The following is a 57671-nucleotide window of genomic DNA, read 5'->3' as shown; positions in this document are numbered from 1 at the left end:
CCCCCGGTGCATGTCACCGGCGACGAAGACGCCGTCGGACCCGGTCTGCCAGTCGGCCCGCGAGTCGATCGCGCCCCGGGCGTTGCGGGCGAGCCCGAACTGCGCCAGCAGCGGCTGTTCCTCGGTGCCCTCGAAGCCGATCGCCAGCAGCACCAGGTCGGCGGGCAATTCCCGCTCGGTGCCCGGCACGACGGTGAGGATCCGCCGACCGTCGCGCTTCTCGACTGTCACCTCGGCGATGCGTACCGCCCGGACCGCGCCGGTGCCGTCGTCGACGAACTCCTGCACCGCCACCGCGAAGACCCGCTCGCCGCCCTCCTCGTGGGCGGCGTACTCGCGCAGGATCCACGGCCAGGTCGGCCACGGATCGCGCGCCTCGTCGCGGGCCCGAGGTGGCTGCGGGTACAGGTCGAGCTGGTGTACGCCGGCCGCGCCTTGGCGGTGGGCCACTCCGAGGCAGTCCGCCGCGGTGTCGCCGCCGCCGATGATGACGACGTGCTTGTCGGCCGCGTCGATCGGCGTACCGTCGGCCAGGACGGCCAGGGCGGGCCGCCCCTCACCGGCCGCGGCCACCACCCGGTTCGCCGCCACCAGATGCGCCATCGCCTGGTGTACGCCCCGCAGCTGCCGGCCCGGGGTGTCGGTCTCGCGGCCCTGCAACGCCCCGCAGGCCAGCAACACCGCGTCGTGCTGCTCACGCAACTGCTCGGCGGTGATGTCGACGCCGACGTTCACCCCGGTACGGAACTGCACCCCTTCGGCGGTGAGCTGGGCCAGCCGGGTGTCGATGTGCCGCTTCTCCAGCTTGAAGTCGGGGATGCCGTACCGCAGCAGGCCACCGATCGCGTCGTCGCGCTCGTACACGGTGACGGCGTGCCCGGCGCGGGCCAGTTGCTGCGCGGCGGCGAGCCCGGCCGGGCCGGAACCGACCACGGCGACGGACCGCCCGGTCGGCGGCGGCACCGGACGCGGGGTCAGCCCCCGGGCCACCGCGGCGTCGGCGATCTCCACCTCGACCTGCTTGATGGTCACCGGGTCACCCCCGGCGATGCCGAGCACGCACGCCGCCTCGCAGGGCGCCGGGCAGAGCCGACCGGTGAACTCGGGGAAGTTGTTTGTGGCGTGCAACGACTCCACCGCCGCGTCCCAGTTGCCGGTGCGGACCAGGTCGTTCCAGTCCGGGATCCGGTTCGCCAGCGGGCAACCGGCGGTGTCGCTGTGGCAGAAGGGGATGCCGCAGTCCATGCACCGGGCCGCCTGCTCGCGGATCAGCTCCTCACCGGCCGGCGGATAGACCTCCCGCCAGTCGCTGATGCGCACCGGCACCGGCCGGCGCGCCGGCACCCGGCGGGGGTAGCGCAGGAAACCGTTCGGGTCAGGCACGAGCCACCTCCTGGGCGGCCACCCGGTTCACGGGGGCCAGCGACACCTCACCGGGTGCCGGCTGCGGTTGCGGCGCGGCTGGCGGCGCCAGGGCGCTCATCACCGCGTCGTCGACGTCCTGGCCGGCAGCTTCGGCGGCCTGCATGATCTCCATGACCCGGCGGTAGTCCCGGGGTACCACTGCGGTGAACTCTTCCACCGCCTCCGGCCAGCGCTTGAGCAGCTGTTCGGCGACCGCCGAGTCGGTCTCGGCGAAGTGCCGCTGCACCAGTTCGTGCAGTCGGGCCCGCTCCGCCTCGCTGGGCGTGGACAGGTCGACCAGTTCGGTGTTGACCCGCCGCCGGTCGAGGTTCCAGACGAAGGCGGTACCGCCGGACATGCCGGCGGCGAAGTTGCGCCCGGTCGCGCCGAGCACCACCACCGTGCCGCCGGTCATGTACTCGCAGCCGTGGTCGCCGACGCCCTCGACGACGGCTGCCGCACCGGAGTTGCGGACCGCGAACCGCTCCCCCACCCGACCGCGCAGGAAGACCTCGCCGCCGGTGGCGCCGTACAGGATGGTGTTGCCGGCGATGATCTGGTCCTCGGCACGGCCACCCGGTGCGGCGTCGGGGGCGACGAACGGCGACGTCGGTGCCGGCCGGACGATCAGCCGCCCACCGGAGAGTCCCTTGCCGACGTAGTCGTTGGCGTCGCCGTACAACCGCAGGGTGACCCCGCGGGGCAGGAACGCCCCGAAGGACTGCCCGGCCGTGCCACGCAGGGTGAACTCGATGGTGTCGGTGGGCAGCCCGGCACCGCCGTAGCGGCGGGTGACCTCGCCACCGAGCATCGCGCCGACGCTGCGGTGCTCGTTGCGGATCGTCACCTCGGCCCGCACCGGGACGGGCTCGCCGTCGCCGTGCAGGGCCGGCTCCGCCAGCGCGATGAGCTGGTTGTCCAGCGCCAGCTCCAGGCCATGATCCTGAGCGCGTACGCCCCGACGGACCGCCCCCTCGGGCAGCTGCGGCAGGTGCAGCACCCGGTGCAGGTCGAGCCCGCCGGCCTTCCAGTGCTCGATCGCCGGCGCCACGTCGAGCAGCTCGGTGCGGCCGATCGCCTCGTCGATGCTGCGCAGACCCAGCTCGGCCAGGTAGCCGCGGATCTCCTCGGCGAGGAACAGGAAGAAGTTCTCCACGAACTCCGGCTTGCCGGTGAAACGCTCCCGCAGCACCGGATTCTGGGTGGCGATGCCGACCGGACAGGTGTCCAGGTGACAGACCCGCATCATGATGCAGCCGGAGACGATCAGCGGGGCGGTGGCGAAGCCGAACTCCTCGGCACCCAGCAGCGCCGCGACGATCACGTCCCGACCGGTCTTGAGCTGGCCGTCGACCTGCACGGTGACCCGGTCGCGCAGCTTGTTGAGCAGCAGCGTCTGCTGCGCCTCGGCCAGGCCCAGCTCCCACGGGGTGCCGGCGTGCTTGAGCGAGTTCAGCGGGGACGCGCCGGTACCGCCGTCGTGGCCGGAGATCAGGATGACGTCGGCCTTGAGCTTGGCCACCCCGGCGGCGACCGTGCCGACGCCGACCTCGCTGACCAGCTTGACGTGCACCCGGGCGGCCGGGTTGACGCACTTGAGGTCGTGCACCAGCTGGGCGAGGTCCTCGATGGAGTAGATGTCGTGGTGCGGCGGCGGCGAGATCAGGCCGACGCCGGGGGTGGCGTGCCGGGTCCGGGCGATCCACGGCCACACCTTGTTGCCGGGCAACTGCCCACCCTCGCCGGGCTTCGCGCCCTGCGCCATCTTGATCTGAAGGTCGTCGGCGTTTACCAGGTATTCGCTCGTCACCCCGAACCGGCCACTGGCGATCTGCTTGACCGACGAGCGGCGCAGCGGGTCGTGCAGCCGGTCGACGTCCTCGCCGCCCTCACCGGTGTTGGACTTGCCGCCGAGGCGGTTCATCGCGATCGCCAGGGTCTCGTGCGACTCCGCCGAGATCGACCCGTACGACATGGCGCCGGTGGCGAACCGCTTGACGATCTCGCTGGCCGGCTCGACCTCCTCGATCGGCACCGGCGGCAGTTCGCCGGTACGCAGCCGGAACAGCCCACGCAGCGACCCGGCCTTCGCGGCCAACTCGTCGACCTTCGCGGTGTAGCTGCGGAACACGTCGTACTGGCGGCTGCGGGTGGCGTGCTGGAGCAGGAACACCGTCTCCGGGTTGAACAGGTGCAGCTCGCCCTCGCGACGCCACTGGTACTCCCCGCCCACCGGCAGTCGCTCGCTGGCGGTGAGGCCGGGCGCCGGCCAGGCCAGCGCGTGCCGGGCCGCCACCTCGGCGTGGATGCCGTCCAGACCGACGCCGCTGATCGTGCTCGGGGTGCCCCGGAAGTAGCGCTCGATCAGGCGGGTGTCCAGCCCGACCGCCTCGAAGACCTGCGCACCGCAGTACGACGACACCGTCGAGATGCCCATCTTCGACATGATCTTCAGGACGCCCTTGCCGAGCGCCTTGACGTAGTTGCGGATCGCGGCCCGCGGCTCGACCCCGGCCAACGCGCCCGTGGAGATCATGTCCTCCACCGACTCGAAGGCCAGGTACGGGTTGACCGCCGCCGCGCCGTAGCCGATCAGCACCGCCGCGTGGTGCACCTCGCGGCAGTCGCCGGACTCCACGATCAGCGCGACCTGGGTGCGGGTCTGCTCCCGGACCAGGTGCTGGTGCACCGCCGCGGTGAGCAGCAGCGACGGGATCGGGGCCAGGTCCGCGTTGGAGTCCCGGTCGGAGAGCACCAGGATGCGTACGCCGTCCTCGATCGCCTCGGAGACGTGCCGGCAGATCTCGGTCAGCCGGGCCTTGATCCCGGCCCCGCCGTCGCGGATGCGGTAGAGCCCGGAGACCCGTACCGCTTTGAAGCCGGGCAGGTCGCCGTCCTCGTCGATGCTGAGGATCTTGGCCAGCTCGTCGTTGTCGATCACCGGGTAGGGCAGCACGATCTGCCGGCAGCTCGCCGGACCCGGGTCGAGCAGGTTGCCTTCCGGGCCGATGGTCATGGCCAGGCTGGTCACCAACTCTTCCCGGATGGCGTCCAGCGGCGGGTTGGTGACCTGGGCGAAGAGCTGGTGGAAGTAGTCGTAGAGCAACCGGGGCCGGGTGGACAGCGGGGCGATCGGGGTGTCGGTGCCCATCGAGCCGATCGGCTCCGCGCCGGTACGGGCCATCGGAGCGAGCAGGATCTTCAGCTCCTCCTCGGTGTAACCGAAGGTCAGCTGACGGCGGCGTACCGAATCATGGGTGTAGACCTGGTGCTCGCGGGCCGGCAGGTCGTCCATCTCGATCAGCCCGGCGTGCAGCCAGTCGGCGTACGGCTGGGCGGCGGCCAACTCGGTCTTGATCTCGTCGTCGTGCACGATCCGACCGGCGGTGGTGTCGACAAGGAACATCTTGCCGGGCTGGAGGCGACCCTTGGCGACCACGGTGGCCGGGTCGAGGTCGAGTACGCCCGCCTCGCTGCCCAGCACGACGAGGCCGTCGGCGGTCTGCCACCAGCGGCCCGGCCGCAGACCGTTGCGGTCGAGCACCGCGCCGACGATCTCGCCGTCGGTGAAGGCGACCGAGGCCGGCCCGTCCCAGGGCTCCATCAGGCTGGCGTGGAACCGGTAGAAGGCGCGCTTGTCGGCGGCCATGTCCGGGTCGTTCTCCCACGCCTCCGGGATCATCATCAGCACCGCGTGCGGCAGGCTCCGCCCGGCCAGGTGCAGCAGCTCCAGGACCTCGTCGAAGTTGGCCGAGTCGGAGGCGGCGGGGGTGCAGATCGGGAAGACCCGACGGATGTTGCCGGACAGTTCCGGGGTGCGCAGCAGCGCCTCGCGGGCCTGCATCCAGTTCCGGTTGCCCCGGATCGTGTTGATCTCACCATTGTGGGCGATGAACCGGTACGGGTGAGCCAGCGGCCAGGACGGGAACGTGTTCGTGGAGAAGCGCGAGTGCACCAGGGCGATGGCGCTGTCCACCCGCTCGTCGGTCAGGTCCGGGTAGAAGGCGGGCAGCTGGTCCGGGGTGAGCATGCCCTTGTAGACCATGGTCCGCCCGGACAGCGACGGGAAGTACGCCGGCACGCCACGCTCGGCGGACTCCCGCTCGGCCTGCTTGCGTACGCAGAAGGCGACCCGTTCCAGCTCAAGACCGCGCAGCGGGGAACCGGCCGGGCCGGCCGGGGTGTCGGTGAGCCGGCGGGCGGCGAGGAACAGCTGCCGCACCCGGGGCATCGCCGCCAGCGCCGTGGCGCCGAGGTCGGACGGATCGACCGGCACGTCCCGCCAGCCGAGCAGCTCCGCCCCCTCGACCAGGGCGTACTTCTCGACGACCTGGCGGGCGCGGGCCTCGCCGGCATCGTCGTCGGGCAGGAAGACCAGGCCGGTGGCGTACTCGCCGGCCGCAGGCAGCGGGAAGTCCACCACCGCGCGCAGGAACGCGTCCGGCACCTGGATCATGATGCCGGCGCCGTCACCGGTGTTCGGTTCCGCACCGCGGGCACCCCGGTGGTCCAGCCGGCACAGGGCGCCGAGACCGTTGGCGACCACCGTATGGGAGCGTCGACCGTGCAGGTCGGCCACGAAGGCAACACCGCAGGCGTCGTGCTCGTGGGCGGCGTCGTAGAGGCCGGCGGGGGACGTCACCTGGGGGTGTTGCGGTGCCGGCTGGGGGCGGTGTGGGTACGCAAAGGCCACCGGGCCTCCTGTCGTCACTCAGGGTGGATCATGGTCGGGACGACGTCGGCCCTCTACACGGACTTCTGAGTCTACGTTAGGGCTGGGTACGCAGGGCCAGTGCAGATTGATCACACCGTCCAGACTCTGGGACAGGTAGTCTCGCCGGGTGGATGCAGACCACGCTGACCTGCTGGGCCGATTGGAACAATTTTATGACGCTGTGCCGCGAGACGCCGCCCGCGCGGAGGATCACGGTAGTTGCGTCCTGTTCGTCCGCGAAGGCAGTGGATGGCCGTTCTACGCCCGCCCTCGTCGCGGCGCGGACCGGTCACCGTCGCTGGCCGATCTGACCGCGGTTCGCGCCCGACAACGGGAACTGGGCCTGCCCGAAACCCTGGAATGGGTGCACGAGATCAACCCCGACCTGCTCACGGTGGCCCGCTCGGCCGGCCTCGCCGTGCTGGAGGCCCCACTGCTGGTGCTCGACCCGGCCGCCCTGGCCGACCCGGCCACCTTCACCGACGTACCGGTGCGACTCCTGACCGCCTCGGCACCACCCGCCGCCGCCGACGTGGCCGCCCGCCGGGCCGTCGCGGCGATCGGCTTCGCTGCCCCCGGCACGAGCCGCGGCGAGGCGGGACCGGCCCAGCGCGACGCCGCCCTGCAGGGCCTGGAAGTCGCCGCCCTGGACGAGGAACTGACCCGCATCGCCGACGGCAGCCGACTCGCCGCCCTCGCCGAGACGCCGGCGGACGGGGTTCTCGCCAGCGGTATGGCCATGCGGGTCGACGACGTCGCCGAGATCGCCGGAGTGGCCACCCTGCCCAGCGCCCGCCGCCGCGGACTGGCCGCCGCCGTGACCGCCGCCCTGGCAGACGCCCTGCTCACCGAGGGCGTCGAGGTAGTTTTCCTCTCCGCCGGCAGCGACGAGATAGCCCGCGTCTACCTCCGCGCCGGATTCCGCCGCATCGGCACCGCCTGCATAGCCGAACCCCCCACCATCCCCCCACCCTGACCCACCCACCCCACCCCATCGCACCCCCACCCCGCCGCGCCACCCCTCCCGCACCACCCCTCCCGCACCACCCCTCCCGCACTCCGCGATCATGGACTTTCGGTCGCCACCTGGTCCGGTTATGTCACCTTTGCGCCGACCAGAACTGCATGATCGACGCCGCGAGCGAGGCGAGGGTCCGGGTGAGCGGGCGCGTTCCGCCGCCAGCCCCACCACGCTCCCGCGATCATGGACTTTCGGTCGCCGCCTGGTCCGGTTTTGTCACCCTTCGTCGCGACCAGAACTGCATGATCGACGCAGCACGAGCGGTCAGGGTGCGGGCGGGCGGACGCAGTCCGCCGCGAGCCCGCGGTACGCCGCGATCATGGACTTGCGGTCGCCCCTTCATCCCGTTTTGTCACCTTTGCACCGACGAGAACTGCATGATCGACGCCGAGGGAGGGGCGAGGGTGCGGGGCGGGCGGGGCGGGTGGGAGGGTGGGGCGGGTTAGGGGGGTGGGAGGCGCCACTGGGCGGCTACGGTGGCGGCGGTGCCGAGGATGCGCGGGGTGATGGTGTTGAGGGCGACGTCGCGGGCGCGCAGGGCCAGTCGGCCTCGGGTCTGGAGCACGGCGGACATCCGACGGGTCTGACGGACCACGGCGGCCGCGCGGGGGCGACGCGCCCGGTCGTACGCGAGCACCGCGTCGGGCAGCGTCGACTCACGTAGCAACACGGCGAGCGTGGCGGCGTCCTCGAAGGCGAGGCACGCCCCCTGGCCGAGGTGCGGCGGCATGGCGTGGGCGGCGTCACCGAGCAGCACCACCCCGCCCGGTCCGAGCGGGAAGCCGTACGCCTTCGGCAACGGGCGCAGCTCACGGATCTCCTGCTGCACCAGGTCGTCGGGCTCGGTGGCGGCCAGCAACTCCTCGACAGGCCCGGGCCAGCCGGCGTACCAGCGACGCAGCAGCGCCAACTGGGTCTGCGGCGGCTCGGGCCGGGCAGCGCCTGCGGCGGTGGCCATCCAGTAGATGCCGCCTCGGCTGGAAGCGCCGGAGGAGCCCCGCTCGCCGAGTGAGGCGGCCACGAAGCGGTAGCCCGCGCCGAGGATCTCGCCGCTGACCGACTCGGACAGGTTGGGTGCCCGGTACCAGGGGATCACCGCCCGCCAGGCGGCGCATCCGGAGCTGACCACGTTGGCCCCGGGGGCGAGCTGACGACGGATCACGCTGTCGACGCCGTCCGCCGCCACCACCAGGTCGGCCTCGTACAGGTGCCGGCCGTCGCCGACGGCGGGGCGGGCCCCCGGTGTCGCTCGCACCGTTCGTACGGTCACCCCGGTACGCAGCTCGACCCGGTCACCCAGCCCTGCGATCAAGGCGTCGTGCAGGTCCTCGCGGTGCACCACGACGGGAAGCCGCTCGACCGGGACCGGGCGCGGCTGGACCAGCCAGTGACCGTCGGGACGGCGTACCCCACCATCGGGCAGCGCCGTGGCGACCGCGTCCAGGCCGGCACCGAGATCCAGGGCACGGAGGGCGCGGACCCCGTTCGGCCAGAGCACGACGGCTGTCGGTTCCGGGCGGATCCGGTCGGCCTGCTCCAGGAGGGTGACCTGCCAGCCGGATCGGGCCAGCGCACCCGAGACCGCGAGGCCACCCAACCCGCCGCCGACCACCACCGCGGTCCGCATACCGCCCCCTCGTTCAGCTGTCGCGCTCGGCGGGCCGAGCCGAGGCGGCCGCACCGCCGTCGGTGGCCGCGTCGCCTGGCCGTTCCTCGGCCGTTGCCGCATCGTCGGACCGGCCTGCGGCGGTCACCGACTCACCCGTCACGGCGTCGCCGCTCGCGGTGGTGCCCGTCCCGGAAGCGCCGGTCGCGGTGGTGCCCGTTCCGGCGACGCCGGTGGTGGTGCCCGTTACGGAAGCACCGGTGGTGCCCGTTGCGGGATCGTCGGTGCCGGTGTGCTCGGGTGGCGCCTCGCCGGTCTCCTGCCAGTGGCGGAACTGCTCCTCGCTGACCACCCGGTAGCCGTCCGGCGCGGCCGGCTGCTCGCCCGCCTGCCGGGCGGAGAGGTCCACCTGGGAGACGTCGGAGGCCGCCGTCGAGGTGGCGGCGGAAGCACCGATCGGGATCAGGTACTGGCGCGGGCCGCGGACCAGCAGGAAGTACGCCAGCGCGCCGAGGAAGACCAGCGCGGCGGTCCAGACGTTGAGGCGTACGCCGAGGATGGTGTTCGCCTCGTCGGTACGCATCATCTCGATCCAGAAGCGGCCGGCGGTGTAGCCCATGACGTACAGCGCGAACGCCCGGCCTCGGCCGAGCCGCAGCTTGCGGTCGAGGAAGAAGACAAGCGCCGCGACGCCGACGTTCCACAGCGCCTCGTAGGCGAAGGTCGGGTGGTAGAGCCCTTCCTCAAGGATCGGCCGGCCCGCCTCGTCGCGCAGCGCCTGCCCGCCGTCCATCCGGTGGATCTCCAGGCCCCACGGCAGGTCGGTCCGACTGCCGTAGAGCTCGTTGTTGAACCAGTTGCCGAGCCGGCCGACCGCCTGCGCCAGGGGCAGGCCGGGTGCCAGCGCGTCGGCGACCACCGCGAAGGGGATGCCCAACTGCCGGGCGGCGAGCCAGGCGCCGACCGCGCCACCGGCGACCGCCCCCCAGATCCCGAGCCCACCCTCGTGGATGTAGAAGACCTTGATCGGGTCACCGCCGGTGCCGAAGTACGCCGCGGGTGAGGTGATCACATGGTAGATCCGGGCGCCGATGATGCCGGCCGGCACCGCCCACAGGGCGATGTCCAGCACCGCGCCGGGAGCGACCCCACGCTGGCGCAGTCGCCGGTCGGTGACCCAGCAGGCCACCACGATGCCGGCGATGATGCACAGCGCGTACGCCCGCAGGGGTATCGGCCCGAGGTGCCACACGGCGGTGCTCGGGCTGGGGATGGCGGCAAGGTACGTCGGCGAGGCGAGACTCACGCGCGCACCCTACCGCTGCCAACCCCTCCACCGTCACCCCGGCCCACCACCGCGACCACCCCTACACCCACCCCCACTCCCCGCGATCTTGCACTTCCCGCCCCTACAAACCCTGACATTCCAGGCATAAGGGCGACCAAAAGTGCATGATCGGCGGGAAAAGGGGGGCGGGGCTAGGGGGTGGTGGGGTGGCGGACGCCGGTGGACAGGGCGGTGGTGAGGGTGGTGAGGGCCGTGAGGGCGGTGGGTTCGTCGGGGGTGTCGAGGAGGCAGCGGATCAGGGCGCTGCCGACGATCACGCCGTCGGCGTAGCCGGCGACGGTGGCCGCCTGGGCGCCGGTGCCGACCCCGAGGCCGACGCCGACGGGCAGGTCGGTCACCTTGCGGACCCGGGACACCAGCACGGGCGCCGCCTCGGAGGTCTGCGTACGGGCCCCGGTAACCCCCATCAGCGCGGTGGCGTAGACGAAACCGCGGCAGTGTTCGACAGTCATCGCCAATCGCTCGTCCGTCGACGAGGGCGCGACCAGGAACGTACGGTCCAGCCCGTGGGCGTCCGAGGCGGCCAGCCACTCGCCAGCCTCCTCGGGAATCAGGTCGGGCGTGATCAGTCCGGTGCCACCGGCCGAGGCGAGATCCCGGGCGAACGCGTCCACGCCGTACTGCTCGATCGGGTTCCAGTAGGTCATCGTGACCACCGGCGCGCCGGTGGCCGTGACCTCCTCGATGATCCGCAACGCGTCCCGGGTGCGTACGCCCCCGGCCAGGGCGATGTCGCTGGCCCGCTGGATGACCGGGCCGTCCATCACCGGGTCGGAGTACGGGATCTCCAGCTCGATCACGTCGACCCCGGCCGCCACCATCGCCTTCATCGCCGTGATGCTGCCCTCGACGGTGGGGAACCCGGCCGGCATGCAGCCGATCAGCACCGCCCGGCCCTCCGCCCGCGCCTTGTCGAAGACCACCCCGATCCGGCTCTGCTCGCTCATGCCGACTCCCCGTCCAGGATGCCGAAGTACCCGCCGGCGGTGTGCACGTCCTTGTCGCCCCGGCCGGAAAGGTTGACCACGATGGTGGGCTGCCGGCCCAGCTCGGCGGCGAGCTTCCCGGCGATGGCCAGGGTGCCGGCGAGCGCGTGCGAACTCTCGATCGCCGGAATGATGCCCTCGGTACGGCAGAGCAGCTCGAACGCCGCCATCGCCTCGTCGTCGGTGATCGGCAGGTAGCTGGCTCGCCCGGTGTCGTGCAACCAGGCGTGCTCCGGGCCGACACCCGGATAGTCCAGGCCGGCGGAGATCGAGTGCGACTCGACGGTCTGCCCGTCGGCGTCCTGGAGCACGTAGGTGCGGGTGCCGTGCAGGACGCCCGCAGAGCCACCGGTGATGCTGGCCGCGTGCCGGCCGCTGGCCACCCCCTCGCCGCCGGCCTCGAAGCCGTACAGCCGCACCTGCGGGTCGTCGACGAAGGCGTGGAAGATGCCCAGCGCGTTGGAGCCGCCGCCGACACACGCGGTCACCGCGTCCGGCAGCGCGCCGGTCAGGTCGAGGCACTGCTGCCGGGCCTCGTCGCCGATGCCCCGGACGAAGTCGCGGACCAGCGCCGGGAACGGGTGCGGGCCGGCGGCGGTGCCGATCAGGTAGTGCGTGTCGTCGACGTTCGCGACCCAGTCGCGCATCGCCTCGTTCATCGCGTCCTTGAGCGTACGACTGCCGGTGGTCACCGGGACGACGGTGGCACCGAGCATCCGCATCCGGGCCACGTTCAGCGCCTGCCGCTCGGTGTCGACCTGACCCATGTACACCACGCAGTCGAGGTCGAACAGGGCGGCCGCGGTGGCGGTGGCGACGCCGTGCTGACCGGCGCCGGTCTCGGCGATCACCCGCTTCTTGCCCATCCGCCGGGTGAGCAACGCCTGGCCGAGCACGTTGCGGACCTTGTGCGCGCCGGTGTGGTTGAGGTCCTCGCGCTTGAGCAGGACCCGGGCACCGGCGCGGGCGGAGAAGCGGCGGGCCTCGTACAGCAGCGACGGGGTGCCCGCGTAGTCCCGCAGCAGCGCGGCGAACTCGGCGCGGAACGCCTCGTCGGCCATCGCCGTACGGTGTGCGACGTCCAGTTCCTCCAGGGCCGCGACCAGCGCCTCCGGCACGAACCGCCCGCCGAAACGACCGAAGTGACCGGCGGGGTCCGGGAACTGCGCCGCCGGACCGGCCGACTCCGCGGTGCTCCTGCCGTGACCTGCGCTCATCGGGGAACCTCTCCCTCGAAGGACAACCGGTACGACGTCAGCGCACCGGGCGGGGCGTGGCCGGGTGGTTTCCGGCGTTGACCAGTTCGGCCACCGCCTCGCGGGGACTCTTCTTGGTGACCAGGCCCTCGCCGACGAGGACCGCGTCGGCACCCGCGGAGGCGTACCGGATCAGGTCGTGCGGACCGCGTACGCCGGACTCGGCGATCTTGACGACGCTGCTCGGCAGCCCCGGTGCGATCCGCTCGAACACCGACCGGTCGACCTCCAAGGTACGCAGGTCGCGGGCGTTGACGCCGATCACCTGCGCACCGGCCTCCAGAGCCCGGTCGGCCTCCTCCTCGTCGTGCACCTCGACCAGCGCGGTCATGCCCAGCGACTCGATCCGCTCCAGCAGGCCGACAAGCACGTTCTGCTCCAGCGCGGCGACGATCAGCAGCACCAGGTCAGCGCCGTGCGCACGGGCCTCGTGCACCTGGTAGCTGGAGACCACGAAGTCCTTACGGAGCACCGGGACGTTCACCGCGGCGCGCACCGAGGCGAGGTCGTCCAGCGAGCCACCGAACCAGCGCCCCTCGGTGAGCACACTGATCGCCCGGGCCCCACCGGCGGCGTACTCGCCGGCCAGCTCGGCCGGGTCGGCGATCTCCGCCAACTGGCCCTTGGACGGCGATGAGCGCTTCACCTCGGCGATGACGGCGACGCCCGGCCGACGCAGGGCCGCGTACGCGTCCAACGGCGGTGGGGCGGCGGCGGCGAGTTCGCGGATCCGCTCCAGCGGAACCTGCTCCTGCCGCCGGGCCACGTCCTCGCGGACGCCGGCCAGGATCTCGTCGAGCACGCTTGTCGGGGCGGCCGACGAACCGGCTTCGTCCCCCTCCGCGTGCGCATGCTCAGCAGTCACCAACGGACTCCCCTCTCCGGGTGTCATGGGCCGATGCTAGGGGGCACTGCCAGGCACCGCCCGCCGGGGGTATGGCGCTCCTCACGAAATGGCTCGGGCATAATGGCCGACTTGCGCAAACGTACCGTGACTCTACGTCACCGCCCCATCGACAGACACCCATGCGCGAGCTTGGTCGGCGCGAACCCACGACCCACCACGACAGTCGTCGATGCTGTGAGCTAGCTCAAGGACGAACGACCCTTTGCCTGGTCAGGACCACTACCGCAGAGTTGACGTTGCAGTCATCACTACGAAACGTGAGCCGCGCAGCATCGTTCTCGGGCAAACTCAATGACGCGCTTGCCCCTCCACCACGACGATCTCTTCGGGGTTCTCATGAGTTCCTCCGCGCGGCAGCAGACCATCGGACTCACCACCATCTCCCGTACCGTCGCGTCGCTCGCCGTCGGTGTCGTCCACACGGTCGAGCGCGCCGTGGTCGGTCCGACCCGGATCCGGACCGCACAGGGCAACGCCTGGGAAGCCATCTGCGCCGACCGCGCCCGCGCCGACCAGCGCGCCGCCCTGAACCAACTGGTCGCCGAGCTGGCCGCCGCCCGCACCCGCGACCGCCAACCCGTCAGCTGACAAGCCCGGCCGCACCCCGCCGCTCAGCAGGTCGCCGAACTCACCAGCCTCCGGTCCGACGCAGAGCTCAGCGCACTGTGGGGTCTTCGCCCCGGTCGAGTGCTTCCCAGGCTTCCACGGTGCCGGCGCCCTGGATGGGGCCGGACGTGTCGGCGTCACGCCGCGATCGGCGTTCATACCGGGCGCTCATCGCCGGCCAACGGTTTCCGTGCAGCGCGGTCAACGCCCCGCCGGCCGCCGCCATCAGGCCACCGAGCAGGGTGAGCGCGGGCCACTGCGAACTGACCTGGTCGCCGAGGTCCGCCAGCAGCCCGTAGCCACCGCCGCCGGCCAGGGCGAGGCCGAACAGCGCCAGCAGCGCACCGAGCACCCGGCGCAGCCAACCTCCGGTGGCCAGCACCGCACCCCCGCCGGCCAGTCCCACCAGGGCGAGCGCCGGCAGCCAGGGCAGCAGTTGCGCGCCGGTACCCCCTTCGTCGAGGGCAGACGACGTGGTGGAGTCCAGCACCCAGGTGCGGGTCACCGCCCAGAGCGCCAGCCCCGCACCCGCCAGGCAGAGCAGCACGGCGTACGCCAACTCACGCCGGGCGGTCATCGGGCCGCTCTCAGGGTTTCGGCGGCGGCGATGGCTGCCAGCACCGCGGCGGCCTTGTTGCGGGTCTCCTGGTCCTCGGCGGCCGGGTCGGAGTCGGCCACCACCCCGGCACCGGCTTGGACGTAGGCGCGTCCGGCGCGCATCAGGGCGGTCCGGATCGCGATGGCCATGTCGAGGTCGCCGCCGAAGCCGAAGTAGCCGACCGTGCCGCCGTAGAGGCCACGGCGTACCGGTTCGAGTTCCTCGATGATCTCCATGGCGCGCACCTTGGGGGCACCGGAGAGGGTGCCCGCCGGGAACGTCGCGGCCAGCGCGTCGAAGGCCGTGCGGTCCTCGCGCAGGGTGCCGACCACGGTCGAGACGATGTGCATGACGTGGCTGTACCGCTCGATGGTGGCGAACTCCGGCACCTCGACGGTGCCGGGCCGGCAGACTCGACCCAGGTCGTTGCGGCCCAGGTCGACGAGCATGACGTGCTCGGCCCGTTCCTTCGGGTCGGCGAGCAGTTCGGCGGCGAGACGGGCGTCGGCCTCCGGGGTCGCGCCGCGCGGGCGGGTACCGGCGATCGGGTGCAGCAGGGCACGCCGCTCGCCGCTGTCCTCGATCGTCACCTTCAGGTGCGCCTCGGGCGACGACCCGACGATGTCGAAGTCGTCGAAGCGCAGCAGGTACATGTAGGGGCTGGGGTTTGTGGTGCGCAGCACCCGGTAGACGTCCAGCGGGTCGGCGGCGGTGTCCCGCTCGAAGCGTTGGGCCAGCACGATCTGGAAGCACTCGCCGGCCCGGATCGCCTCCTTGGCCGCCTCGACCGCCTTGGGGTAGCCGCCGTCGGGGGTACGGCTGCGCACCTCGCCGACGGGTGGGCGGTGCACCGTGGAGACCATCGGCGGGATGGGCCGCGACAGCGCGGTGGTCATCGCGTCCAGCCGGCCCACCGCGTGGTGGTACGCGGCGGCGACGAGCGCTTCGCGGCCCGGCTCGTCCTGCGGCGGCAGGATCGCGTTGGCGACCAGGATCGCCGAGCCGTCGAAGTGGTCGAGCACCACCAGGTCGGTGGCGAGCATCATGCCCAGCTCGGGTACGGCCAGGTCGTCCTCGGTGAGCGCGGGCAGCCGCTCGAACCGCCGGATCAGGTCGTAGCCGAGGTAGCCCACCATGCCCCCGGTCAACGGCGGCATCCCACCCTGCGGGTCGCCGGGCGGGCCGGCCAGCGCGGCCACCGTGGCTCGCAGCACCTCGACGGGGTCGCCGGTGGTCGGCAGGCCGGCCGGGGGCGTGCCGAGCCAGGCCGCCGCGCCGTCGCGTTCGACAAGGGTGGCACTGCTGCGTACGCCGACGAAGGAGTACCGGGCCCAGGCCAGCCCCGCCGAGCCGACACCCTGCTCGGCGGACTCGAGCAGGAAGGTGCCGGGGCCACCGGCGAGCTTGCGGTAGACCCCGACCGGAGTCTCCGCGTCGGCGAGCAGCCGGCGGGTCACCGGCACCACCCGCCAGCGGGCCGCCAGTTCGGTGAAGGTGGTCTCGTCCGGGCTCACCCGGCCGTCGGTCACGAGGTCACCTCGCCGGTGACCGGAAGCTCGGTGTGGAAGCAGGTGCGCTGCCCGGTGTGGCAGGCGGCACCCACCTGGTCGACGCTGACCAGCACGGCATCGCCGTCACAGTCCAGCGCGACGGAGCGGACGTACTGGTGGTGGCCCGAGGTGGCGCCCTTGACCCAGTACTCCCGGCGACTGCGCGACCAGTAGGTGGCCCGGCCGGTGGTCAGGGTGCGGTGCAGGGCCTCGTCGTCCATCCAGGCGACCATCAGCACCTCACCGCTGTCGTGCTGACGGACCACGGCGGCCACCAGGCCGTCGGGGGTCCGGCGCAGCCGGGCGGCGATCGCCGGATCGAGCCGGGACGGCCGGTCCGGGCCGCCGGGCGGGGGCGACTCTTCGCGGTGGGCGCCGGTCACCGGCGCGTCAGGTACGGGCACAGTTAGCCATTGTTCCGCACGCGGCGCGGGTACCCCAGCGGCCTCCCGACCGTCGGACGGCACCGCCCCGGTCGACTCGCGACCCGGCGGCGGCAGGGCGGCGGCCTCCTGGCCGGTGTGCTGGGGTGGGACCGCGGGGTGACCCAGCTGGGCCACGTAACGATCCAGCCGGCCGTCGAGCAGGGCGGCGGCGAGGTCCGCGCCGCCGACCTCCGCCACCTCGGCGGCGTACGGGCGGATCAACGGGAGGATGCCGGTCACCAGCCGGGCCGCGGCCGCCCACAGTTGGCGGGTCGAGCCGGGCCGCAACCCGAGACAGCGCAGCATGGCCTCGCGGTAGCCGGCGGGCGCCACCGGCAGGTCGAGCGCGGCGGCGAACGCCAACCGGCGGGACACCACCCGGACGGAGGGGTTGGCCAGTCGCAGCACCGAGGGGCAGAGCCGCGCCAGGTCGGCGGCGGCGAGCCGGACCCCGAGCCGGTCGTCGGCGTCCCGGGCCGCGGCCACCTTGCCGAGGCTGGCGATCAGTTCCTCCAGCCGTGGCTCGTCGGCCGGCTGGCAGAGCACCGGCAGATCGATGCGGGCCCGCCAGCGCGGATCCGCCCACAGCAGCCGGGCGGGGGCCGTCACGGGCAGGCCGAACGCCCAGTCGGCCGGTTCGCCCAGTCGGGTCACCCACGAGCGGATGTCCCGAGCCGCGACCGAGACATGGGTCAGCCGGCCGGAATGCTCCGCGATGTAGGCCCGGCGGGCCGCGTACGGCGCACCACCGCCGACCAGGACGTCGACGTCGACGTCGCTGTGGGCGGTAGCGGCCCGACGGGCGTGGCTGCCGCGGAGCAGAATGCCCACCACGGGTCGGTCGGCGCTCGCCCGCAGCCGTGCGGTCCAGTCGTCGAAGAATCGACTGTCCGATGACGGAGCGTGATCCACTGCGCCATCCTGCCGCAGGTCCGATCTAGGTGCAATGTCCGATGACGGACTCAGTGTCCGTTACATCATTAGTTGCCCGTGCTATCAGTCCCCACTCTTTCCGGGTCCAACTAATTCAACTAGCGTTGATTTCAACAGTTGATGAGTTCGTGCGGAGGTGGACGATGGTCGACGCGATCGCCGTCCGGGGCCTGGTCGTGGACCGGGGCGGACGGCGAGTTCTGGACGGCATCGACGCCGTCGTCCCCGGTGGCTCGGTCACCGGGCTGCTCGGGCCGAGCGGCAGCGGCAAGACCACCCTGATGCGGGCAATCGTCGGGGTGCAGGTGATCACGGCCGGCGCGGTGACCGTGCTGGGTCAGGCGGCCGGCTCGGCAGGTCTGCGGCACCGGGTCGGCTACCTGACCCAGGCGCCGAGCGTCTACGCCGACCTCACGGTCCGGGAGAACGCCCGCTACTTCGCCGCCCTGCACGGCCGGGGCGCGGCCGAGGCGGACCGGGCCGTGACCGACGTGGGTCTGGCCTCGGCGGCAGGACAACTGGTGGGCAACCTCTCCGGTGGGCAGCGCAGCCGGGCGTCACTGGCCTGCGTGCTGATCGGTGCTCCGGAGTTGATCGTGCTCGACGAACCGACAGTCGGTCAGGATCCGGTGCTGCGCGCCGACCTCTGGGCCCGCTTCCACGAACTGGCCGCGACCGGGACGACGCTGCTGGTGTCGAGTCACGTGATGGACGAGGCGGCCCGCTGCGACCGGCTGCTGCTGATCCGCGCCGGACGGCTGATCGCCGACGACACGCCGGACGCCGTCCGGTCCGCCGCCGGGGTGGACGACCTCGACGAGGCGTTCCTGCGGCTGATCAGGGCAGCCGAGACGACGCAGGCCGGGGAGGCGTGATGAACAGCCGGATCCTCGTCGCCACCGTCGGGCGCATCCTGCGTCAACTGCGCCACGACCGGCGTACGGTGGCCCTGCTCGTGGTGGTGCCCACCGTGCTGCTCACGCTCGTCTACTACATGTACGCCGACCAGCCCAGTGTGCCGGGAACGCCGTCCGCCTTCGACCGGATCGCACTTGTCATGCTCGGCTTCTTCCCGTTCATCATCATGTTCCTGGTGACAAGCATCGCCATGCTCCGCGAGCGGACCAGTGGCACGCTGGAACGCCTGCTCACCACCCCGCTGGCCAAGGCCGACCTGCTCTTCGGTTACGGCATCGCCTTCGGGCTGGCCGGCGCGGTACAGGCCACCATCGCCTCGGCCGTGGCGTACTGGGTCTTCGACCTGCACACCGCCGGCAGCAGCGCACTGGTGATCATGATCGCCGCGTTGAACGCGGTGCTGGCCGTCGCGCTCGGGCTGCTGTGCAGCGCCTTCGCCCGCACCGAATTCCAGGCCGTACAGTTCATGCCGGTCGTGGTCGCGCCGCAGCTGCTGCTCTGCGGGCTGTTCGTGCCGAGGGAACAGATGGCCGGCTGGTTGCAGGCGGTAAGCGACGCGCTGCCCCTGACGTACGCCGTCGAGGCCCTGCAGGAGGTGGGGGCGCACGCCGAGCCGACCGCGACGATGTGGCGCGACGTGGCCGTGGTCGCCGCCGTGGCGGTGCTGGCGCTGCTGCTCGCCGCGGCCACCCTGCGACGACGCAGCAGTTGACACCCACGTCCGGGCGTCCGGGTCAGCCCGGGCCCGGACACGGCGTGGCATCCGGCGACAGGAGGACGATGGCACGGCGGACCGGTCGACGCCCCGGCAACCCGGCAACCCGCGAGGCGATCCTCGACGCGGCCCGGGCCACCTTCGGGCAGCGTGGGTACGACGGCAGCACGATCCGGGCCATCGCCACCGCCGCCAAAGTGGACCCGGCCCTGGTGCACCACTACTTCGGCAGCAAGGACCAGCTCTTCCTGGCCGCCATGCAGGCGCCGTTCGACCCCCGCGAGGTGCTGCCCGCGGTGCTCGCCGGCGACCGCGCGGGCCTCGGCGAGCGGATCGTGCGGACCTTCCTCTCGGTGTGGGACTCCCCCGCCGGCACCGCCGGGATCGCCATGCTGCGCTCCGCGGTCAGCAACGAATGGACCGCCCGGCTGCTGCGCGAGTTCCTCACCATCCACGTGCTGCGCCCGATCCTCGACCACCTCGACGTCGATCCGGCGGAGGTGCCGCTACGCGGGTCACTGACGGCCAGCCAACTGGTCGGGCTGGCGGTGATGCGGCACGTGATCCGGCTGGAACCGATCGCCACCGCCGACCCCGAGGTCCTGGTCGCCGCGATCGCGCCCACCATCGAGCGCTACCTCACCGCCCCGCTCCCCGACCGACCTGGCGACCAGCCCGACAAGCCGGGTGACCAGCCCGACCAGCCGGGGTGATCAGCGGGTCTGTTCCAGCCAGGAGGCGTAGAGCAGGCCGTAGACCGAATCCGGATCGGCGACCAGCTCGTCGTGCGGACCCCGCTGCACGATCCGGCCCCGGTCCACCACGATCACCTCGTCGGCGCTCTGCGCCGTGGAGAGCCGGTGCGCGATGGCCAGGGTGGTCCGACCCCGGGTCACCGCGTCCAGGGTCCGTTGCAGCCGGACCTCCGTGGCCGGGTCAACGGCGCTTGTCGCCTCGTCCAGCACCAGCAGGTCCGGATCGGCGACGTACGCCCGGGCCAACGCGACCAACTGCCGCTCCCCCACGCTCAACGCCTCGCCACGCTCGCCGACCCCGGTGGCCAACCCGGCCGGCAGGCCGTCCAGCCAGTCACTCAGCCCCAACTCGGTGAAGGCGGCGGTGAGCTGCTCGTCGGTCAACTCGGGGCGGCCGAAGCGGACGTTGTCGGCGACAGTGGCGTCGAACAGGAAGCCGTCCTGCGGCACCATCACCACCCGGGACCGCAGCGAGTCGAACCGTACGTCGGTCAGCGGCACCCCGGAGAGCAGCACGTCACCGCGCGTCGGGTCCATCAGCCGGGTGAGCAGCTTGGCGAAGGTGGTCTTGCCGCTGCCGGTCTCGCCCACCACCGCCACCCGGCTCTTCGCCGGGATCTCCAGACTGACGTCGTGCAGCACCGTCGGGCCGTTCGGGTAGGCGAAACTCACCCCGGCGAACCGGATGTCCAACGGGCCGGACGGCAACTCCCGCCCCTGCTCGCCCGGGTCGGCCACGTCCGGGGACACGTCCAGCACATCAAGCACCCGACGCCAGCCGGCGATGGCGTTCTGCGCCTCGTTGAGCACCTCCGTGGCGATCTGCACCGGCTGGATGAACAACGTCACGAGGAACAGGAACGCGGTGACCTCGCCGATGCTCAGCGTCTGGTCGGCACCGAGAAGCACACCGACGACCACCACCCCGGCCAGCGCCACCCCGGCGGCCAACTCGCCGACCGAACTGCCCAGGATGCTGATCCGGATCGCCTTCTGCTGGGCCTGCCGTTGACTGTCGATCGCCTGGTCCAGCCGCCGGGCGGTCCGCCCGGCGATGCCGTACGCCCGGATCACCGGCGCGCCCACCACGCTCTCCCCGACCGCGCCGAGCAACGCGCCGGTCCGCTGCCGGACCACCCCGTACGCGGCGGCCAGTCGGCGCTGAAGCAGCCGGATCACCAGGACCGCCGGCACGAAGGCGGCGAAGACCACCAGGGTCAACTGCCAGGAGTACGCCAGCATCACCACTGTGGTGACCGCCAACTGACCCAGGTTGACCAGCAGGATCACGCCACCCCACTGGAGGAACTGGGTGATCTGGTCGACGTCGCTGGTCACCCGGGACACCAGCGAACCCCGCCGCTCGGACTGCTGGTGCAACATCGACAGGTCGTGCACGTGCCGGAAGGCCCGCACCCGTACACCGGCCAACGCGGTCTCGCTGACGGTGAACAGTCGTCGCATCATCAGGTAGCCGCAGGCGGTGGTCACCACCAGCACCGCAGCGGTCACCGCCACCACGACGAACAGGGCGTTCAGGTCGAGCCCACCGACGATGCCCCGGTCGATGCCCTGCTGCACGGCCACCGGTACGGCCACCCGGCCGAGCATGTAGACCAACGCCAGGCCGAGCGTGCCGGCCAGGCCCACCCGCAACTCCGGGGACAGGGCCAGGCCACGGCGCAGCGTCGCCCAGGTCGACTCGGCCCGTTCGGACGCCGCGTTCTCCACGCTCACCGATTCACCTTCGTTCCCGACTGCGGGACTCCGCTGCGCTGCATTCCTCGCGGTCACCGGACCCGCCTTTCGTTCCCGACTGCGGGACTCCGCTGCGCTGCATTCCTCGCGCTCACCGGTCCACCTCCAGGCCGGAGGGCAGGGGGGCCACATCGTCGTAGTCGTCCGTTCTGTTCTCGGGGTCGACCTCGGCCTGCTCGTAGGCGGTGACCAGGTCGGCGTAGCCCGGCACGGTGGCCAGCAACGTCGAGTGGGTGCCGCGGGCGAGCACCCGGCCCTGCTCCAGGTAGATGACCTCGTCGGCGAGCGCGATGGTCGCCCGGCGGTACGCCACCACCAGGATCGACGCGCCGGGGCCACCGGTCGCCGACGAGCGCAGCCCGGCCAGGATGGCCGCCTCCACGCGAGGGTCGACCGCGCTTGTCGCGTCGTCGAGCACCAGCAGCCGGGGACGTCCGGCCAGCGCCCGGGCCAGGGTGAGTCGCTGCCGCTGGCCCCCGGACAGCGAGGTGCCCCGCTCGCCGACCATGGTGTCCAGCCCGTCGGGCAGGGCGGCGACGAAACCGTCGGCCTCGGCCAACCGCAACGCGCTCCAGACCACCTCGTCGTCGATGCCCGGCCGGTCCAGCGAGACGTTCGCCCGGATCGTGTCGTCGAAGATGAACGGCACCTGCGCCACCAGAGCGGCATTGTCGGCGAGCGAATCCGCGGTCAACTGCCGCACGTCCACCCCGTCGATGCGGACCGTGCCGGCCAGCGGATCCACCAGCCGCACGGCCAGCGAAGCGATTGTCGACTTGCCGGAGCCGGTCGGCCCGACCAGGGCGACGGTCCTGCCGGCCTCGACGCTGAAGGAGACCTCGCCGAGCACCTGCGCGCCGGGCAGGTGCGCCTCGGCGGGCTCGTAGGCGAAGCCGACGTCGGTGAAGGTGAGCGAGGCCGGTGCGGTGGTGGGGGCGAGCCGCTGCTCGCCGTACGGCATCTCGCCGGTGGCGTCGAGCACCCGGCTGACCCGGTCCCAGCCGGCGACGCTGCGCGGCAGCTCGGCCAGCACCCAGCCGATCGCCCGCACCGGAAACGCCAGCACGGTGAAGAGGAAGGCCACGCTCACCAGTTCCGCCACGTCGATGGCCCCCTGGCGCAGGCGGTACGCACCGACCACAAGCACCGCCAGGGTGCCGAGACTGGGCAGGGTCTCCAGCATCGGATCGAAGATGCCGCGCAGCCGGCCGACGGAGATCAACGCGTCGCGCAGCTGTCCGGTCCGGTCGGCGAACCGGGCGGTCTCCTGGCTCTCCCGGCCCATCGTCTTGACCACCAGCGCGCCGTCGAAGCTCTCGTGGGCGATTCCGCTGACCTCGGCCCGCAGCCGCTGGGCGCGGGCCTGCCGCGGTGCCATCCGCCGGGAGTAGGCGACGTTGAGCGCGAACAGTGCCGGGAACACCGCCAGCCCGACCAGCGCCAGCGCCCAGTCGGTGAAGAAGAGCAACGACACCGCGCCGACCAGCATCACCAGCGTGCCGACCGCGAAGGGCAGCGGGGCGATCGGCTGCCAGGCCGCCTCCACGTCGGAGTTCGCGTTGGACAGCAGCGTGCCGGTGGCGTTGCGGTGGTGCCAGGACAACGGCAGGTCGAGGTAGCGGCGGGTGACCCGACGCCGGTAGTCGGCCTGCAGGCGGTACTGCATGTATCCCGCGCCGAGTCGCCGACCGAAGATGCCGACCACCCGCAGCACGCTGAGCCCGAACAGCGCGGTGGCCGCGATGACCAGGGCACTCACCCCGACCGAGCCGCTCTCGATCGCCGGGACCACCACGTCGCCGACCACCCGACCGACCACGAACGCGCTGGCCACCACCATCGCGCCGAACAGCACGCTGCCGCTGACCGCGACCGCGAAGATCCTCGGCTGTTCGCGGATGGCCCGTCCCAGGACGCCCAGCCCGCGACCGAGCACCTCCCGACTTGTCCCGCTCGCCACTGTCTCCCCCGCCGTAAGCCGCCAGTATCCTCTCTCATCCTTACCGCTGCCCGCTCGTCCCGCCGACCCCGGGTGGATATGTCCGACGTCACCCCCGGCCGGAGCAACCCCGCGCATCGGCGAACCGGGCAGGATCGGTCAGTTGCACCTACCATCGCAGTCATGCCGCGGTACGCCCGATCCGAACGCCAGGCGCTCACCGACTTGATGTCGAAGTTGGGACCGGACGCCCCCACCATCAACGAGGGTTGGACGGTTCGCGACCTCGCCGCGCACCTCGTGGTACGGGAGCGTCGACCGGACGCCGCCGCCGGTCTTGTGCTCGCCCCGCTGCGCGATCGGGGCGAGCGGATTCGCCGGCAGGTCGCGGCGAGCGACTGGGCGCACCTGCTCGACCAGGTACGCCATCCTCCGGTGTGGAGCCCGATGAGCAACCCGTTGACCGACGAGTTGGCAAACATGATGGAGTTCTTCATCCACCACGAGGACGTACGCCGGGCCCAGCCGCAGTGGCAGCCGCGCCAGTTGCCGGCCGAACTGGACCAGGCACTGTGGCGGCGCAGTTCCACCCTGGCCCGAATGGCGCTACGCCGTTTCCCGGCCCAGCTGACAGTCGTCGCGCCGGGGCACGGAGAAGTGGCCACCGGCCGGGGCGGCGAACCGCTGCGGCTGGTGGGCGCGCCGGGCGAGCTGATCCTGTTCCTGTCCGGACGGCAGCGGGTGGCCCAAGTGGAGGTCGACGGCGCCCCCGGTCCGGCGGATCGGCTACGTGGAGCAAAGCTGGGCTTTTAGCCCAATGTGCAGAAGCGGCCAGCGAACAGAACCGAAAACGTTATACAGCCAACACCCTGCGTTGATCGCCGCTCCCGTACTCTGGCCGCGCCGCTCCGCCCCGGGGGCGGCGGAACAGGGAACTCCATGCGAACCTTAGCGCTCTCGGTACTGCACGAGCCCCCCTTCACCACGACTCAGCACGACGACACCGACGTGGTGGCTCGGGAGAGCGAGAACTGGGCACAAGAGTTAGGGCTGATCAGTAACGGACAGCGGCTACGCCGGGCCGACGCCGCCGGGCTCGCCAGCCGGGCCTGCCCACAGGCACCCCGTGACCGCCTGCGCCTGCTCTCCGACCTGATCACCTGGCTCTTCGTGATGGACGACGCCTGCGACGAGGACGGTCTGGGCAATGATCCGACGCGTCTCGCGCCCACGATGGCGGCCCTGCTGGATGTGCTGGACCTGCACGGCGGGCCGGGCACCGTACCGGCAGCGGGCCCGCTGGGGCTGGCCCTGGCCGACCTGTGCCGGCGGGTACGCGCCTACGGCCGGCCGGCCGTGCTGCTGCGGTTCACCGCCGCCATGCGGGAATACCTGCTCGCACTGTTGTGGGAGGCGGCCAACCGGGAGCACGACCGGGTACCTCCGGTGCACGAGTACGTGCAGATGCGCCGGCACACCGGCGGCGTGTTCCCCAGCCTCGCCCTGACCGACCTGGCCCTGGACGGCCTCCCGCCGGCCGAACGCCGGGCCGACCCGCAGTGGGCCGCGCTGGAGTTGCTCGCCGCCAACCTGATCTGCTGGTGCAACGACGTCTTCTCGTACCGCAAGGAGCACCGGACCGGCCCGGACGCGCACAACCTGGTCACCGTGCTGAGCCGGGAGACCGGGGACGAGCGGGCGGCGATGCGGGCCGCCGCGGCGCGCTTCAACCGCGAACTCGGCGCCTACCTGAACACCGAGAGCAACCTGTTGGCGCAGCACGGCGACGCGGTACGACCCGCGCTGACGACGCGACGGAACTGGATTCGGGCGACCTACGACTGGTCCCTGGCAGCGGAGCGGTACGCCTGAGACAGGCGTTCGGCACGGCAAACGGGCCTGCTGGATGATCCGCAGGTCTAGCCGATGCCTCGCACAGGCAATACCCTTCGGTAACCAACACTGCCGTGACGATGGTCACGCCTCCACCCCCCTGAAGGCGGCTACAGCGATGGCTCTCGATGTACCGTACCGCTCCATTCCTGACATGTTCCTCAAGCGCGTGGCAGCCACCCCGGATCGTCACGCTTTCGGCCGCCCCGGTCCGGACAACGCCCCGGTCTGGCTGACCTGGTCCCAGGTCGCCGAGCGGGCCAAGGCGGTCGCCGCCGGTCTGCACGGTCTGGGTGTCGGCCAGGAGGATCCGGTGGCGATCCTGGCGAACACGCGCCTCGACTGGATCATCGCCGATTTCGGCATCATGTGCGCCGGTGGCGCGACGACCACGGTCTACCCCACCACCGAACCCGACGACGCCACGTACATCATCTCCGACTCCGGTTCCAAGGTGTTGTTCGCCGAGGACCCGGGACAGGCGGCGAAGATCGCCGGTGCGCAGCTGCCCGCGCTGACCCACGTGGTCCTCATCGACGGTGAGCCGGACCCGTCGGCGGCCGTCCCCCAGCTGACCCTCGCCCAGCTCGAACAGCAGGGTGCCGAGCGGCTCGCCGACGATCCGGAACTGATCGACCGCCTGGTCGCCAAGATCGGCCCCGAGCACCTGGCCACCCTGATCTACACCTCCGGCACCACCGGCCGGCCCAAGGGCGTCGAACTGCTGCACGGCGGCTGGTGCTGGGAGGGTGTCGCGCAGGAGGCGGTCGGGCTGCTCCGCGACGACGACCTGCAGTACCTCTGGCTTCCGCTGTCGCACTCGTTCGGCAAGACCCTGCTCTGCGGGGCCACCCACGTGGGCCTGCCGACGTACGTCGACGGTCGGGTCGACAAGCTTGTCGAGTTGCTCTCGGTGGTCCGGCCGACGCTGATGTGCGGCGCGCCCCGGGTCTTCGAGAAGGTCTACAACAAGTCGGTGACCACCGCGCAGGACGCCGGCGGCGCGAAGGCGAAGATCTTCGCCTGGGCGGTCGGGGTCGGCAAGGAGAAGGTCGCCCTGGAACAGGCCGGCAAGCCGCTGCCCGGCGGGCTGAAGTTCAAGTACGCGCTGGCCGAGAAGCTGGTCTTCAGCAAGCTCCAGGCGCGGCTCGGTGGCCGGATCCGGGTCCTGGTGTCGGGGGCCGCTCCGCTCAGCCCGGAGATCGCCACCTTCTTCGCCGCCGCGAACCTGCCGATCTCCGAGGGCTACGGGCTCACCGAGTCCAGCGCCGGCAACTTCGTCAACCCGCCGGACGGGCTGCGCATCGGCACGGTGGGCAAGGCGATGGGCGACCTGGAGTGCCGCATCGACGAAGACGGCGAGATCCTGATCAAGGGCCGTCCGGTGATGCGTGGCTACCACAACCTGCCCGAGGAGACCGCCGCCGCCTTCAGCGAGGACGGCTTCTTCCGCACCGGCGACATCGGCGAGCTCGACGCCGACGGCTACCTGCGGATCACCGACCGGAAGAAGGACCTGGTCAAGACCTCCGGTGGCAAGTACGTCGCCCCCTCGTACATCGAGGGCATGTTCAAGGCGACCTGCCCGTACACCTCGCAGGCCGTCGTCATCGGCCAGGCCCGCAACTACTGCACCATGCTTGTCACCCTGGACCCGGACGCCATCGTCGGCTGGGCGGCGGGCACGCCGCTGGAGGGTCGGCCGTACGCCGAGATCGTCGCCTCACCGGAGGCGAAGGCGATGGTCGAGGAGTACGTCGCGCAGCTCAACAGCAAGCTCAACCGCTGGGAGACCATCAAGCGGGTCACCATCCTGCCGCGTGACCTGACCATCGAGGACGGCGAGATCACTCCGTCGTTGAAGATCAAGCGTCGCGGGGTGGAGAGCAACTTCTCGACCGAGATCGACAAGATGTACACCGGCACCGTCGTCGAGCTCTGACGGCACGCCCGCGCGCACCTGGACGAGCCGGCCCCCACCCGCGGGGCCGGCTCGGCGCGCAGTCGGGCCGGCTCACAGGTGCCGTCGACGCCACTCGGACTGCTCGGCCTCGGCGGCGACCTGCTCGGCCCACGCCGTCTCGCGCACCTCGCGGCGCAGCGGCGTGTCCACCCACGTCTGCACCACTGTCGCCACCAGCATGATCCCGGTGAGCAGCGCCAGCGCCGTCACCGCCGGCAGCCGCGCGGCGACCGGTGCCAGCAGCGCCAACCCGGCCACCCCGGCCAGGGTCGGCCACCGCACCAGACGCAACACCCGCCAGCCGAGCGCCGCCAACCCGACCAGGTAGGTCGCCGCCCCGCCGTAGAGCACCGCCAGGTCGAAGACGGGCAGCTGGCCGCCCGGGGTGCTCCGCCCGCCGATCAGTCCCTTGAGCCCCAGGGCGAACAGGACCGGGCCGGCGACCAGCAGCAGATGCAGATAGGTGTACGCGTCCCGGGCCAGCAGGGCACGCCTCAACCGGTTCCGGGTGCGGTGCAGCACCTGCTCCATGGCCAACGCCATGGTGTCGAAGTACGCCCACCACCACGAGCTGACCACCGCCACGGCGAGCAGCGCCGCGACGACCACCCGCCAGGTCAACGGCGACTCGGTGTCGATTCCCCCGCCCAACCCGAGGGCGATGATCGTCTCGCCGAGCGCCACCAGCACGATCAGCGCGTGCCGTTCCGCCCAGTGCCCGGCCGACAACACCGTCCAGCCGCTGCCCCGCAACAACAACCCGGCGCCGTACTCCACCGCCAGCGCGACGATCCACAGCGTCAGCCGCAGACTGATCTCGCCCGTGTCGGTGGTCAACGACTGCGGCAGCAGTGCGGCGGCCAGCACGAGCACCCCGACGAGAAGTCCACGCCCGGCCACGAGCAGGAAATGGCGGCGCAACTCCGGATCGCCGCGAGCCAGCCACCCGAAGATCGCCACCTGGCTGGCCCGCACCGCGAAGTAGCAGACGGCGAAGACAAGCGGTCCGGACAGGTCACCGGGCTGGTCCCGGAACGCCTGCGACATGGCGAGGGTGAACACGAAGGCCGCGGCCGTCGTGGCGAACGTGAGGAACGGCAGGACGCCCTGGTCGGTACGGACCACGTTGCCGACCACCGCGAAGCCGGTCCACGCCCACCAGAGCAGCGCCAGCACGATCAGGCACTGCACCAGCCCACGGGCGGTGGGGGTCTCCGCGGTGAGCGTGGTGACCCGGATGAAGGCGAAGACGAAGACCAGGTCGTAGAAGAGTTCCAGGCGGGTGACGCGGGAGCCTGGCGCGCTCGGCCGCACACCTCGCGACCAGCGCACCCGCCCACCATCGTCCACCTCGGCAGTCTGCCCGCCCGCGCCGCGGCGGCGGGGTCGAATCGACAGGTGCCGGTTCAGGCGATGACGCTCGGCTCCCGCCAGCGGGGCGCCCCGCCCCGGTCCAGGTCGTAGCGGACCGCGGCGATCCGTCCGACCGCCTCGACCAGGTCGGCCGACGGCAGGGTGAAGGGCAGTCGCAGGAAGCGCTCCAGGGTGCCGTCCAGGCCGAAGCGGGGACCGGGCGCCAGCCGTACGCCGACCTCCTCGGCCGCCCGCGCCAGGGCGCTGGAGATCGGCCCATCCAGCTCCGCCCAGAGCGTGACGCCACCGCGCGGCACGCTCACCCGCCACTCCGGCAGCCGCGCGGCCAGCGCGCCGAGCAACGCGTCGCGTTGTTCGGTCAGCTGCGCCCGCCGAGCGGCCACGATGGCCGGCGCGGCGGCCATCAGGTGCACGGCGACCAGTTGGTCCAGCACCGGGCTGGCCATGTCGACGCCCACCCGGGCGGCGGCCAGCCGCTGCACCTGCGGGGCGGAGGCGCGGATCCAGCCGATCCGCAGCCCGCCCCAGAACGGTTTGCTCATGCCGCCGATGCTGACGACCCGGGAGTGCCGGTCGAAGCTGGCGGTCGGCGGCGGCAGCACGGCGTCGTCCAGCGACAGGTCCACGAAGGACTCGTCGATCACCAGGTCGGTGCCGACCGCGTGGGCGGTGGCCACCAGCCGCTCCCGCAGCTCCGCCGGCATCAGATGGCCGGTCGGGTTCTGGAAGTCGGGGATCAGGTACGCGACGCGCGGGCGCACCTGGCGCAGCGAACCGAGCATCAGGTCGGCGTCCCAGCCGTCGAGCTCGGCGGACAGGCCGTGGGTGGTGATCCGAGCCCGTCGGGCGGCGAGCGCGGCCAGCGCGTTGGGGTAGCTCGGCGACTCGACGAGCACGCTGCCACCGGGGGCCAGGGCCAGCCGCAGCACCAGGTCCAGCGCGTGCTGCGTGCCGTTGGTGACCATGATCTGGTCGGGTGAGGTGGGCAGCCCACGGTCGACGTACGCCTGTGCCACCGCCTCCCGCAGCTCGATGATCCCGATCGGGTGGTATCCCGCTCCGCCGAGGTAGCGCGGCAGGTCCTCGGCCGCCGCGCGGGCGGCCGGCAGCAGCTCCGGCGGTGCAGCCAGCGCCGCCACACCGAGGTCGAGCATCTCCCGGTCGTCCAGCGGGATCCACAGCCCGTTGCTCGCCACCCGGTGCGTACCGGGCAGCATCGTCCAACTGCCCGCGCCCCGCCGGCTGGCCAGATGTCCGCTGTCGCGCAACTCCCGGTAGGCGGCGGTGACAGTGGTACGGCTGATCTGCAACGCCTCGGCCAGGTCCCGCTCGGCCGGCAGGCGTACGCCCAGCGGTAGCCGACCGTCGGCGAGCAGGCCGCGTACGGCACCGGCCAGCGCGGCGTAGTCCGGACTGCGTCGACGGCCCGGGAGCGCATGCCATTGCCCGAGCAGGCGGGCCAATTGGGCTCCCCGCACCTGACTTGTCACAGCCACTCCCCGAATATTGGCTCTTCAAAGGCGCGAATTGGCCCCTAGGGTGGCATGCGTGATGCTCATTGGCAACCTGCGCCACCGTCCGGTCCGACGCCTGGTGCAACTCTTCGGCGGGCTGCTCCTCTACGGCGCCAGCATGGCGCTGATGGTCCGCTCCGAACTCGGCCTGAACCCGTGGGACGTGTTCCACCAGGGCGTGTCCCGACTCACCGGACTCAGCATGGGCACGGTGGTCATCGCCGTCGGCCTGCTGGTCCTGCTGGCCTGGATACCGCTGCGGCAACGGCCCGGCATCGGCACCCTCGCCAATGCCGTCGTGGTCGGCCTGGCGGTCGACCTGACCCTGGCCCTGCTGCCACCTGTGGAGCCGCTCGCCGCCCAGATCGCCCTGCTGACCGCCGGGATCGTGGGCAACGGCATGGCCACCGCCCTCTACCTCGGCGCCCGCCTCGGGCCCGGTCCCCGTGACGGGCTGATGACCGGCTTCACCGCCCGCCGACCCGGCCGTTCGCTGCGCCTGGTCCGTACCGTCATGGAGGTCGTGGTGCTGGCCGTGGGCGCGCTGCTGGGCGGCAAACTCGGCGTCGGCACGATCGCCTACGCGCTGGCCATCGGGCCGCTGGCGCAGTTCTTCCTGCCCCGGTTCGACGTGCCGGAGCCGCAACCGGGGACGACGACACCACGGATCGAGCCGGCCCCGACCGCCTGACAATCACTCAACGCAACCATCATCGCCGAGCACCCGCGAGCAACACCCAGGTCAACGCCGACCATTCGAGCCCGCACATCACGTGGCGTAACGCTTGGGTGGGTGGTGTTTTCATGGCACCGATCGGACGGCAGAATCTCCACATGGGGGAGAACGCCTGGCGCCGGACGGATGCATGGATCTTCGTCTCGTTGGTGATCGCCAGCGGCGCGGGGCGGCACCGGCGGTCTCCGACCACCCGCCGCCCCGAGGGCGTACGCCTGGCCGACGTGCTCTCCACCGCCGACCATCTCGACCAGAGCATCCCCGAACGGCACGACATCGAAGAGGCGATCCGGCGGCTGCTCGGCGCCGGCCTCGTCGACGTCGCCGACGGCTGGTTCCGGATCACCCCGGCCGGTGAGCGGCTCTGGCGGTCCCGACCCACCGCCGGGCTGGCCACCACTGTCGACACCGTGCAGAACGTGCTCGACCGCCGGCACGCGCCGGGCACCGCCGAATGGCACCTGGACGAAGCCGAGCACGCCGCCGCAGTGCAGGAATATCTGGTGCGGACCATCCCGATGCCCCGGCAGTCCCCCGAGGGCCACTCCGGGCGCAGCTGACCGACCGCGCAGGGCGTCAGCGGACCGGGTGACCCGCCGTCCGCAGCGCGTCCTTGACCTCGCCGACGGTCAGCTCACCGAAGTGGAAGACGCTGGCGGCCAGCACCGCGTCGGCACCGGCACCGATCGCCGGCGGGAAGTGCGCCACCTCGCCGGCGCCGCCGCTGGCCACCACGGGCACGTCCACCACCCGGCGTACCGCGCCGATCAGTTCGAGGTCGAAGCCGGCCTTGGTGCCGTCGGCGTCCATGGAGTTGAGCAGGATCTCACCGGCACCCAACTCCGCGACCCGCTGCGCCCACTGCACGGCATCCAGCCCGGTGCCGCGCCGGCCGCCGTGCGTGGTGACCTCGAAGCCGCTCGGGGTGGTGCCGGCCGGGGCCCGGCGCACGTCAAGCGAGAGCACCAGCACCTGCCGACCGAACCGGTCGGCGATCTCGGCGATCAACTCGGGCCGGGCGATCGCCGCGGTGTTCACCCCGACCTTGTCGGCACCGGCGCGCAGCAGGGTGTCCACGTCCGCGACCGCCCGCACGCCACCGCCGACGGTCAACGGGATGAAGACCGACTCGGCGGTACGCCGTACCACGTCCAGCATGGTGCCCCGGTCACTTGACGAGGCGGTCACGTCGAGGAAGGTCAACTCGTCCGCGCCGGCCCGGTCGTAGGCCGCCGCCAACTCGACCGGGTCACCGGCGTCACGCAGATCGAGGAAGTTGACGCCCTTGACCACCCGCCCCGCGTCCACGTCGAGGCAGGGGATCACCCGTACCGCCACCGTCATGACACTGTCCTCACTGCTCGGCGAGGGCCCGCAGGGCCTCCGCGACGGTGAAGGCGCCGGCGTAGAGCGCCTTCCCGGCGATCACGCCCTCGACGCCGATCGGTTCCAGGGTGGCCAGCGCACGCAGGTCGTCAAGCGTCGAGACACCGCCGGAGGCGATCACCGGCGCGTCGGTGCGGGCGCACACCTCCCGCAGCAGGTCCAGGTTCGGCCCGCGCATGGTGCCGTCCTTGGTGATGTCGGTGACCACGTAGCGGGCGGCACCGGCCTTGTCGAGCCGCTCCAGCACCTCGTACAGGTCGCCGCCGTCGCGGGTCCAGCCCCGGGCGGCCAGGGTTCGTCCCCGCACGTCCAGACCGATCGCGACGCGGTCGCCGTACTCGCCGCAGATCCGGTCACACCACTGCGGATCCTCCAGGGCGGCGGTGCCGATGTTCACCCGGGTCGCCCCGGTGGCCAGGGCGGCACGCAGGGAGGCGTCGTCGCGGATGCCACCGGACAACTCCACCTGCACGTCGAGGCGGCGCACCACCTCGGCGAGCAGGTCGGCGTTGGAGCCCCGGCCGAACGCCGCGTCCAGGTCGACCAGGTGAATCCACTCGGCCCCGTCCCGCTGCCACGCCAGGGCGGCCTCCAGCGGGTCGCCGTAGGTGGTCTCGCTGCCGGCGGCGCCCTGCACGAGCCGGACGGCCTGGCCGTCGGCGACGTCCACGGCGGGCAACAGAGTGAGGCTCACGTGTCTTTGTCCTTCCAGATCAGGAACGGCGGTCCAGGGCGACCACCACGATCACCGGCAGTACGAGCAGCAACAGCACGATCAACACGACGCGCAGCGCCAGGTCGGGCACGAGCACCCAGATCAGCGCGATCGCGGCCAGGGTCAGCGCCACGATGGTGGCCCGTTCACGGCGCGAGTACCTCAACAGACGTCCCGTCCGGCCCCGTCGTACGGTCGGCACCATCCGCCGGATCAGTGCCCGGCGTCGGGCCCGGCGGGCCAGCGCCCGTTCCCGGGCCACCCGTCGGCGCGCCGCCTCCGCCTCCCGGGCCGCACGGCGGCGGGCTCGCTCCTTGCTCACCGCGACCTCCGCGGCACCCGGCCGTCGGACCCGACCGGCCGGCCGTTCGGGTCAGCCATCGGTGGGTACGGTGTCCAGCCAGTTGCGCAGCAACGTGGCACCGGTCTCGGCGGACTTCTCCGGGTGGAACTGGGCGGCCGACAGGGGCCCCCGCTCCACCGCGGCGACGAAATCGGCGTCGTGGTGGGCGGTGGTGACCCGGGCCCCGGCCGCGAGCAGTGCGGTGGGGTCGCAGACGGCGTACGAGTGCACGAAGTAGAACCGGCTGTCGGCCGGCAACCCGGCGAACAGCACCGAGCCCACCGGCGGCGCGACGGTGTTCCAGCCCATGTGCGGCAGCCGGGCGGCGGGCAACCGCGTCACGTTGCCCGGCAGCAGCCCCAGCCCCTTGGTGATCACACCGTGTTCGTCGCCGGACTCGAAGAGGATCTGCATGCCCACGCAGATGCCCAGCACCGGACGGCCGGCGGCGACCCGCCCGGCGATCACCGGGCCGGCGCCGAGCGCCTCGATGCCGGCCATGCAGGCGGCGAAGGCACCGACGCCGGGCACCACCAGACCGTCGGCGTCGGCCGCGGCGACCAGGTCGTCGGTGACCGTCACGTCGGCACCGGCGGCGGCCAGGGCCCGCTCGGCGGAACGCAGGTTGCCCGAGCCGTAGTCCAGCACCACGATCCGACGACGGGAGGTGCGCTGATCCGTCACGATCCCTCCCCGGGCAGCAACCACAGCACCCCGGCGACGGTGGCCAGCACCGCCAGCAGCGCGGTGACCACCACCGCGCCACGCGGTGCGCCCTGCCGGTGCAGGGACCACGTCCCACCCACCAGCACCCCGGCGAAGATCAGCAGCAGCGTCGGCAGCACCCCGCTCACCGGCGCCACCCCCGCCCGTACCGCCCGGCGGCCGTCACAGCGCGCCCTTGGTGCTCGGGATCACGCCGGCCGCCCGCGGGTCGATCGCGGTCGCCTCCCGCAGGGCCCGGGACACCGCCTTGAACTGTGCCTCCACCACGTGGTGGGCGTCCGGGTGACCGCCCGGACGGGCCGCCCGGAGCACGTCCACGTGCAGGGTGATCCGGGCCGCCTGGCCGAAGGACTCCCAGATGTGCCGGGTCATGCTGGTCGGGTAGACCGGCCCGATGTACGGCGCCAACTGCGGCTCGTCGTGCACCACGTACGGCCGACCGGACAGGTCGACGGCGGCCCGGACCAGCACCTCGTCCATCGGGACGGTGGCCGAGCCGTACCGGCGGATGCCGGCCTTGTCCCCCAGCGCCTGGTCGAACGCGGCACCGAGCGCCAGCGCGGTGTCCTCCATCGTGTGGTGCGCGTCGATCTCCAGGTCACCCACCGTCTGCACGGTCAGGTCGAAGCCGCCGTGCCGGGCGATCTGGTTCAGCATGTGGTCGTAGAAGCCGACCCCGGTGCTGATCTCCGCCGCTCCGGCGCCGTCCAGGTCGATCTCGACCAGGACCTTGGTCTCCTTGGTGATCCGCTCCACCCGGGCGGTCCGGCTCATCATGTGCCTTTCGGTCGCGGCTGCGGGGCTGACAGGCCCGCGCGCTGGATCTGATCGATGGCTGCCAGGAAGGCGTCGGTCTCGGCGGGCGTACCCGCGGTCACCCGCAGCCAGCCGGGCAGGCCGACGTCGCGGACCAGCACACCATGATCCAGCATCGCCTGCCAGGCCAGGGTCTGGTCACCGTCGACGGCGTACAACACGAAGTTGGCGTCACTGTCGGCCACCCGCAGGCCACGGCGACGCAGCTCGGTGACGATCCGGTCGCGCTGCTGCATGATCGCGGCGACCGTGCCGAGCAGGGCGTCGCGGTGCGCCAGCGCGGCCCGCGCGGCGGCCTGGGTGAGCGCGGAGAGGTGGTACGGCAGGCGGACCAGCTGCACCGCGTCCACCACCGCCGGATCGGCCGCCAGGTAGCCCAGCCGGCCACCGGCGAACCCGAACGCCTTGCTCATCGTGCGGGTGACCACCAGCCGGGGATGCCCGGGCAGCACCGCCAGGGCGCTGACCGTACCCGGGCGGGCGAACTCGGCGTACGCCTCGTCGACCACCACCATCCCCGGCGCGACGTCCAGCACGGCGGAGATCACCGCCGGGTCGAGCGCGGTGCCGGTGGGGTTGTTCGGCGAGCAGAGGAAGACCACGTCGGGTCGGTGTTCGCGGACCTGGGCCACCGCCTCGTCGACGGTCAGACCGAAATCGACGCCCCGGTGGGCCGGCACCCAGCGGGTGCCGGTGCCCAGCGCCAGCAGCGGATGCATCGAGTACGCCGGAACGAAGCCCAATGCGACCCGCCCCGGACCACCGAAGGCCTGGAGCAGCTGCTGCTGGATCTCGTTGGAGCCGTTGGCCGCCCACACCCCCTCGGTGGTGAGCCCGTGACCGAGGTAGGCGGCCAGGTCGGCGCGCAACGCCAGCGCGTCACGGTCCGGATAGCGGTTGAGGTCCCGCAGCTCCGCCGCGACCGCCTTGCCGATCGCCTCGACCACCTCGTCGGGCACCGGGTACGAGTTCTCGTTGGTGTTCAACCGCACCGGCACGTCCAGCTGCGGAGCGCCGTACGGCGACCGACCGCGCAGGTCGTCACGGATCGGCAGATCCTCCAGCCGGGTCATGCGGGATCACCGGCTCGCGACTGCGGGGCTCGCAGACCCGGCTCACTCCTCGCGCTCACGGGATCACCGGCGAACCGGACACTTACCGCCTGGCCGTGCGCCGGCAGGTCCTCGACTCCGGCGAGGGTGACCACGTGCGGTGCGACCTCCCGCAGCGCCGCCTCGGTGTACTCCACCAGGTGGATGCCGCGAAGGAAGGACTGCACCGACAGCCCCGACGAGTGCCGGGCACAACCGCCGGTGGGCAGCACGTGGTTGGAGCCGGCGCAGTAGTCGCCGAGCGACACCGGCGAGTACGCGCCCACGAAGATCGCCCCGGCGTTGCGTACCCGCATCGCCCACTCCCGCGCGTCGACCGTCTGGATCTCCAGGTGCTCCGCCGCGTACGCGTCGACCACCCGCAGCCCGGCCGCCAGGTCGTCGACAAGCACGATGCCGCTCTGCGGTCCGCGCAGCGCGGTGTCGACCCGCTCGGCGTGCTTGGTGGCCGGCACCTGTCGGGCCAGTTCCCGGTCCACCGCGTCGGCCAGCGCCACCGACGGCGTGACCAGCACGCTGGCCGCCAGCGGGTCGTGCTCGGCCTGGCTGATCAGGTCGGCGGCGACGTGCACCGGGTCGGCGCTGTCGTCGGCCAGGATCGCGATCTCGGTGGGGCCCGCCTCGGCGTCGATGCCCACCACGCCACGCAGCAGCCGCTTGGCGGCGGTGACCCAGATGTTGCCCGGTCCGGTGATCATGTCGACGGGTGCGCAGTGCGCGCTGCCGGCGGCGTCGACCGCACAGCCGTACGCCAGCATGGCCACCGCCTGGGCGCCACCGACGGCGTAGACCTCGTCGACACCGAGCAGGGCACAGGCGGCCAGCACCCGCGCATCGGGCAGGCCGTCGTTGTCCTTCTGCGGCGGGCTCGCCACCACCAGCGACCGGACCCCGGCTTCCTGGGCGGGCACCACGTTCATCACCACGGTCGACGGATACATCGCCAGACCGCCGGGGACGTAGAGACCGACCCGCTCGACCGGAACCCAGCGTTCGGTGACGGTGCCGCCCGGCACCACAGTGGTGGTGTGATCGGCGCGACGCTGATCGGCGTGCACCTTGCGGACCCGGGCGATCGCCTCCAGCAACGCGGCCCGCACCTGCGGGTCGAGCGTGCTCTCCGCCGCCGCGATGGTCTCGACAGGCACCCGCAGCACCTCCGGCGCCACCCCGTCGAACCGCTCGCTGGCCTCGCGGACCGCCGAGTAACCATGCTCACGGACCGCCGTCACGAGCGGACGGATCTGCTCGACGGCCACCGAGACGTCGAGCTGGGCACGAGGCAGCAGGTCACGCGGGTCGGTCAGGCCGCCGCGCAGGTCGATGCGGTTCAACACCCCTGCGAGTCTAGGCGGCCCGTCAGGGCGGCGGCCCGCGCCGCCCGTAGGCCGGGACGGTGAGCCGGAACACTCGTCACCGCGCCGGTGCGGCTACCCTCGATTCCGTGACCGCACGGCTGCCGGTGTTCCCGCTCGCCACGGTGCTCTTTCCCGGGCTGGTGCTGCCGCTGCACATCTTCGAGGAGCGTTACCGCGCCCTGATCCGGCACCTCATGCAGCTGCCCGAGGGGGCGCCACGCGAGTTCGGGGTGGTGGCCATCCGCAGCGGCTGGGAGGTGGCACCCGCCCCCGGCCGGGTCGTCGCGGGCAACGGGGAGGTGACGCTGCACGAGGTGGGTTGCACCGCCGAGCTCAGGCAGGTCACCGAGTTGGCCGACGGCGGCTTCGACATCGTCACCGTGGGGCGACGCCGGTTCCGCGTCGAACAGCTCGACCGCCAGGCCGCGCCGTACCTGACCGCCGAGGTGAGCTGGCTGCCCGAGCCGACCGGTCCGGACGAGGCGGCAAACAGTTTGGCGGCGCGGGTGATCGCCGTATTCCGGCAGTACCTCGGCCTGATGCGTCCCGAGGCCGGTCAGCTGACCGAACAGCTGCCGGAGGATCCGACCGTGCTCTCCCACCTGGTGGCCGCGACCGCGGCGCTGAGCGTGGCGGACCGGCAGCGGCTGCTCGCGATCGACGACACGGCGGCCCGGCTGCGCGCCGAGCTGACCCTGCTCAACCGCGAGGCGGCTCTGCTGCGCCAGGTGCGGGCGGTTCCGGTGCCGCTGGCGGAGCTGGCCACGCCCCCGCCCGCCCCGAACTGACCCCGTCCGCCCCCGCCGACTCCGGACCGAACCCGTTCGGCCCGACCGCCCCCGGACTGATCCCATTCGGCCCGGCCGACTCCGGGCTGAGCCCACCCGGCCCGCCCGGACCGAAACCACCCGGGCCGACGCCGGGTCCGGCGGGCGGGTAGCCACCTCCCGCGCCCGGCACGGCCGGCCAGGGTGCCGGTCCGTATACGCCCGGCGGGTAGCCGGCCGCCGGGTACGGCAGGGCCATGTCGGGCTCCGGCTCGGGGCGCAGCGACGGCCACCGCGACCACCCGGCCAGCAGGGTGTACGTCACCGCGGCGCCGAACGCCGGCAGGAGCAGGTTGCCGTGCGGCACCGGCAGCACGCCGAGGAACAGATCGATCCCACCGGCCCGCAGGTCGGCGGGCTTGGTGAAGGCGGTGCCCGCCGGCGCGGTCTCCAGCAGACGTTCGTACGTGCTCAACCCGACCCGCCGACCGACCTGCCAGGCGACCACCGCGGCGGCCAACGCGCCGAGCACCACCACGAACAGCCCGACCGGGCCCCGGCGACGGCGCAGCACGAACCACAGGGCGAGCCCGGCGAGCACCCCGAAGGCCAGGCCGAGCAGGCTGAACCAGCCGTCAGCGGCGACCGGCTGCTCCGGCTGAGGCTGGCCGTACACCGCGCCGTTGTCGGTCTTGATCACCGGAGTGGCCGGGGAGATCACCGCCCACAGCAGCCCCAACGGCACACCGAGCAGGGTCAGGCAGAGCACGGCCGCCCCGCCGACCGCCAGAGTCCGGCGCGGTGCGTCGACGCGGGTCTGCGGGTCGGCCGGCCAGGCAGCTGCGGGCGGTTCGACGGCGGGGATCTCCGGGCTCACCCGATGATCCTCGCAGCTTCCGACGCGAGGTGTACACGGTGTGGTCGCCTCAACGGGCGAACGGCTCCAGCATCACCGCTGCGGCCTGCATCCACGCCTGTCGGGTCTCGGCCTGGAGCTGGTGATACTCGATCGAGGAGCCGGTCTCCAGGGCCGGGTCGTAGGGCACCACGGCCACCGCACGGGTACGGGTGGCGAAGTGCTTCTCCAGGTCGTTCTGCAGCGGCAGCCGCCCCGGCGTGGGGCAGGAGATCAGGGTCACCGCATTGTCGGCCAGCTCACCCATGCCCTCGGAGTGCAGCAGATCGAGCATCCAGTCCGCGCTGAACGCGGCGTCCTCGCGCGGCACCGTGGTGACCACCAGCTGGTCGGCGGCGTGCATCACCGTACGCCAGTTCGGGCTCTCCACGTTGTTGCCGGTGTCCACGCAGATCACGTCGTGGGTGCGCCGGAGCAGTTCCAGTACCCGCTTGACGGTGAACTGGTCCAACCGCTGGGCGAACCGGGGGCTCTCCTCACCGGCGAGCACATCGTACGACCCGTCGGAGGCGTGCCGCAGGTAGTCGTCGAGGGCCTCCAGCAGGTCATTGCCCTCCCGGATCTCGATCTGCACCAGGTCGGAGACCAGATGCCGGATGGTCCGGGCGTGGCGGGCGCTGCCGGCGCGCAGCCCGAGGGTGCCCCGCAACTCGTTGTCGTCCCAGGCCAGTACGCCGCGTCCGCGTACGCTGCCGATGGTTGCCGCGCCCAGCACGGTGGCGGTGGTCTTGTGCACGCCGCCCTTGGGATTGGCAAAGGCGATCACCCGCGGCGTGCCCAGGTCCTTGCGCAGCACGGCGGCGGCGCGATCCCACTCGTTCTCGACGTTCTGCGCCCGCCATTCGATCCGCCCGGGGCGACCGGCCACCGTGGCCGACGCGACCGCCGCCGGGGACCCTGCGGGCCCTTGCGGCGCAGGAGGCCCCGGATACCCAGAAGGCGTTGGATGCGCAGGAGGTCCCGGATGCGCAGAAGGGCCCGGATGCGCAGAAGGGCCCGGATGCGCAGGAGGCGCGGGTGGACCGGGCAGCAGCGGCGGCGCGGGTGCCGGGGCGGGCGGCTGGTAGCCGTTGTCCAGCAGGGCGTAGCGGGAGTCGATCGGCGGGGCGGCATGCCGGTAACCGTTGTCCAGCAGGGTGTACCGCGACTCCACCGGCTCCGGTCGACGTGGCTCCGGCACCTGCGGATAGGCCGGCTGCTCCGGCTGGTATCCCGGTTGACCGCGGTACGTCTGTGGGGCCGGGCGGGCGGCGTCGAGCCGGTAGCCCGCCTCGGCGCGGTAGCCCGGTTCGGCACCGTACGCCCGATCCATCGGTGGGCCCGCGGCCGTGGCACGCCCCGAGTAGCCGGAGCCCGACGTGCGGCGCGGGAGCGGCTCGGTCGGCGGTGGCGGTTCCTCGGCCTGCCGGTCGGTCGATGCCTGCTCAGCGCCGCGACCGCCGAGGCGGGCTCGGTCGAGCAGGGCCCGCCACCGCGGTGCCGGCTCAGCGGGCCGCCCCCAACCGGTCTCGCTGCCGTCCACGGCTCGCCTCCCCAGCGCCTCGGTCTCCGTCTGACAGGCTACGAACGAAACCGTTTGGAAGCCACACCGGGACACCCACCGATGTGTCGGCGACCGTCACGGTGTCAGCTCCGCACCGCCCTCCACCAGAGCGTCCACGTCGCCGTCCTGCAGCGAGTCTGTCGAGGTGGGAGCCGCCGACGGTGCGGCGGATGTCGGGGCCGGTCGGGAAGGAACCGGCGCTGGTGACGAATCCGTCACTTCCGGCGTCTGCGGCACGCGATTCTCGGGCGCTTCCGGCGACGGCGCCTGGACCTCGGCACTGGGCGACGGGCTGGGCAGCAGATCCCGGTCGATCGGTGGACGGGCCACGTCGCGCTGTTCCGGCAGGGGCGGCGTGAACACCGTACGCTCCAGTCGCCGGACCTCCGGCGCCGGATCGACCACCCGTACCCCGGGACGGGCCGCCACACCACGCAGCACCGCCGGTTCGGCCCGGACCACCACGGCGTAGACACAGGCGCAGCCCGTCCGGTAGGCGGCGGCCTCCCGCTCGGCCAGGCGCGCCCCACTGACGTACAGCTGGCGCAGCTCGCGCTCCTGCGGGTCGCCGCCGACCAGCGCGGCGGCCCGGGACCGGTAGTCGGCGGCCTCACGCGCCTTGCGGGCGGCCAGGTCCGCCATGCCGGCCGTGACGTCGTCGGGCAGCCGCTGGGCCGGAATGCGCACGATCTCGGTCTGCCGGTCCGGCAGCGGCACCCGCCCGAACACGAAGGACACCCCGACGTCTCCGACCACGGCCGCGAGCGACTGCGGGGTGACGTACTCCGAGAGCGAGACCAGGGCGTAGGTGCCCTCGGCCAGCGACGCGCCGCGCGCCAGGCCGGCCAGGTCCGCCGCGGCGGTGCGTTCGTAGCGGGGAATCGAGTCACCGTCGGCGATCCCCACCCGGGTCACCTCGCCGACCGTACGGTCGGGCAACGGTGCGCCGCCGGTGGCGAACACCGCGGTGAACAGCACGGCGGCACAGGACAGCACCGCCACCCAGCTGAGCAGCGAGGCGCGGGCCGTCTTCTGGTCGAGCCGGGTCAACACGGTGGCGAGGCGGGGCAGCAGTCGCTGATCCAGCTGCCGCAGCAGATCGCCGGCGCGCACGGGCGGGCCCCCTCGTCGGTTGGGTCGGGACGGGCGGGGCGCGTCAGTCGCGGAGAATCTCCAGCGCGCGTCCCAGATCGTCAGGGTAGTCGCTGACGAAGCGGACCTCGTCCCCCGTACGGGGGTGCTCGAAACTCAACTCTCTGGCGTGCAACCACTGCCGATCCAGCTTGAGCCGGGCGGAAAGAGTCGGGTCCGCACCGTACGTCAGGTCACCCACGCACGGGTGGCGCAGGGTGGAGAAGTGCACCCGGATCTGGTGCGTACGGCCGGTTTCCAGCCGGACGTCGAGCAGACTCGCCGACGGGAACGCCTCAAGGGTGTCGTAGTGGGTGATGCTCGGCTTACCGTCGGAAACCACCGCCCAGCGGTAGTCGTGATGCGGGTGCCTGTCGATCGGGGCGTCGATGGTGCCGCGCAGCGGATCGAGGTGCCCCTGCACCACCGCGTGGTAGCGCTTCTCCACCTCGCGGTACTTGAAGGCCCGTTTGAGCGCGCTGTACGCCTGCTCGCTCTTGGCCACCACCATCACCCCGGTGGTGCCGACGTCGAGCCGGTGCACCACGCCCTGACGCTCGGCGGCGCCGCTGGTGGCGATGGTGTGACCGATCGCTGCCAGCCCGCCGATCACCGTCGGGCCGGTCCAGCCGGGGCTTGGGTGGGCGGCCACCCCTACCGGCTTGTCGACCACCACGATGTCGTCGTCGGCGTAGACCACCCGCAGTCCCGGTACCGCCTGGGGCACCACCACCGGCGCCGCGGCCGGCGCGGGCAGCGTCACCTCCAGCCAGGCACCCGCCCGGACCTTGTGCGAGTTGGGCCGCACCGCGCCGTCGACGAGCGCCTCGCCGGCGTCGACGAGGGCGGCGGCGGTCGTCCGGGACAGCCCGAACAGCCGGGCGACCGCCTGGTCCAGCCGCATTCCGTCGAGGCCGTCGGGGACCGGCAGGCCGCGGTGGTCGCCGCCGGCGGCGAAGGTGCCCGTCATGCCCGCTCCCGCCGCTCGTCGTCCGCGCTCTCCGTCGTGGTCTCCGCAGCCCGCCCGGTGCCCTTGCGGTCGTCGCCGACCAGCCGGGTGCCGTCGCGCTGACGGCCGGTGAACTCCAGGCCGATCGCCAGGATCACGCCGCAGACCAGGGCGCTGTCCGCGATGTTGAAGATCGGAAACACCCGACCGTACGGGTCGAACACGCTGATCATGTCGACCACATGGCCGACGAACCAGCCCGGCGCCCGGAAGATCCGGTCGATCAGGTTGCCGGTGACGCCGCCGACCACCAGGCCGAGCGAGATCGCCCAGGGCACCGACCGCAGGGTCCGTCCCATCCAGGCGATCCAGGCCAGCACGCCGATCGCGATCAACGGGAAGATCCAGGTGTAGTCCTTGCCGAGGCTCCACGCGGCCCCGCTGTTGCGGGTCAGGGAGAGGTAGACGGCCCCGCCCAGCAGCCGTACCGGCTCACGGTCGCTCAGTTCGACAAGCGCCAGGTGCTTGGTGAGCACGTCGACCACCACCGCGAACGCCGCGAGGCCGAGCAGGATCGTAGCGGGTGTACGCCGCGATCTCGTGGCGGTGCCCGGCTCGGCGGTGCCGGATTCAGCGGGCGGTACTGCGCTCATCTGCTCCCCATCGACGTATCACGGCGGTGCCGTGGCACCGCCGTGCACCAGCGCCGGGGAGCCCGCCGTCAGCGTCGCTCCGCCAGCTGTTTGCAGGTCACACAGAGGGTGGCCGACGGGAAGGCGGCCAGCCGCTCCACCGGGATGGGGTTGCCGCACCGCTCGCACCAGCCGTAACCACCTTCGTCGAGGCGCTCCAGAGCCCGCTCGACCTGCGTGATCCGTTCCAAGATGCTGTTGGCGAGAGAGATCTCCTGCTCCCGTTCGAACGTCTTCGTGCCGGTGTCGGCCTGGTCGTCCCCGGCCGAGTCGGTGAGGCGCTCGCGCTGCAGCTCGGTGATCTCGCTCAGCGTCTGATCGTACTCGGCGCGCAACTCGTCATGCCGCGCTGCCAGGGCGGCACGGATCTTGTCGGTCTCCGCGGCACTGCGGGTGGACTTCATCGCGGGCTTGCGCCCAGCGGTCCTGGTGTCGGCTGGTTTGGCCATCATCACTCCCTATGCCACGGAACCGCGGAGGTCCGCGGTGCCTGGACCGGGGCCACCAGCATCGGTCACCCCAGGTACAAAACGGGCGCGCGGCCCTGTGGCCGCGCACTCCGGAGGTTCGCAAGGATACGGAACGTAAAGGCGTCCGACAACGTGCCGCACCGAAACGCCCCTTCAGCCCCGATTCACCCCAAATCGGAACGACCCTAACAGACTCCCACCCCCACCCCGCCGCTCTCGCGAGTTGATCAAGACGTTTGCGTCTCAGATCCGGCCGTAGGTGACGCAAACCTCTTGATCGACGTGGCGTGGGGTGCGGTGGGGTGGGGTCAGAGGGGGGTGAGGAGGTGGGTGAGGTGGGTGGCGAGGGTTGGGGGGGCTGGGGTGATCTGGAAGAGTTTGTCGCGGCTGGATGCGCCGGTGCGGAGGGAGACCGTGGCGGGGCGGACGCCCAGTGCCTCGGCCAGGGCGCGGCGGGCCGCCTCGGTGGCCCGGCCGTCGACGGCAGGGGCGTTGACCGCGATGACCAGGGCTGGGCCGTACGGGCCGTCGTACCGGCCACCCACCCGGGCACGGGACGCCCCCGGCTTCACCCGGACGGCGACAGTGAACGTGTCGTCGGCCATCGGATCAGGTCAGCGCCGTCCGGACTGCGACAACAACGTGGTGTCGGGCGCGCAGTTCGCGCACGGGGTGAAGCCCAACTCGACCGCCTCGGCAACCGGCAGCGGCTCGTGGTCCCGCCCGACCAGATGCGCACACTCGTCCAGGTGATAGCGGGGCCGACCGTCGACCACCCGGACCTCGTCGGACAGCCGGGACACCAGGACGGCCTGCTCCGGGGTGACCTCCTGCGCGGCGGGCTCGTCGTCGTACGCCTCTGCCGTGCCGGCGTTGGTCCCCGGCGCCGCGCCCGCCGGCGAGCCGGGTGGTTGCCGCCACCCGGATGCGCCGGCGTTCGTGGTCGGTGGGACATGCTGCGCCGGAATGGTGACCGACGGGCCACCGGCCGGATCCCGCTGGGTCGTGGACCGGGCGGCAGCCGCCTGGCGGGCGCCGGCGACCAACGCCACCGCAGCCAGCAGGCTGGCACCTATCGAGACGACCAGCAACAGGCTGGATCCGCCGGCCAGGCCGAGCACCAGCAGCGCCACCGCGACGAGGATGAGCGCGAGACTTATGACGATCACGGCTCACCCCCGTCGCGTCGTAGACGATGAGGCAGGGCAAGCGACCGCCGTGACGGCCGCCGCCCGGTTCAGCGACCGGCCTCGAGTGCCCCGGAACGGCCCCCGCCGTAGGAGCCGGCGAGACCTGCGGCGGCCAGCCCGTTGCCGGCCGCGCGGGTGCCTTCCCCACGGGTCATCTCCACCTCCAGGCCCTGGCCACGACCGTCGAGGTCGCGCAGCTGGCTCTCCAGGTAGGCCTTGAGACGGGTACGGTACTCGCGCTCGAACTGCTTGAGCTCCTCGATGTGCTTCTGCAGCGCGGTACGCTTGGCGTCGAGGCCACCCATGGCTTCCTGGTGCCGCTGCCGGGCGTCGCGCTCCAGCGCGTCGGCCTTGGCGCGGGCCTCGCGGGTGACCTCCTCGGCCTTGGAACGGGCCTCGGAGAGCAGCTGGTCGGCCTCGCGACGAGCGTCGGAGACGTGGTCGTCGGCGGTCCGCTGGGCCATCATCAGCACCCGCAGCGCCTGCTGCTCGCCGTCACCGCCCGGCACGGCGCCACCGGTCGCGGCGCGCACCTGCTCCAGCTCGGCCTGCATCGCGCGGGCGGCCTGCTCGGCGGCGGCCTTGTCGCGCTGCACCCGGTCGAGCTGGGCCTTGACGTCGTTGAGCTCGGCCGCCAGGCGGGCGTCACCGCCGGGACCGGCGGGGGCACCGCCCCGTCCCCCGCGCTCCACCTGGGCGCGCAGTTCGTTGTTCTCCTCGATCAGACGGGCGAGTTCGCGCTCGACCTCGTCCAGGAAGGCGTCGACCTCCTCCTCGTCGTAGCCCCGCTTACCGATCGGCGGCTTCTTGAAGGCGACGTTGTGGACGTCGGCCGGGGTCAGCGGCATCGAAACTCCTCGGGTCAGTTGCGGCCGCGATAGCGCGTCGGTCATCAGGCGGTCCTGAAGATCGCCGGCTCTAACACAAACCTCATCAGCACGAACAGGATAACCAGGAGCACAAGGGAGGCCAGGTCGATGCTCACGGTACCAATTCGCAGCGGAGGGATCACACGCCTCAACGCCCAGAGCGGGGGATCAGTGACGCTCCACACGGATTCCAGTCCGGCCGATGCTCCGCGACCAGGCTGCCAGCGCCGCCCGTACTGCAGGACCGCGCTCAGGACGAACCGGGCAAGGAGAATGATCAGGAAGATATAGGTGATCAGGTAGAGCACCTGTAGCAAGATCGACAACACGGCAGGCGACGTCCCTCGGGTCGGGCGGGTCAACTCAGGCTGAAGAACCCGCCCTCGGCAATCTTGGCCTTGTCCTCCGCGGTGACCTGGACATTGGCCGGCGAGAGCAGGAACACCCGGTTGGTCACGCGCTCGATCGTACCGCGCAGCCCGAACGCCAGCCCGGCGGCGAAGTCAACCAGACGGCGGGCATCCGCCTCATCCATCTCGGTGAGGTTGATGATCACGGGAACGCCGTCCCGGAAGTGCTCGCCAATGGTGCGGGCCTCCCGGTAGGTGGTGGGGTGCAGCGTGGTGATCTGGTAACGCTGCTCCTCCTCCTGGACCACGGCCCGCTCGCGGGGCTGCGCCTGCGGCGCCAACGCCAGGTTGTCCCGGGTGTGGTACGTCAGCGCGCCGGACTGCTCCCCCGTCGACCGGGTGATCGAGCGCACGCTGGACCGCTCGACCCGCTCCGGGCGCTCGGAGTCCAGTCGCTCGGACTCGCTCAGCCGGCCGCCGGAGCGCTCGCCGAGCCGCCCCCGGTCGCCGATGCGCGGACGAGGCGCGGGCGGCTCGTCCACCTCGTCGTCCACCTCGTCGGCGAATTCCTCGGCATACCGGCTCTGCCGGTAGCGCGACTCGCGGTAGCCACCCTTGTCGTAGCCACCGTCGTCATAGGCCCGCTCGTCGTCCTCTTCGACAAGTCCGAGCCAGACCCCCGCCTTGCGCAGTGCACCCATCCCCGCGCCCTTCCCGTCCGCCGTGCGGCACACGCCCCCGTACGTGTCGCCTGTCGCGAGTGGACCACTCCTGCCCACCGGACCGGAACGGCAATCCCCTGACGCACAATTCGCGTTGCACGTCACGCCCCCCGGTCGCCGGTAAGGCCGCTCCCACAAACAACACTGATGTAATTTGCTTCCCTCGCGGCCAGGCTACCGCAGCGTGGGACGCATTCCGAGCAACGCGCTGCCGACGCGGACATGTGTCGCGCCGTGGCCGATCGCCGCCTCCAGATCACCGCTCATCCCGGCCGACAGCCCGACGGCCTGTGGATGCTCGGCGCGCACCGTCTCGGCGATGGTGGCCAGGCGCGCGAAGGCCCGCTCCGGCTCCCAACCCAGCGGTGCCACCGCCATCAGCCCGGCCAGCCGCAGTCCCGCCGAGGCGGCCACCGCGGCGGTGACCGGCCCCAGCCCGATGTCCGGGTCGGCGCAGTCCGCCACCGACCCGCCCCGACTCGGGTCGCCGTCGATGCTGACCTGCACGAACACCTCAAGCGGCCGGTCCCGACGGCCGGTCGTGGCCGCGTCCAGAGCGGACGCCAACCGGACGCTGTCGACGGACTGGACCACATCGGCGTACCGGACCACCGACTTGACCTTGTTGCGTTGCAACCGGCCGATGAAGTGCCAGCGCGGGGCGACCCCGGCCAGGGCGACCTGCTCGGCCTTCGGCGCCGCCTCCTGGTCGCGGTTCTCCCCGACGTCGGTCACGCCGAGCCCGGCCAACGCGATCACGTCGGCCGCCGGGTAGGTCTTGGTGACCGCGATCATGGTCACCTCGGTCCGGTCCCGGCCGACCGCGGCACAGGCGTCGGCGATCCGGGTCCGTACGCGCGCCAGCCCGGCGGCCAGTTCGGCACGCCGGTCGGGACGCACCAGAGAGGCGCTGTCGGTCATGGTCGGTACTCAGGAGCCGTTCTTCAGGAAGTCGGGCACGTCGACGTCGTCGAAGAGCACCCGGCGTGGCGACTGCGGCGTCACGGGGGTGGCCGGCGACGGCACGACCGGCGTGCTCGGCTGCGCGGGCTGGTTCTGGTTGGTCTTGCGGGCCGGCTCGGCCGCCTTGTAGGCGGGCGTGCCACCGTCGAAGCCCGCCGCGATCACGGTCACCCGCACCTCGTCGCCGAGCGCGTCGTCGATGACCGCACCGAAGATGATGTTGGCGTCCGGGTGCGCCGCGTCCGTGACCAGCTGCGCCGCGTCGTTGATCTCGAACAGGCCCAGGTCGGATCCACCGGCGATGGAGAGCAGCACCCCACGGGCACCGTCCATGCTCTGCTCCAGCAGCGGGCTGGAGATGGCCGCCTCGGCCGCCTCGACGGCCCGGTTCTCCCCGCGGGCGCTGCCGATGCCCATCAGCGCGCTGCCCGCGCCGCTCATCACGCTCTTGACGTCGGCGAAGTCCAGGTTGATCAGACCCGGGGTGGTGATCAGGTCGGTGATGCCCTGGACACCGGAGAGGAGCACCTGGTCGGCGGTGCGGAACGCGTCCATCATGCTGATGTTGCGGTCCCCGAGCGCCAGCAGCCGGTCGTTCGGGATGACGATCAACGTGTCGCACTGGTTGCGCAGCTCGTCGATGCCCGCCTCGGCCTGCACCTGCCGCCGCTTGCCCTCGAAGGAGAACGGACGGGTCACCACGCCGATGGTCAGCGCGCCCAACTTACGGGCGATGTTTGCCACCACGGGCGCGCCGCCGGTGCCGGTGCCGCCACCCTCGCCGCAGGTCACGAAGACCATGTCGGCGCCCTTGAGCACCTCCTCGATCTCGTCGCGGTGGTCCTCGGCGGCGTTCTTGCCGACGTCCGGGTTGGCGCCCGCGCCCAACCCCCGGGTCAGTTCACGGCCGACATCGAGCTTGACGTCGGCGTCGCTCATCAGCAGCGCCTGCGCGTCAGTGTTGATCGCGATGAACTCGACGCCCTTGAGCCCAACCTCGATCATCCGGTTGACGGCGTTGACGCCGCCGCCCCCGATGCCGACGACCTTGATGACCGCCAGGTAGTTGTGCGGAGGTGTCATCTCCGGTCCTTCCCTTCGAGATTGGCTACTCCCCGACCGGTTACGGCGCGGCCAGACCCATGGTCGACGCGACTGTCACCAGCGAGGTCGAGGGGGGTAAACCCTCACCCTCTACTAGAGGGTTACAGTTATGTCAACCACTGATCCTCTTTCGGGCAACGTAGGCGCAGCCGAGCGATGAGCCAAGGACCTTACCGGCGTGTCGCCGGAGGGAGCGCCAAGCGTCACAACCTGATCAACGGCTCACCGGAAGGTGACCACGTCCGGCGCGCTGACGTCGATGCGGGTGGCGTCCTGATCGAGCAGGGCGGTGGCGACGCGGGCCTTGTCCGTACCCCGGGTCGCATCTCCCCAGAAAACCGTCAGATCGCCCCGCAGCCGTACGCTGATCCGGGCCAGCCCCTCGACGGTGATCTCGACCAGTTGCTCGCGCAACTCGGGGGTGAGCGCGCCGAGCACCTCGAGACCGGCGTCCGTCGCCGGATCGTCCGGGCCCGGCTCGGCCAGCCGGATCATCGGAAGACCCGCCGGGCGCTCCGACACCGTGCGGAACGCCACCCCGGCGGCGTCGACCACCACGAACTGCTCCCCGCGTGGCACCACCGCCACCGGAGTACGTTCGGTGAGCCGCACGACCAGCGCGTCCGGCCAGTCGCGGTGCACCGTCACCCGCTCCACCGGCGGCAGGGTGCCGATCCGATCGGCCAGCTCGGCCAGATCCACCCGGGCCAGCGGGGCACCGTCGAGCACCCCGGCGGCGTTGCGTACCTGCACGGCGCTCACCAGCTCGGCACCCTCCACCCGCACCTCGCGTACGCCGAACAAACCGGTGCCCAGCAGCACCCACGCCACCAGGGCGGCCACGGCGAGCACACCGCCGACCACCGCCCACGGCAGCGCCGCCCGCATCCGGCGACGCCGGGCCCGCGCCATGAACCGTCGGGTGGAGGCGGGCACCGCGTCCCGGCCGGCGCGCACCAACTGCCACTGGCGGGCCGGACGCCACCCGCCGCCGCCGTCGACGCCGGTACCGCGCCCGCGAGCCGGACCGGGACTCATTCCGCCACAGGCGCCGCACCGTTGCGCGCAGCGGTGTCGGGAACGGTCCCGCCGATGCTCGTCGATCCGCCGGCCGACCCACCGGCCACCGTGCCGGCCGCCTGCTGCGGATCGGCGGTACGCGCCGCCAACGCGGCAAGCAGCTCGTCACCCATCAGCGAGATCGGCGGGGCACCCATGGTCACCACGACGTCGCCGGGGCGGGCCCGACGGGCCACCTCCGCCGGCGCGGCGTCCCAGGAGTCGACGAAGACCTTCCGCTCCGCCGGCAACGCCACCGCCTCGATCAGCGCCGCCGACCCCTCCCCCGGGCCGCGCTGCTCACCCGGGCCGAAGACCTCCAGCAACACCAGTTCGTCGGCGATCGCCAACGCCTCGGCGATCTCCGACTGCAGGTCGCGGGTCCGGTAGAGCCGGTAGGGCTGGAAGACGACGAGCAGCCGACCCTCGCCGGCCACCTCGCGCAGCGTCTGCAGCGCCAGGGTCATCGAGGTCGGATGGTAGGCGTACTCGTCGTAGACGAGGACACCGTCGGCGACGCCCTTGCGCTCGAACCGCCGACGCACGCCGGGGAACGCCGCCAGCGCCGCCTCCGCCGCCTCCAGCGGCAACTCCAGCAGGTACGCGGCCAGCACCGCCGAGGCGCTGTTGAGGGCCATGTGCCGGCCGGGCACCGGCATCCGGAACTCACCGAGCGAGCGGCCGTCGATGTGGGCCAGGTAGCGCACACCCCGCGCCGAGGAGGCCATCTCACTGAGCCGCAGGTCGGCGTCGGCGGACTCGCCGTAGGTGTAGACCCGCCGCCCCTCCGCCCGCAGCGTGGCGGCCAGCCGCCGCCCGCCCGCGTCGTCGGCGCAGGTGATGATGAAGCCGTCCGGATCGGTGAGCCGGGCGAACTCGGCGAAGGTGGCCTCCAGATTGGCCAGGTCGCCGTAGGTGTTCAGGTGATCCGCCTCGATGTTCGTCACGATCGAGACGAACGGCCGGTAGATGAGGAAGGACCTGTCGCTCTCGTCCGCCTCGACCACGAAGTACTCACCGGTGCCGTGATGCGCACCCGAGCCCACCTCGGAGATCTCGCCACCGATCACGAAGGACGGATCGGCACCCGCCTGCTGGAACACCATGGTGACCATGGACGTGGTGCTGGTCTTGCCGTGCGTGCCGGCGACCGCCACCGTACGCCGGCCGGTCATCGCGGCGGCCAGGGCCTCCGAGCGGTGCAGGACCCGCAGGCCACGCCGACGCGCCTCGACCATCTCCAGGTGATCGGCCGGGATGGCCGAGGAGTAGACCACCGTGTCGACACCGTCGAGATTGGCCGGCTCGTGCGTCATGTGGATGGTCCCGCCGAGCGCCCGCAGCCCGGCCAGCGACGGCCACTCGCGCAGTTCACTGCCGGAGACCGGCAGCCCCCGGGTGAGGAACAACCGGGCCAGGCCGCTCATGCCGACCCCACCCACCCCGATCAGGTGGATGTGGCCCAGATCCTCCGCCGTCAACGTACCCGCCGGACTGAACGTCTTCATTGGGACACCGCCTCGTAGACGAAGTTGAGCAGGGCCTCGTCGCCATCGCGGCGGCCGTAGGCCGCGGCGGCGGTGCCCATCGCGTGCAGCCGCTGCGGGTCGCGGATCAGCGGGATCACCGTACGCTCCAGCCAGTCCGGGGTGAGCTCGCTGTCGTCGACCAGCAGGCCGCCACCGGCCTCGACCACCGGCAGCGCGTTGCGCTTCTGCTCCTGGTTGCTGTGCGGGTACGGCACGTAGATGGTGGGCAGGCCGATGGCCGCCACCTCCGCGCAGGTCATCGCACCGCCCCGGCCGAGCATCAGGTCGGCGGCGGCGTACCCGGCGTCCATGTCGGACAGGTACGGCAGGGTCACGTACGGCACCGGCAGGTCGGTCGGAATCGGCACCGGCTCGTTGCGGGCTCCCATCACGTGCAACACCTGGATGCCGTTGCGGGCCAACTCCTTTGCCGCACCGGCCACCGCGAGGTTGATCGACCGCGCGCCCTGCGAGCCGCCCGCGACGAAGAGCACCGGCAGATCCGGGCGGAGCCCGAAGTGGGCGCGGGCCGCGCCACGCATGGCCACCCGGTCCAGCCCGGCGATGTTGCGCCGCAGCGGCACACCGACCACCCGCGCCTCCCGCAACGACTCGGCCTGGGCGGGCTGGTGGGGGAAGCCCACCGCCACGTTCTTGGTGAACTTCATGCCCAGCCGGTTGGCCACCCCCGGCGGCACGTTCACCTCGTGGATCACGATCGGCAGCTCCCGCCGCCAGGCAGCCAGGTACGCCGGCACGGAGACGTACCCGCCGAAGCCGACGACCACCTCGGCGCGTACCTCGTCGATGACCTTGCCCGCGGCGCGGGCCGCGGTCCACATCCGGCCCGGGGTACGGACCAGGTTCATGTTGATCGACCGAGGGAGCTGGTACGCCGGGATGTTGCGCAGGTCGTAGCCGGCGGGCGGGATCAGCTGGTTCTCCAGGCCCTTCGGTGTGCCGAGACAGGTGATCCGGACGCCGGGGTCGTGTCGGCGTAGGCAGTCGGCGAAGGCGAGCAACGGGTAGATGTGTCCCCCGGTGCCACCGCCCGCGAGCACCACCGAACGCAGCGGACCCATCAACGTCTCCTCTCGCTCGCCACCGACCCACTGCGACCCCGGCCGTCCCGGGCGCCACGCGGTGCGGCCTGGTCGTCCGCACGCCGCTTGCGGGCCCGGGGTACGGATCCTCGGGCAGCCGGCGGCGACGCCGCACGGCGACGCCGGCCGGGAAGCGGCGGCAACGGAGCCCACACTAGTCGGACCCATCGGGCGGGCGGGCGGGCATGCAGGGCTCGGGCCGCATCGGGTTCCGCACGGGCGAAGGACGCCAGCATGCCGACCGCCGCGAGGGTCACGACAAGCGCGCTGCCGCCGACCGAGATGAACGGCAGCGGTACGCCGGTCAATGGCAGCAGGCCGATCACGCCGCCGATGTTGATGAAGGCCTGCCCGATCAGCCAGGCGGTGACGCCCGCTGCCGCCAGCCGCCGGAACGGATCGTCGACCCGTCGGGCGATCCGCAGGCCGGTGTAGGCCAGCACGGCGAACAAGGTGACCACCACGGCGCAGCCGACCACGCCGAGTTCCTCGGCGATCACCGCGAAGATGAAGTCGTTCTCGGCCGCCGGCAGCCAGTCCCACTTGCTGCGCCCCTGCCCCAGCCCGGTGCCGAACCAGCCGCCGTTGGCGATGGCGTACCGGGCCTGCACCATCTGGTAGCAGAGTTGCTCCCGGCACTGCTCCAGCGGCGGAGGGCTGACGAACATGGTCAGTCGTTGCAGTCGGTAGTTCTCCTCACCCCGGACCCCGGAACCAGCGCCGAGGGAGGCCACCGCCACCAGCAGGCCGATGCCGGCCAGGCCGATCGCGCTGAGCGTGGCGAAGACCCGCAGTCGCACCCCGGCCGCCCAGAGCAGGCCGATGACCAGCGCCATCAGACAGAGCATGCTGCCCAGGTCGTTGTAGCCGACCAGGACGAACATCAGGCCCACCACCGGGAACAGCGGGGTGGCCAACTCCCGCCACCAGCCCAGCGCCGCGCCCTTGCGGGCCAGCACGTACGCCCCCCACAGCACCAGCGCGAACTTCGCCAACTCCGAGGGCTGCAGCCCGAGGCCACCGACGTACAGCCCGAGCAGCTCGGCCTCCAGCGGCCCGATCCTCGCCTCAGCGCCGGTCAACCGCCCGTACGCCACAAGCAGGTTCAACAGCAACAGCAGCCCCACCGCGATGGCCAGCACCGGCCGCCCCAACGCCCGGTAGGTGCGTGCCGGCAGGCGCTGGCAGACCCAGAACGCCACGATGCCGATCACCGCGAAGATCGCCTGCTTGACCAGCGAGGCCGAGGCGTTGCCGCCCGCCGCGTAGTCGCGCACGCTGGTGGCCGAGAAGACCATGGTCAGGCCGATCAGCAGCAGCAGCCCCGTGCTGGCCAGCAGCAGATGGTACGAGGCCAGCGGCCGGGCCAGCAGGCCCTGCAACGCGGCCAGGCCGCCCAAGGCGTCCAGTCCACGCCACGGCCCACCCGGCGTCACCGGCCCCGGCGCACCCGCCCCGGCCGTACGCCCGGCACCGCTGGTGGCCGATCCCGCCGCCCGTACCGTGTCCCCGGTCCGTTCGGCCTCAGCCACCCGCCCAGCCTCCGCCGCCGCGCCCGCCTTCGCCGCACCAGCCGCCGCACCCGCACCAGGCGCCACACCACCGGTCCGCCGCCGCCGACCGTCGTCCGCCCCGCCGCTGTCTCCCCGCGCCTCCCCCACAGCGCCATCATCGCCGCTGCCACCACCTGACACCCCCGGTATCCCCCACTCGGCGTGTCGCACCCCGCCCCCACCCACCCCTCCCCCAGCATTGATCAAGAGGTTTGCGTCAGGAATCCACTGCCCGACGACGCAAACCTCTTGATCAACAGCGAGACAAGGGGGTCAGCCCATGTTGGCCAGGAAGTCGCTGTAGAAGAGGCCCAGGGCGATGGCCACGCCGATGCCGGCGATGATCCAGAAGCGGACCACGATGTTGACCTCGCTCCAGCCGGCCAGTTCGAAGTGGTGCTGGAGGGGGGACATGCGGAAGACGCGCTTGCCGGTGGTCTTGAAGGAGATGATCTGGATGACCACCGACATGGTGATGATCACGAACAGGCCGCCGATGATCGGCAGCAGCAGGATGGTCCGGGTGGACATGGCCATGCCGGCGATGAGGCCGCCCAGGCCGAGCGCGCCGGTGTCGCCCATGAAGATCCGGGCCGGCGAGGTGTTCCACCACAGGAAGCCCACACAGGCGCCGGCCGCCGCCCCGGCGATCAACGCGATCTCCAGCGGATCCCGGACGGTGTAGCAGTAGTTGTTCGGGTTGGCGGTGTACGCCGGGTCGGCACACCAGTGCCGGTACTGCCAGAACGCGATCACCGCGTACGCGCCGAGCACCATCACCGACGCACCGGTGGCCAGGCCGTCGAGGCCGTCGGTGAGGTTCACCCCGTTGGTCGCCGCCATCACCACGAAGATGAAGATGATCACCGCACCGATCTTGGTGACGTCCAGCGCCGGAATGTCCCGGATGAAGCTCAGCGTGGTGCTGCCGACCGTCTCGGTGTTGGTCTCCGCGCCGGTGGCGTCGGTCATCGTGGACGGGAACCAGAGCGCCACCACGCCGAACACCGCGCCGACCAGGATCTGCCCGAGCAGCTTGCCCCGGGCGCTCAGGCCACCGCTGTGCCGCTTGCGCACCTTGAGGAAGTCGTCGATGAAGCCGACCGCACCGGCGAAGACCATCAGCCCCAGCAGCACCAGCGCGGTGATGGTCGGCTCGACCTGGGCGATCTGCGCGTCCGGCAGGGTGGTCAGGGCCAGGTGACCGGCGACGTACGCGATCACGGTGGCGAGGATGAACACCACGCCGCCCATCGTCGGCGTGCCCTTCTTGCCCTGGTGCATCTGCGGGCCCTCGGCCCGGATGGGCTGACCCGCCTTGAGCCGGGTGAACACCTTGATCGCGATCGGGGTGCAGAACAGCGAGACCAGGAAGGCCACCCCGATGGCCACGATGACGGCCCTCACGCGGCGCCACCTCCGGCCGCCGGATCAGCCGGGCCGGTGACGACGGCGTCGGCACGCAACGCGTCGGCCACCTCCCAGGTCCGGTACCGGGACCCCTTCACCAGGACCACGTCCCCCGGCCGTAGCTCGCTGCGCAGCACCTGAACGGCCGCCGCCTGATCGGTGAGCAGCACCGATTCTCCTCCCCAGTCACCTACCGATGTCGCCCCGTGGTGGATCGGCACCGCCGCCTCGCCAACCACGAGCAGCCGGTCGACGCCCAACTCGGCCGCGAGCCGGCCCACCTCGGTATGTCCCTGCGCCTCGAACTCGCCCAACTCGGCCATGTAGCCGAGCACCGCGAAGGTGCGCCGTCCCGCTCCGACCCCGGCCAGCGCCCGCAACGCCACCGACATCGACGCCGGGTTGGCGTTGTACGAGTCGTCGATCACCGTCACGCCGTCGGTGCGCTCGAAGACGTCCATCCGGCGGGTCGAGACCAGCCCGAGTTCGCCCAGCGCGACGGCGATCTCGACCAGCGGCATGCCGAGTTCCCGCGCCACCGCCGCGGCGGCGAGAGTGTTCCAGACCTGATGCCGCCCGGTCAGCGCGAGCCGCACCGTCGCGCTGCCCTCCGGCGTCACCAGGGTGTACGCGGGCCGCCCCCGCTCGTCCAGCGTCACGTCCACCGCCCGCACGTCGGCGTGCGCCGCCTCGCCGTAGCGGACGACCCGGGCGGCCGTACGGCCGGCCATCGCGTCGACCAGTGGATCGTCGGCGTTGAGCACCGCCAGGCCGTCGGCCGGCAGCGCCTCGACCAGCTCGCCCTTGGCCAGCGCGATGTTCTCCTGCGACCCGAACTCGCCGATGTGCGAGACCCCGACGTTGAGCACCACGGAGATGCGCGGTGGCGCCACCTCGCACAGGTACCGCACGTGCCCGATGCCCCGGGCCCCCTTCTCCAGCACCAGGTAGCGCGTCGAGGGCCCCGCCTGCAACGCCGTGTACGGGTGACCCAGCTCGTTGTTGAACGACCCGGGCGGCGCCACCGTCTCCCCCAGCCGCGCGGTCAGCTGGGCGATCAGGTCCTTGGTGGTGGTCTTGCCGGACGAACCGGTCAGCCCGATCACGGTCAGCTGCGGCAGCCGGTCCACCACGGCACGCGCCAGCCGGGCCATCGCGGTCAACGCGTCGGCGACGACGACCATCGGCACCCCGGGCACCTCGCGGGTGCCCAGCACCGCCACCGCGCCGGCCTGCACCGCTGCGGCGGCGTAGTCGTGCCCGTCCACCTTCTCCCCGTCGAAGGCGACGAAGAGCCCGCCGGAGGTGACCTTGCGCGAGTCGAACTCCACGCTGCCGGTGACCTGTGCGGTCGGGTCGGCGGCCACCAGCCGCCCGTCGACGGCCGACGCGATCTCGGCCAGACTCAATGCGATCATCGCTGGCCTCCCAGGCTGCCGAAGCGGGCCCGCAGCGCGTCGGCCAGTTCGGTCACGTCGTCGAACGGAAACACCTCACCGGCGATCTCCTGACCACGTTCGTGGCCCTTGCCGAGCACCGCCACCACATCGCCGGGCTCGGCCCGGCGGACCGCCTCGTCGATGGCCGCGCGCCGCCCGGCCACCTCGACGATCCGGGTCCGCGTCCCGGCGTCGTACGCCCCGGCGAGCACCTCGGCGCGGATCGCCGCCGGGTCCTCGGTGCGCGGGTTGTCGTCGGTCACCAGCACCACGTCGGCTCCCTTTGCGGCGGCCGCGCCCATCGCCGGCCGCTTGCCCCGGTCCCGGTCACCGCCCGCGCCGATCACGCAGATCAGCCGGCCGCTGCTCAGTTCCCGCAGGGCGGCCAGCACGGCCACCACCGCGTCGGTCTTGTGCGCGTAGTCGACGACGCCGCGTACCCCGCCGGCCACACCCACCGACTCCAGCCGCCCCGGTACGCCGCCGCAGGCGGCCACCCCCCGCGCCGCGGTGGCAACATCCACCCCGGCGGCGACC

53 protein-coding genes and 1 pseudogene (2 of these 54 cut by a window edge) are annotated in these 57671 nt (G+C 72.0%); 11 read left to right on the top strand and 43 right to left on the bottom strand.

Annotated elements, in window-relative coordinates:
• Together Vgi01_RS02200 and gltB are read right to left on the bottom strand one after the other, a co-directional pair.
• On the bottom strand, positions 1–1383 hold the 5' portion of the coding sequence (locus Vgi01_RS02200; RefSeq protein ID WP_204289985.1) for a glutamate synthase subunit beta. 126 nt of this gene lie to the left of the window's left edge; only the first 1383 of its 1509 coding nucleotides appear in the window; the start codon lies at positions 1381–1383; its stop codon lies off the left edge, out of view.
• Positions 1376–6097, bottom strand: coding sequence for a glutamate synthase large subunit (gene gltB / locus Vgi01_RS02195; protein ID WP_204289984.1), 4722 nt, complete (start codon positions 6095–6097; stop codon positions 1376–1378). Before gltB ends, Vgi01_RS02200 begins: the two co-directional genes overlap by 8 nt.
• 148 nt (positions 6098–6245) lie before the next feature.
• Between gltB and Vgi01_RS02190 the strand changes: the two genes are divergently transcribed.
• Positions 6246–7094, top strand: a complete 849-nt coding sequence (locus tag Vgi01_RS02190) for a GNAT family N-acetyltransferase (RefSeq protein WP_204289983.1) — start codon at positions 6246–6248, stop codon at positions 7092–7094.
• Positions 7095–7581: 487 nt separating this feature from the next.
• On the opposite strand, the gene Vgi01_RS02185 is transcribed toward Vgi01_RS02190, so the two are convergent.
• The 5 genes from Vgi01_RS02185 to trpC form a co-directional block, all read right to left on the bottom strand.
• On the bottom strand, positions 7582–8766 hold the full coding sequence (locus Vgi01_RS02185) for an FAD-dependent oxidoreductase (RefSeq protein ID WP_204289982.1): 1185 nt from the start codon (positions 8764–8766) through the stop codon (positions 7582–7584).
• Positions 8767–8779: 13 nt separating this feature from the next.
• Positions 8780–10051 carry a prolipoprotein diacylglyceryl transferase gene (lgt, locus tag Vgi01_RS02180; RefSeq protein ID WP_204289981.1) on the bottom strand — a complete coding sequence of 424 codons (1272 nt, stop codon included), beginning with the start codon at positions 10049–10051 and terminating at the stop codon, positions 8780–8782.
• A 173-nt stretch (positions 10052–10224) separates the two neighbouring features.
• Entirely contained in the window at positions 10225–11040 is an 816-nt protein-coding gene (gene trpA, locus Vgi01_RS02175; protein WP_204289980.1) for a tryptophan synthase subunit alpha, read from the bottom strand.
• Positions 11037–12296: a tryptophan synthase subunit beta gene (gene trpB / locus Vgi01_RS02170; RefSeq protein WP_204289979.1), complete on the bottom strand. Its 1260-nt coding sequence runs from the start codon at positions 12294–12296 to the stop codon at positions 11037–11039. Before trpB ends, trpA begins: the two co-directional genes overlap by 4 nt.
• A 37-nt stretch (positions 12297–12333) precedes the next feature.
• Entirely contained in the window at positions 12334–13137 is an 804-nt protein-coding gene (gene trpC / locus Vgi01_RS02165) for an indole-3-glycerol phosphate synthase TrpC (protein WP_102659135.1), read from the bottom strand.
• Between the two features lie 441 nt (positions 13138–13578).
• Here trpC and Vgi01_RS02160 point away from each other — a divergent pair, with 441 nt between their 5' ends.
• Entirely contained in the window at positions 13579–13830 is a 252-nt protein-coding gene (locus Vgi01_RS02160) for a hypothetical protein (RefSeq protein WP_102659136.1), read from the top strand.
• Positions 13831–13897: 67 nt separating this feature from the next.
• On the opposite strand, the gene Vgi01_RS02155 is transcribed toward Vgi01_RS02160, so the two are convergent.
• From Vgi01_RS02155 to Vgi01_RS30390, 4 genes and pseudogenes are all read right to left on the bottom strand, one after another.
• Complete coding sequence (locus Vgi01_RS02155; protein WP_102659137.1) at positions 13898–14425, bottom strand: Trp biosynthesis-associated membrane protein; 528 nt, start codon at positions 14423–14425, stop codon at positions 13898–13900.
• Positions 14422–15975, bottom strand: a complete 1554-nt coding sequence (locus Vgi01_RS02150; RefSeq protein ID WP_102659138.1) for an anthranilate synthase component I — start codon at positions 15973–15975, stop codon at positions 14422–14424. The genes Vgi01_RS02155 and Vgi01_RS02150 overlap by 4 nt, the downstream gene beginning before the upstream one ends.
• Complete coding sequence (hisI, locus tag Vgi01_RS30395; RefSeq protein WP_102659177.1) at positions 15972–16400, bottom strand: phosphoribosyl-AMP cyclohydrolase; 429 nt, start codon at positions 16398–16400, stop codon at positions 15972–15974. Before hisI ends, Vgi01_RS02150 begins: the two co-directional genes overlap by 4 nt.
• A gap of 249 nt (positions 16401–16649) precedes the next feature.
• Positions 16650–16967 (bottom strand): annotated as a pseudogene (locus Vgi01_RS30390) (phosphoribosyl-AMP cyclohydrolase); the annotation flags it as partial.
• A 530-nt stretch (positions 16968–17497) separates the two neighbouring features.
• Here Vgi01_RS30390 and Vgi01_RS02140 point away from each other — a divergent pair.
• The 3 genes from Vgi01_RS02140 (at position 17498) to Vgi01_RS02130 (ending at position 19700) form a co-directional block, all read left to right on the top strand.
• On the top strand, positions 17498–18229 hold the full coding sequence (locus Vgi01_RS02140; RefSeq protein WP_204289978.1) for an ABC transporter ATP-binding protein: 732 nt from the start codon (positions 17498–17500) through the stop codon (positions 18227–18229).
• Entirely contained in the window at positions 18229–18984 is a 756-nt protein-coding gene (locus Vgi01_RS02135; protein WP_204289977.1) for an ABC transporter permease, read from the top strand. The genes Vgi01_RS02140 and Vgi01_RS02135 overlap by 1 nt, the downstream gene beginning before the upstream one ends.
• Before the next feature lie 68 nt (positions 18985–19052).
• Positions 19053–19700 (top strand): TetR/AcrR family transcriptional regulator, encoded by a 648-nt coding sequence (locus tag Vgi01_RS02130; protein ID WP_204289976.1) that lies wholly within the window; start codon positions 19053–19055, stop codon positions 19698–19700.
• Here the strand turns inward: Vgi01_RS02130 and Vgi01_RS02125 are convergent, their stop codons facing one another.
• Together Vgi01_RS02125 and Vgi01_RS02120 are read right to left on the bottom strand one after the other, a co-directional pair.
• The gene (locus Vgi01_RS02125) at positions 19701–21479 is read right to left on the bottom strand and encodes an ABC transporter ATP-binding protein (protein WP_373306832.1); all 1779 of its coding nucleotides are present in this window, start codon (positions 21477–21479) and stop codon (positions 19701–19703) included. It abuts the gene before it with no gap.
• A 112-nt stretch (positions 21480–21591) separates the two neighbouring features.
• Positions 21592–23460 carry an ABC transporter ATP-binding protein gene (locus Vgi01_RS02120; RefSeq protein WP_204289975.1) on the bottom strand — a complete coding sequence of 623 codons (1869 nt, stop codon included), beginning with the start codon at positions 23458–23460 and terminating at the stop codon, positions 21592–21594.
• Positions 23461–23622: 162 nt separating this feature from the next.
• Between Vgi01_RS02120 and Vgi01_RS02115 the strand changes: the two genes are divergently transcribed.
• The 3 genes from Vgi01_RS02115 (at position 23623) to Vgi01_RS02105 (ending at position 27274) form a co-directional block, all read left to right on the top strand.
• Positions 23623–24252 carry a TIGR03085 family metal-binding protein gene (locus Vgi01_RS02115; protein WP_102659143.1) on the top strand — a complete coding sequence of 210 codons (630 nt, stop codon included), beginning with the start codon at positions 23623–23625 and terminating at the stop codon, positions 24250–24252.
• Positions 24253–24378: 126 nt separating this feature from the next.
• Positions 24379–25311 (top strand): terpene synthase family protein, encoded by a 933-nt coding sequence (locus Vgi01_RS02110; RefSeq protein ID WP_102659144.1) that lies wholly within the window; start codon positions 24379–24381, stop codon positions 25309–25311.
• Positions 25312–25450: 139 nt separating this feature from the next.
• Positions 25451–27274 carry an AMP-dependent synthetase/ligase gene (locus Vgi01_RS02105; protein ID WP_204289974.1) on the top strand — a complete coding sequence of 608 codons (1824 nt, stop codon included), beginning with the start codon at positions 25451–25453 and terminating at the stop codon, positions 27272–27274.
• A 72-nt stretch (positions 27275–27346) separates the two neighbouring features.
• On the opposite strand, the gene Vgi01_RS02100 is transcribed toward Vgi01_RS02105, so the two are convergent.
• Together Vgi01_RS02100 and yczR are read right to left on the bottom strand one after the other, a co-directional pair.
• A complete protein-coding gene (locus tag Vgi01_RS02100; protein WP_204289973.1) occupies positions 27347–28645 on the bottom strand; it encodes a low temperature requirement protein A in 1299 nt (432 codons plus the stop codon).
• A 56-nt stretch (positions 28646–28701) separates the two neighbouring features.
• Entirely contained in the window at positions 28702–30159 is a 1458-nt protein-coding gene (gene yczR / locus Vgi01_RS02095; protein ID WP_043721521.1) for a MocR-like transcription factor YczR, read from the bottom strand.
• 61 nt (positions 30160–30220) lie between these two features.
• On the opposite strand from yczR, the gene yczE reads away from it, so the two are divergent.
• Both yczE and Vgi01_RS02085 read left to right on the top strand, forming a co-directional pair.
• Positions 30221–30874 carry a membrane protein YczE gene (gene yczE / locus Vgi01_RS02090; RefSeq protein ID WP_373306834.1) on the top strand — a complete coding sequence of 218 codons (654 nt, stop codon included), beginning with the start codon at positions 30221–30223 and terminating at the stop codon, positions 30872–30874.
• 143 nt (positions 30875–31017) lie between these two features.
• Positions 31018–31479: a hypothetical protein gene (locus Vgi01_RS02085; RefSeq protein WP_102659148.1), complete on the top strand. Its 462-nt coding sequence runs from the start codon at positions 31018–31020 to the stop codon at positions 31477–31479.
• Positions 31480–31495: 16 nt separating this feature from the next.
• Here Vgi01_RS02085 and hisF read toward each other — a convergent pair whose 3' ends face one another.
• From hisF to hisD, 8 genes are read right to left on the bottom strand one after another with little or no spacing between them, the layout of a single operon-like run.
• Positions 31496–32263 carry an imidazole glycerol phosphate synthase subunit HisF gene (hisF, locus tag Vgi01_RS02080; RefSeq protein WP_013735060.1) on the bottom strand — a complete coding sequence of 256 codons (768 nt, stop codon included), beginning with the start codon at positions 32261–32263 and terminating at the stop codon, positions 31496–31498.
• A gap of 10 nt (positions 32264–32273) precedes the next feature.
• Positions 32274–32999, bottom strand: coding sequence for a bifunctional 1-(5-phosphoribosyl)-5-((5-phosphoribosylamino)methylideneamino)imidazole-4-carboxamide isomerase/phosphoribosylanthranilate isomerase PriA (gene priA, locus Vgi01_RS02075; RefSeq protein WP_204289972.1), 726 nt, complete (start codon positions 32997–32999; stop codon positions 32274–32276).
• A 19-nt stretch (positions 33000–33018) separates the two neighbouring features.
• Positions 33019–33342 carry a hypothetical protein gene (locus Vgi01_RS02070; RefSeq protein WP_102659150.1) on the bottom strand — a complete coding sequence of 108 codons (324 nt, stop codon included), beginning with the start codon at positions 33340–33342 and terminating at the stop codon, positions 33019–33021.
• Positions 33343–33393: 51 nt separating this feature from the next.
• Positions 33394–34047: an imidazole glycerol phosphate synthase subunit HisH gene (hisH, locus tag Vgi01_RS02065; protein ID WP_102659151.1), complete on the bottom strand. Its 654-nt coding sequence runs from the start codon at positions 34045–34047 to the stop codon at positions 33394–33396.
• Positions 34044–34217 carry a CG2302 family histidine operon protein gene (locus Vgi01_RS02060; RefSeq protein WP_373306831.1) on the bottom strand — a complete coding sequence of 58 codons (174 nt, stop codon included), beginning with the start codon at positions 34215–34217 and terminating at the stop codon, positions 34044–34046. The genes hisH and Vgi01_RS02060 overlap by 4 nt, the downstream gene beginning before the upstream one ends.
• Positions 34218–34251: 34 nt before the next feature.
• Positions 34252–34863 carry an imidazoleglycerol-phosphate dehydratase HisB gene (hisB, locus tag Vgi01_RS02055; RefSeq protein WP_102659153.1) on the bottom strand — a complete coding sequence of 204 codons (612 nt, stop codon included), beginning with the start codon at positions 34861–34863 and terminating at the stop codon, positions 34252–34254.
• A complete protein-coding gene (locus Vgi01_RS02050) occupies positions 34863–35978 on the bottom strand; it encodes a histidinol-phosphate transaminase (protein WP_102659154.1) in 1116 nt (371 codons plus the stop codon). The genes hisB and Vgi01_RS02050 overlap by 1 nt, the downstream gene beginning before the upstream one ends.
• Entirely contained in the window at positions 35975–37354 is a 1380-nt protein-coding gene (gene hisD, locus Vgi01_RS02045; RefSeq protein ID WP_239088757.1) for a histidinol dehydrogenase, read from the bottom strand. The genes Vgi01_RS02050 and hisD overlap by 4 nt, the downstream gene beginning before the upstream one ends.
• A 107-nt stretch (positions 37355–37461) precedes the next feature.
• On the opposite strand from hisD, the gene Vgi01_RS02040 reads away from it, so the two are divergent.
• Positions 37462–38163 (top strand): LON peptidase substrate-binding domain-containing protein, encoded by a 702-nt coding sequence (locus Vgi01_RS02040; RefSeq protein WP_204289971.1) that lies wholly within the window; start codon positions 37462–37464, stop codon positions 38161–38163.
• Here the strand turns inward: Vgi01_RS02040 and Vgi01_RS31340 are convergent.
• The 20 genes from Vgi01_RS31340 to Vgi01_RS01940 form a co-directional block, all read right to left on the bottom strand.
• Positions 38075–39019, bottom strand: coding sequence for a DUF2567 domain-containing protein (locus Vgi01_RS31340; protein WP_204289970.1), 945 nt, complete (start codon positions 39017–39019; stop codon positions 38075–38077). The genes Vgi01_RS02040 and Vgi01_RS31340 overlap by 89 nt on opposite strands.
• A gap of 49 nt (positions 39020–39068) precedes the next feature.
• Positions 39069–40580, bottom strand: a complete 1512-nt coding sequence (locus Vgi01_RS02030) for a MinD/ParA family ATP-binding protein (RefSeq protein WP_204289969.1) — start codon at positions 40578–40580, stop codon at positions 39069–39071.
• 96 nt (positions 40581–40676) lie between these two features.
• Positions 40677–41714, bottom strand: a complete 1038-nt coding sequence (locus Vgi01_RS02025) for a hypothetical protein (protein WP_204289968.1) — start codon at positions 41712–41714, stop codon at positions 40677–40679.
• A gap of 43 nt (positions 41715–41757) precedes the next feature.
• Positions 41758–42702 carry an RluA family pseudouridine synthase gene (locus Vgi01_RS02020; RefSeq protein ID WP_204289967.1) on the bottom strand — a complete coding sequence of 315 codons (945 nt, stop codon included), beginning with the start codon at positions 42700–42702 and terminating at the stop codon, positions 41758–41760.
• A complete protein-coding gene (locus tag Vgi01_RS02015) occupies positions 42699–43334 on the bottom strand; it encodes a signal peptidase II (protein WP_102659161.1) in 636 nt (211 codons plus the stop codon). Before Vgi01_RS02015 ends, Vgi01_RS02020 begins: the two co-directional genes overlap by 4 nt.
• A 68-nt stretch (positions 43335–43402) precedes the next feature.
• Entirely contained in the window at positions 43403–43822 is a 420-nt protein-coding gene (locus tag Vgi01_RS02010) for a TraR/DksA family transcriptional regulator (RefSeq protein WP_043725316.1), read from the bottom strand.
• 329 nt (positions 43823–44151) lie between these two features.
• Complete coding sequence (locus tag Vgi01_RS02005) at positions 44152–44448, bottom strand: DUF167 domain-containing protein (protein ID WP_204289966.1); 297 nt, start codon at positions 44446–44448, stop codon at positions 44152–44154.
• Between the two features lie 9 nt (positions 44449–44457).
• Complete coding sequence (locus Vgi01_RS02000; protein WP_102660953.1) at positions 44458–45012, bottom strand: hypothetical protein; 555 nt, start codon at positions 45010–45012, stop codon at positions 44458–44460.
• Between the two features lie 68 nt (positions 45013–45080).
• Positions 45081–45881: a DivIVA domain-containing protein gene (locus tag Vgi01_RS01995; RefSeq protein WP_102660952.1), complete on the bottom strand. Its 801-nt coding sequence runs from the start codon at positions 45879–45881 to the stop codon at positions 45081–45083.
• A 44-nt stretch (positions 45882–45925) separates the two neighbouring features.
• Positions 45926–46231 (bottom strand): YggT family protein, encoded by a 306-nt coding sequence (locus tag Vgi01_RS01990; RefSeq protein ID WP_102660951.1) that lies wholly within the window; start codon positions 46229–46231, stop codon positions 45926–45928.
• Positions 46232–46260: 29 nt separating this feature from the next.
• On the bottom strand, positions 46261–46953 hold the full coding sequence (locus Vgi01_RS01985) for a cell division protein SepF (RefSeq protein ID WP_102660950.1): 693 nt from the start codon (positions 46951–46953) through the stop codon (positions 46261–46263).
• A gap of 195 nt (positions 46954–47148) precedes the next feature.
• Positions 47149–47895 (bottom strand): YggS family pyridoxal phosphate-dependent enzyme, encoded by a 747-nt coding sequence (locus tag Vgi01_RS01980; RefSeq protein WP_102660949.1) that lies wholly within the window; start codon positions 47893–47895, stop codon positions 47149–47151.
• Positions 47896–47904: 9 nt separating this feature from the next.
• Positions 47905–49020, bottom strand: coding sequence for a cell division protein FtsZ (gene ftsZ, locus Vgi01_RS01975; protein ID WP_013735081.1), 1116 nt, complete (start codon positions 49018–49020; stop codon positions 47905–47907).
• A gap of 243 nt (positions 49021–49263) precedes the next feature.
• Complete coding sequence (locus tag Vgi01_RS01970; RefSeq protein WP_102660948.1) at positions 49264–50079, bottom strand: cell division protein FtsQ/DivIB; 816 nt, start codon at positions 50077–50079, stop codon at positions 49264–49266.
• Entirely contained in the window at positions 50076–51608 is a 1533-nt protein-coding gene (murC, locus tag Vgi01_RS01965; protein ID WP_204289965.1) for a UDP-N-acetylmuramate--L-alanine ligase, read from the bottom strand. The genes Vgi01_RS01970 and murC overlap by 4 nt, the downstream gene beginning before the upstream one ends.
• Positions 51605–52711 carry an undecaprenyldiphospho-muramoylpentapeptide beta-N-acetylglucosaminyltransferase gene (murG, locus tag Vgi01_RS01960; protein ID WP_102660946.1) on the bottom strand — a complete coding sequence of 369 codons (1107 nt, stop codon included), beginning with the start codon at positions 52709–52711 and terminating at the stop codon, positions 51605–51607. Before murG ends, murC begins: the two co-directional genes overlap by 4 nt.
• Entirely contained in the window at positions 52711–54123 is a 1413-nt protein-coding gene (locus tag Vgi01_RS01955; RefSeq protein WP_239088766.1) for an FtsW/RodA/SpoVE family cell cycle protein, read from the bottom strand. The genes murG and Vgi01_RS01955 overlap by 1 nt, the downstream gene beginning before the upstream one ends.
• Before the next feature lie 435 nt (positions 54124–54558).
• Positions 54559–55692 (bottom strand): phospho-N-acetylmuramoyl-pentapeptide-transferase, encoded by a 1134-nt coding sequence (gene mraY, locus Vgi01_RS01950; RefSeq protein WP_204289964.1) that lies wholly within the window; start codon positions 55690–55692, stop codon positions 54559–54561.
• A complete protein-coding gene (locus Vgi01_RS01945) occupies positions 55689–57113 on the bottom strand; it encodes a UDP-N-acetylmuramoyl-tripeptide--D-alanyl-D-alanine ligase (protein ID WP_204289963.1) in 1425 nt (474 codons plus the stop codon). The genes mraY and Vgi01_RS01945 overlap by 4 nt, the downstream gene beginning before the upstream one ends.
• Positions 57110–57671: the 3' end of a UDP-N-acetylmuramoyl-L-alanyl-D-glutamate--2,6-diaminopimelate ligase gene (locus Vgi01_RS01940; RefSeq protein ID WP_204289962.1), read on the bottom strand. 959 nt of this gene lie beyond the right edge of the window; the window shows 562 of its 1521 coding nt (coding positions 960–1521); its start codon lies off the right edge, out of view; it ends in the stop codon at positions 57110–57112. Before Vgi01_RS01940 ends, Vgi01_RS01945 begins: the two co-directional genes overlap by 4 nt.

The sequence above is a fragment of the Micromonospora gifhornensis genome (genome assembly GCF_016863515.1).
Classification (GTDB): domain Bacteria; phylum Actinomycetota; class Actinomycetes; order Mycobacteriales; family Micromonosporaceae; genus Micromonospora; species Micromonospora gifhornensis.
This window is presented reverse-complemented; position numbering and strand designations above follow the sequence as displayed.

Excerpts from the sequence above, each read along its gene's own strand:
- Vgi01_RS02185 (WP_204289982.1), bottom strand. The coding sequence starts at position 8,766 with ATGCGGACCGCGGTGGTGGTCGGCGGCGGGTTGGGTGGCCTCGCGGTC.
- trpA (WP_204289980.1), bottom strand. The coding sequence starts at position 11,040 with ATGAGCGAGCAGAGCCGGATCGGGGTGGTCTTCGACAAGGCGCGGGCG.
- trpB (WP_204289979.1), bottom strand. The coding sequence starts at position 12,296 with ATGAGCGCAGGTCACGGCAGGAGCACCGCGGAGTCGGCCGGTCCGGCG.
- Vgi01_RS02160 (WP_102659136.1), top strand. The coding sequence starts at position 13,579 with ATGAGTTCCTCCGCGCGGCAGCAGACCATCGGACTCACCACCATCTCC.
- Vgi01_RS02155 (WP_102659137.1), bottom strand. The coding sequence starts at position 14,425 with ATGACCGCCCGGCGTGAGTTGGCGTACGCCGTGCTGCTCTGCCTGGCG.
- Vgi01_RS02140 (WP_204289978.1), top strand. The coding sequence starts at position 17,498 with ATGGTCGACGCGATCGCCGTCCGGGGCCTGGTCGTGGACCGGGGCGGA.
- Vgi01_RS02135 (WP_204289977.1), top strand. The coding sequence starts at position 18,229 with ATGAACAGCCGGATCCTCGTCGCCACCGTCGGGCGCATCCTGCGTCAA.
- Vgi01_RS02130 (WP_204289976.1), top strand. The coding sequence starts at position 19,053 with ATGGCACGGCGGACCGGTCGACGCCCCGGCAACCCGGCAACCCGCGAG.
- Vgi01_RS02115 (WP_102659143.1), top strand. The coding sequence starts at position 23,623 with ATGCCGCGGTACGCCCGATCCGAACGCCAGGCGCTCACCGACTTGATG.
- Vgi01_RS02110 (WP_102659144.1), top strand. The coding sequence starts at position 24,379 with ATGCGAACCTTAGCGCTCTCGGTACTGCACGAGCCCCCCTTCACCACG.
- Vgi01_RS02105 (WP_204289974.1), top strand. The coding sequence starts at position 25,451 with ATGGCTCTCGATGTACCGTACCGCTCCATTCCTGACATGTTCCTCAAG.
- yczE (WP_373306834.1), top strand. The coding sequence starts at position 30,221 with ATGCTCATTGGCAACCTGCGCCACCGTCCGGTCCGACGCCTGGTGCAA.
- Vgi01_RS02085 (WP_102659148.1), top strand. The coding sequence starts at position 31,018 with ATGGGGGAGAACGCCTGGCGCCGGACGGATGCATGGATCTTCGTCTCG.
- hisF (WP_013735060.1), bottom strand. The coding sequence starts at position 32,263 with ATGACGGTGGCGGTACGGGTGATCCCCTGCCTCGACGTGGACGCGGGG.
- hisB (WP_102659153.1), bottom strand. The coding sequence starts at position 34,863 with ATGAGCCGGACCGCCCGGGTGGAGCGGATCACCAAGGAGACCAAGGTC.
- Vgi01_RS02050 (WP_102659154.1), bottom strand. The coding sequence starts at position 35,978 with ATGACCCGGCTGGAGGATCTGCCGATCCGTGACGACCTGCGCGGTCGG.
- Vgi01_RS02020 (WP_204289967.1), bottom strand. The coding sequence starts at position 42,702 with ATGACGGGCACCTTCGCCGCCGGCGGCGACCACCGCGGCCTGCCGGTC.
- Vgi01_RS02015 (WP_102659161.1), bottom strand. The coding sequence starts at position 43,334 with ATGAGCGCAGTACCGCCCGCTGAATCCGGCACCGCCGAGCCGGGCACC.
- Vgi01_RS02010 (WP_043725316.1), bottom strand. The coding sequence starts at position 43,822 with ATGGCCAAACCAGCCGACACCAGGACCGCTGGGCGCAAGCCCGCGATG.
- Vgi01_RS02005 (WP_204289966.1), bottom strand. The coding sequence starts at position 44,448 with ATGGCCGACGACACGTTCACTGTCGCCGTCCGGGTGAAGCCGGGGGCG.
- Vgi01_RS01995 (WP_102660952.1), bottom strand. The coding sequence starts at position 45,881 with ATGCCGCTGACCCCGGCCGACGTCCACAACGTCGCCTTCAAGAAGCCG.
- Vgi01_RS01985 (WP_102660950.1), bottom strand. The coding sequence starts at position 46,953 with ATGGGTGCACTGCGCAAGGCGGGGGTCTGGCTCGGACTTGTCGAAGAG.
- Vgi01_RS01980 (WP_102660949.1), bottom strand. The coding sequence starts at position 47,895 with ATGACCGACAGCGCCTCTCTGGTGCGTCCCGACCGGCGTGCCGAACTG.
- ftsZ (WP_013735081.1), bottom strand. The coding sequence starts at position 49,020 with ATGACACCTCCGCACAACTACCTGGCGGTCATCAAGGTCGTCGGCATC.
- Vgi01_RS01970 (WP_102660948.1), bottom strand. The coding sequence starts at position 50,079 with ATGAGTCCCGGTCCGGCTCGCGGGCGCGGTACCGGCGTCGACGGCGGC.
- murC (WP_204289965.1), bottom strand. The coding sequence starts at position 51,608 with ATGAAGACGTTCAGTCCGGCGGGTACGTTGACGGCGGAGGATCTGGGC.
- murG (WP_102660946.1), bottom strand. The coding sequence starts at position 52,711 with ATGGGTCCGCTGCGTTCGGTGGTGCTCGCGGGCGGTGGCACCGGGGGA.
- Vgi01_RS01945 (WP_204289963.1), bottom strand. The coding sequence starts at position 57,113 with ATGATCGCATTGAGTCTGGCCGAGATCGCGTCGGCCGTCGACGGGCGG.